The following is a 57,671-nucleotide window of genomic DNA, read 5'->3' on the forward strand; positions in this document are numbered from 1 at the left end:
GCCACCACCGGCGATCGCGCCGTAGATGCCGAAGGCCTTGGCGCGCTCCTTGCCGTCGGTGAAGGTCACGGCGAGCAGCGAGAGCGCGGCGGGCGCGAGCAGCGCGCCGAAGGCGCCCTGGAGCGCGCGGGCACCGAGCATCATGGCCTCGCCGGTCGCGGCCCCGCCGAGGGCGGAGGCGGCGGCGAAGCCGATCAGGCCGACGACGAAGGTGCGCTTACGGCCCCACAGGTCGGCGATGCGGCCGCCGAAGAGGAGCAGACCGCCGAAGGCGAGGGCGTAGGCGGTGATGACCCACTGCCGGTTGCCGTCCGAGATCCCGAGGTCCTGCTGGGCGGAGGGCAGGGCGATGTTCACGATCGTCGCGTCGAGCACGACCATCAGCTGGGCGAGGGCGATGAAGACGAGCGCTTTCCAGCGGCCCGGGTCGGCGTGGGTCACGGTGTGGTCGGGAACTTTGGGCATGGGGGTAGCCACCTCTTGGCACGTACTGGCGAAAAAAGGACGTATGCGTAAGTCGAAACGGGCGGAGCGCTAGGAGGCCGTCACGGCGTCCGCGGCGAGCAGGAGTCGCGCCTCAGGTCCTCCAGGGTCACGGCCGCCCCGGGCAGCTCGGAGCGCGCGGGCGCTTCCAGGCCGTCGAGGAACAGCTGCAGATGGCGATGGACGAACTGGTCGAAGCCGGCGCCGCAGGCCGTTCCCGGCAGCGGGCGGGTCAGCTGGGAGACCGCGACCATCAGGTCCCCGACACCGACGTCGGCGCGGAGCCGGCCGGCTTGCTGGGCGCGGTCGACGAGCGACTGGACGGCTTCCTCCAGGCGTTCGCGCTCGACCGTCAGGTCGGGATGGTCCTTGTCGAAGGCGCCGTCGAGCATCGGGCACAGGGCGCCGATGCGCTCGTCGGCGGCGGCGTGGGTGAACCGCCGGAGGCCGGCGAAGACGTCGTCCTCCTCGGCGGCCCGTTCGGCGAGCTCGGTGACGCGGGCCATGATCGAGAGCACGACCTCGCGGACGAGGTCGTTGCGCTCGGGGAAGTTCCGGTAGAGCGTGGCGTTCCCGACGCCGGCCCGGCGCGCGACCTCGTCGTACGGCACCTGGGGGCCGAACTCGACGAACATCTCGCGGGCGGCCGACACGATCCGCTCGCGGTTGCGCAGGGCGTCGGCGCGTGGCCGGGGTACGCGGCGGGCGGGCGCGGTGTCGGCGGCGGCACTGGTCACGCCACGACCTCCTCACATCACTCGGGACTCAGGACTCGGTACTCAGGACTCGGTACTCAGGACTCGGTACTCGGTAACTCGGTGCGAGCCCGGAGGACACTCCTCCGGGGGTAATCCGGGTGTCCGGCGTATCCGGCCCCCGAGGTATCCGAGGTATCCGGGGTATCCGGGGTATCCGGGGAAGGACTCCCCACTTCGCTCAACACAGTCCTAAACGGGGACTGGGTCCCCGGTTATTTCCCGCCGCGTTCGTGACCTGGGTCACATCTCCACCCCCGGTCGGAATACCCACGATCGGGCCACCCGGCGCGCGCGCCGGTACCTCCCGTCACAGGCTGATCGCACAGCGCGGCCCCGCGACCACCGAAGGGGCCGCGCCGCCGACCTGCCCCCACCGGAGAGGCGTCCGTATGCAGCACCCCCGCCGACGGATACGCAGACCCTTCGCCCTGGCCGCGACCACGGCGCTCTCCCTCACGCTGCTCGCCTCCGCGAGCACCACCCTCCCCGGTCCCGCCCCGGCCTCGGCGGGCCCCGTGGCCGCCGCCCCGGGCGGCGCCCAGCTGGGGCCGTGTCGCATCGCCACCACGATGGGCGTGCAGATGTCGGAGGGGCTGCCCACCGCCCCCGGATACGTCCGCTCCACGGGCCAGGTCAGGGCCCTCAACCTGATGATCGACTTCCCCGACGCCATCGGCGACGGCACGGCGATGGGCCGCTTCCGCGAGTTCTTCCCGCAGACCGCCGACTGGTTCCGCATCAGCTCGTACGGGCGACTGGACTACCAGGCCCAGGCGCCGATACCGGACTGGCTGCGGATGCCCCAGGCGTTCTCGGCGTACGGGATCGAACGCGGCTCACCGTACGAACCGGGCTACCGCTCCCTCGTCCAGGACATCGTCAAAGCGGCCGACCCCCAGGTGGACTTCAGCGCGTACGACCTGGTCAACGTCCTGGTCACGCCGAACGCCGGGCCCTCCGCCCTCGACACCGTCCTGTCCGTGACCTTCTCCGGCAACGACGAGGCCCCCTACGCGGACGGCGTGCCGCTCGCCAACACGTCCTTCGTCTACAGCCGCCAGGACGACGGCTCCGGCAGCTTCGCCGAGACCGGCTACCGGGTCCTGCCGCACGAGAACGGGCACGTCTTCGGCCTCCCCGACCTGTACACCTCGGACGGCGGCGGCACCGTCGGGCACTGGGACATCATGTCCGAGGACTGGGGTGCCAACAACGACCTGCTCGGCTGGCACAAGTGGAAGCTGGGCTGGCTCGACAACGACCAGATCGGCTGCGCGTCCGACCCCGGCACCGGCGACTACACCCTCACTCCGCTCGCGACCACCGGCGGCCCCAAGCTCGCGTTCGTCCCGCTCTCCGGCACCTCCGGATACGCGGTCGAGGTCCGCAGCAAGGACGGCAACGACGAGGCGGTCTGCGAGCAGGGCGTCCTGGTCTACCGGGTGGAGTCCGACGTGGACACCGGCCACGGCCCCGTGACCGTGTCCGACAGCGAGCACGCGAGCGGCGGCTGCACCCGGCGCGCCAACGTCCACGCGGAACTGTCGGACGCCCCGTACCGCCCCGGAGAGACGTTCACGGACCGCGCCAACGGCATCCGGATCAGCGTCCTCGACGAGGACGCCGACGGCACGTACCGGGTCCGGATCACCCGCGACTGAGCAACTCGCCCCGCAACTCCCGCTTGAGGATCTTCCCGGTCGGGTTCCGGGGCAGTTCCTCCTCCCGTACGAGGACGTGTGCGGGCACCTTGAAGGCGGCGAGGCGGGCGCCGACGTGCGCGCGGAGCTCCTCGGTCCCGGCGGCGGCGCCCGGCCGCAGCCGGACGACGGCCGCGACCTCCTCGCCCAGGAGCGGGTGCGGCACGCCGAGAACGGCCGCGTCGACCACGTCGGGGTGCTGATGCAGCACGCCCTCCACCTCGACGCAGTACACGTTCTCGCCGCCCCGGATCACCATGTCGGTGAGCCGGTCGACGATGCTGACCCGCCCCTCCGCGTCCACCCGCGCGAGGTCCCCGGTCCTGAACCACCCGTCCTCGCCGAAGGCGGCACGGGTCGCCTCCTCGTCCCCCCAATAGCCCCGGACCAGGGCCTGCCCGCGCAGCCACAGCTCGCCGACGCCCTCGGTGTCGGGCCGGTCGATCCGCACCTCGGTCGTGGGCGAGGGCCGGCCGACGCTCCCGGGGTGGGCGCGGTACTCGGCGCCGACGTTCGACAGGACTCCGCCGCTGGTCTCGGTCAGCCCGTAGCCGTTGCGGGGCTCCAGCCGCTCCCCGTACCCGGCGGTGATCCCGTCGACGATCCCCGGCGGAGCGGCGGCGCCACCGGTGCTGAGCAGGGTGAGGCTGTCCAGACCGTCGCCGGTGGAACGGGCGAGGTCGAGCAGTTGGAGGGCGGTGGTGGGCACACCCGCGTAGTGGGTGACGCGGTGCTCCCGGATGAGTTCGAGCGCCCGGCCGGCGTCCCACTTCCGCATCGTCACCAGGGTGCCGCCGGCCGCCATCACACCGTAGAAGGAGGTGAACGCGGCCACGTGGAAGAAGGGGAACGTGGTCAGCGACACGGGCGCGGGCCCGGTCCCGGGCACGTCGCCGCGCGCGAGGGCCGCGGCGGCGGCGAAGTACCGGGGGTTCATGGCGGCCCCGGCCTGGGCGAGCTGGGTGGCGACGGCGCCCTTGGGCCGCCCGGTGGTGCCGGAGGTGTAGATGATCGTGGCGTCGTGCTCGGGCAGGACGTCGACGACGGGCGGCCCGAGGAAGGGATCGGTGTCGGGGACGTATGTCACGAAGCCGTCCGCCGGAACACTCCCGAGCCGCTGCCCGTGGACGTCCTCGGGCCCGTCCGGGAAGACGATCCCGGGCACCCCGTTCCGGTCGGCCCACGCCCGCACCCGCCCGGCCCGCTCCCCGTCCACGAGCAACACGCCCGGCGTGCAGTCGCCGAGCGCGTACGCGAACTCGTCCTCGGTCCACCAGGCGTTGAGGGGGACGGCGACGAGGCCCGCCAGCTGCGCGGCCCAGAACGCGACCTGCCACTCGGGCCGGTTCCGCATGGCCACCACGGCCCGGTCCCCCGACCGCAGTCCGTACTCGCCGACCAGTCGGCGCGCGAGCCCGCACGCCTCGTCGAAGAACTCCCGGTACGTCGTCCGCGTGTCCTCGGAGACCAGGAACACCTGGTCCCCGTACCCCCAGACGACCTCCACGAACTCCCGCAGGGTCCGCGGCCCGGAGGCGTACACCCCCTCGCTCACCGCGAAGGGAGCGCCGGGCGCGGTCAGCCGCGCTTCCACCACGAGGACCTCCTCAAGCGCCTGCCCACCTGCGCCGCGACGCTATGCGCCGCCCCTCACCGGGTCAACCCCGGGTGGGCTCCGTCACGTCGGGGGCCGCGCCACCACCCGCCCGATCAGGCCCTCCTCCCGGTGAACGCGCGTCGCCGCGCGCGATTCAGCAGGCCGGAGGCCGCGGCGCCGCCGAGCGCGAGCAGCAGCAGAACGGCGAGGGCCGGGTTGATGTAGTCGGGGATGAGGACGTCGTAGTCGTGGCCGTTCGACGTCTCGCAGACGAGGCGGAGCGGGACGAAGTCCCCTCGGAGGCCGACGAGTCCGGGCACGTCGGCGGGGCGCCGCGCCGCGCACTCCTCGGCCTGTTCCTGCTCCTCGGTGAGGAGGACGTGGAGGAGCCCCCACAGATAGAGGACGGCTCCGGCGGCGACCGCGGCCAGGGAGACGTCCCGGCAGACGCGGGACGGGGTGTACCGGCGGAGGGTCCCCGGGGAGAGCCGTGAGCCCAGGTACACGGTGAGCGCCATGAGGATCGTCGAACCGGCGAACAGGCCGACGAAGAGCCCGCCGACGTCGTGCCCCTGCCAGGGGTCGGAAGCCATGACCACGACCACGGCCCCTCAGGCTCCGCGGACGGCGCGGCCGCACGCCCCGGGTAACGGCCGGCCGGGGACCGGACCTCCCACGTGATCCTCTGAGGCGCCACGGCCCTCTCGCGGAGCCGGCGGGCCGGACTCCGTCGTCGTCTCGCAGGTCATCGCTTTCCTTCCCTCGCGGTCGGAGCCGGTGTCGGTGACACCCGAGGAAACGGCCGTGGATCCCCCGACCCACTCCGACTCGCCCCAACCCACCCCACCCCAAGGGCCCTTGAGGGCCCCACCGGGAACCTAGGCCATCCGGCGGGCGCGAGAAAGATCTCTGGCGGCAGGGGGATGCGGGGGCCACCGGGATCGCGGACGCCGGGCCACTCGGATCGCGGACGCCGGGGCACCGGGGCACCGGGGCACCGGGGCACCGGGGCACCGGGATCAGCCGGCCACCGGGCCACCGGGCCACCGGGCCACCGGGCCACCGGGCCACCGGGCCACCGGGATCAGCCGGCCACTTGCCGCACGCACCGACGCGGGGCAGCACGACGTGGCGCCGCCCAGCCCCCCATGGCACTCCATGGCGCCACATGGCGCACGATGGCGCAATGTGGCGCCAGATGACTTGCAATGGCGCCATGATGGTGCCACTATTGCGTCATGGACCTCACCCCGTACGTAGACAACCTCCGCCACGAGCTCGGTGTGGCCGCCCAGGCGGGCGGGGACGAAGCCCGCGCCCTGGCCGACCGGCTCACCGGTCAGCTCGAGTCGGCCGCCCGTCTGACGCTGCTCAACGCCCTGTCGGACGCGATGGACGAGGTCACCCGTGACCTGGCGCCCGGCTCGGTCGACCTGCGGCTGCGCGGTCTGAACCCGGAGTTCGTGGTGACGCCACCGCCCACCGCCGACCTCTTCGACGAGGCCGACACCACGGTCCAGGCCCCGCCGCCCCCGCCGGTACCCCTCGTCGAGGGCGAGGAGGGCGGCGCCACCTCGCGCATCAACTTCCGTCCGCCGGCCCAGCTCAAGATCCGGGTCGAGGAGGCCGCGAGCCGCGAGGGCCTCTCGGTCAACGCCTGGCTGGTCCGAGCCGTGGCCGCCGCCCTGGAACCCGGCACGGCGGGCCGTACCCGGAAGGGCACGACGGGCCCGGGCTCCTCCGTCGGACAGGGCTTCACGGGCTGGGTCCGCTAGCGGCAGCCGAACGCGGCCACCGTCACACCGGGACGGGTCCACCTCACCCCGTATCCCACCGTCGTATCAAGGCACTTCACCCGAGCACACACTCCACCGAGCCAGAGGACGGCACAGCCATGCCTACTTTCGAAACCCCCGAGCCCCTCTCCGCCACCGTCGAGATCGAGATGGGGCGGGCCCGGATCATCGCCGGAAAGCGCACCGACACCGTGGTCGAGGTGGCGCCCAGCGACCCCGGCGACAAGCTGGACGTGCAGGCCGCCGCGGACACCAAGGTCACCTGCGCGGGCGGCAAGCTGCTGGTCAAGGGCCCCAAGAAGCGCTCGCTGTTCGGCAAGATCGGCTCGGTCGACGTGACCGTCGAACTCCCCGCCGGCTCGGAGCTGACCGGAAGCACCGGCCTCGGCGAGCTGATCGGCGAGGGACGGTTCGGCGACTGCCGCCTCACGACCGCCGCCGGGGACATCCAGCTGGACGAGGCCGCGACCGTACGGCTGAAGACCACGCACGGCGACGTCGTCGTGGACCGTACGACGGGCGAGACCGAGATCCAGGGGTCGGGCCGGGTACGCGTCGGCCGGATCGAAGGATCCGCGACCATCAAGAACCTCAACGGCGAGACCGTCATCGGCGAGGTCGGCGGGGAGCTGCGGGTGAACTCGTCCAACGGGCCGATCAGCGTCCTGCGCGCCCAGTCCTCGGTCACCGCCAAGACCTCCAGCGGCAGCATCCGCCTCGACGAGGTCGTACGCGGCCGGATCACCCTGGATTCCTCCGCCGGAGGCCTGGAGATCGGCATCGCCGAGGGTACGGCGGCCTGGCTCGACGTCCGGTCGACGGCCGGCCGCGTACGCAACGAGCTGGGGACGGCGGACGGCCCGGGGCAGTCCGAGGAGACGGTCGAGGTCCGGGGCCGTACGAGCGTCGGCGACATCGTCATCCGCCGCGCGTAGACGGAACGTCACGGCGCACGACCCGCACGACGCATCGCATCGCATCGCATGGCAACGCATGGCAACGCATCAAGGGGAGGGAGAGCCCGATGGACCGCGCATTACACACCAGCACCCGCGAACCCCGCGAGACCCGCGCCACCCCAGGCTCCCCCAGCACCCCCAACTCCCCCGGCTCACCAGGCTCCCCCAGCACCCCCAACTCCCCCGGCTCACCTGACACGCCCGGCGCCGTCAGCTCCTTCGTCCGCTTCGTGATCCTCGGCGGCGGAGTGGGCCTCGCTTCCAGCGCGGCCGTCGCCCTGCTCGCGGCCTTCCTGCCGTTCGCCCTGGCCAACGCGCTGATCGCCGTGGTCTCAACGGTCCTCGCGACCGAGTTGCACGCCCGGTTCACCTTCGCGTCGGAGCAGCGACCCGCCGGGCGCGGCCTGCTCCGCTGCGGACTCCGCCACCACCTGCAGTCCGCCGGGACGGCCACGGCCGCCTTCGCCGTGACCACCCTCGCGGTGCTCGTCCTGCACGCGTTCGACAGCACTCCCGGTCTCGCCGTCGAGCAGACCGTGTACCTCTCGGCCTCGGCCCTCGCCGGCATCGGCCGCTTCCTGGCACTGCGCCTGTACGTCTTCGCCACCGGCCGCAAGCGGCCCGCCCCGGTCACCGTCGCCCTGCCGACGTCGCCGACCCGCCGGGACCTGCTCACCACCGCGTCCTGAACCGAGCCCCGGGGACTGTGGCGCCATAGCGCCACCCGCGCACCTGCACCCACCTGCACACCCACGCACTGCCACATCCCCGCATCCCCGCATCCCCGCAGAGCCGGCCCCCTCCCTCGCACGACCACCACACACAACCCGACCGCCGCCATGGCGCCATGCGGTGCTGCCCCGGCACAGAAATCCCCCACCACCTCCGCCCTCCCCCACCTCCCCCACCTCCCCCGCCTCCTCTCTCCCCTCCACCTCCGACCCGACGGGAGCCCACCGTGGCTACGTTCCTTTCCAGACTGGGCCGCCTCGCCTTCCGCCGCCGGGGGGTGATGGTGCTGCTCTGGCTGCTGGTCTTCGGCGGCATGGGCTTCGCCGCCGCGTCGGCACCGCCCCCGCCGGCCGACACGTTCTCGATGCCGGGCACGGAGTCGCAGGAGGCCTTCGACCTGCTGACCGAGAAGTTCCCGGACGCGAGCGCCGACGGCGCCCGTGCCCGGGTCGTCGTCCGGGCTCCCGAGGGCGCGAAGATCACGGCGCCCGACCGGCGGACCGTGGTCGAACGGCTCGTCGCCACGCTGGGGACGTCGTCGCCGCAGGTGGTGGGCGTGGCCGACCCGTACAGGTCCCCGGACGTCAGCATCAGCGAGGACCGGACGACGGCCTACCTGGTGGTGACGTACAGGGTTCCCGCGATGGAGGTCGACGACAAGGCGCACGACGCCCTCGACGCCGCCGTCGCGCAGGCCGAGAGGTCGGGGCTCACCGTCGAGGCCGGCGGTGACGCCGTGAAGATCGAGCAGGCGATGGGGGGCACCGGCGAGCAGATCGGCATCCTGGTCTCCGCCTTCGTCCTCGTCCTGACCTTCGGCTCGATGGTCGCCGCCGGGATGCCGCTGATCACCGCGCTGATCGGGGTCGGCATCGGCATCTCGGGCATCACGGCGCTCGGCTCCACGCTGGGACTTTCCGGCACGACGTCGACGCTCGCGATGATGATCGGCCTCGCGGTGGGCATCGACTACGCGCTGTTCATCGTGTCCCGGTTCCGCGCCGAGCGGGCCGAGGGCCGTACGCCCGAGGAGGCCGCCGGACGGGCGGTCGGCACGGCGGGCTCGGCCGTGGTCTTCGCGGGCCTCACGGTCGTCGTCGCCCTCGCCGGGCTGGCCGTGGTGGACATCCCGATGCTCACCAAGATGGGCCTCGCCGCGGCCGGCACGGTCGCGGTCGCCGTACTCGTCGCGATCACGCTGGTCCCCGCCCTGCTGGGATTCGCGCCGGTCAAGGTGATGGCCCGGAAGGGGCGTCTGCGGTACGCGGTCAAGCCGCTCTCGGAGCGCGGGCGGCGCAGGGCCGCCCGGCACGAGGCGAAGTCGGCGAAGAAGTCCGGGCCCAACCTGGGGTCCCGCTGGGCGAGTTGCGTCCTGCGCCACCCCGTGGCCGTCCTGCTCGTCGGTGTGGTCGGCCTCGGCACGATCGCCGTACCGGCCACGAGCCTGGAGCTCGGCCTTCCGGGCGAGGGCCAGATGTCGACGGAGACCACCCAGCGCAAGGCGTACGACCTGCTCTCGGAGTCCTTCGGGCCGGGCTTCAACGGCCCTCTGATGGTCACGGTGCAGGCGAAGGACGCCAGGGCCGCGGGTGACGAGATCGGCAGGGCCCTCGCGGGGACGGACGGCGTGGCCTCGGTCTCCCCCGCCACGGCCAACAGGGCCGGCGACACCGCGATCCTCACCGTCGTCCCGGAGACGGGCCCGACCGAGAAGAAGACCGAGGAACTGGTCCACACCCTGCGCGACACCGCGGGCGAGCTGGAGCGGAACACCGCGTCCCGGATCCTCGTGTCCGGTCAGACGGCCATGTTCATCGACTTCTCCCAGACCCTCGACGACGCGCTGCTGCCGTACCTGGCGCTGGTCGTGGGCCTCGCCTTCCTGCTCCTGATGGTGGTCTTCCGTTCCGTCCTGGTCCCGCTGAAGGCGGCCCTGGGCTTCCTGCTCTCGGTGGCCGCGGCCCTGGGCGCGGTCGTGGCGGTCTTCCAGTGGGGCTGGCTCGCGGACGCCTTCGGCATCGACGCCCCGGGGCCGATCATGAGCACGATGCCGATCTTCATGATCGGCGTGGTCTTCGGCCTGGCGATGGACTACGAGGTCTTCCTGGTCAGCCGGATGCGTGAGTCGTACGTCCACGGGGCCCGCCCGGCGCAGGCGGTCGTCGACGGCTTCCGTCACGGGGGCCGGGTGGTCGCCGCGGCCGCGGTCATCATGATGAGCGTCTTCTCCGGCTTCATCGTGGAGGACAACGACTTCGTCAAGATGATCGGCTTCGCCCTCGCGATCGCCGTCCTCTTCGACGCCTTCGTCGTCCGTATGGCGATCGTGCCCGCGCTGTTCGCCCTGCTCGGCAGGTCCGCGTGGTGGCTGCCGAAGTGGCTGGACCGGATCCTGCCGCGGGTGGACGTCGAGGGCGAGAAGCTCGGCGGCCCGCAGGCGGCGCCGCACCCGCACGGGGAGCGCACGCTGGTCGGCTGAGCGCACCATCTGGCGCCACCGAAGGCGCCTCCGCACCGGATCGAACCGGTGCGGGGGCGTCTTTTTGTCGTACGGGCCACCCCACGACCAAGCCACCGAACGAACAAAACCCCAGCTCAACGGGGTCCGAGCCAAGCCGACACCACCTGGCGCCACACGCGGCGCCCACAGTGGCAGCACACATGGCGCCACAAGTCCTCGACATGGCGCCATCCATGTGCCACGATGATGGCGCAAGCACGGCACAGCATGGCGCCACTCCAGCGCCAAGCAGGCCGGCCGACAGCCGCACCGCCCCACCAACAGCCAACGCCCGGGTGTCCCCCCGAAGAGAAAGGCCCGCCCACCATGAACACCGCGACCACAGCGGCCCCCAGCACGCGCACCGTGGCGATCTCCGCGACCGGCCTGCGCAAGTCGTACGGCGACAAGGTGGTGCTCGACGGCATCGACCTGCGGATCCCCGAGGGCACGATCTTCGCCCTGCTCGGCCCCAACGGAGCGGGCAAGACCACGACGGTGGAGATCCTCTCCACGCTGATCGCGGCCGACGGGGGCGAGGCACGGATCGCGGGCCACGACGTCGCCGCCGCCCCCGACGCGGTACGCGGCCGGATCGGCGTCACCGGCCAGTTCGCCGCCGTCGACGGACTGCTGACCGCCGAGGAGAACCTGATCCTCATGGCCGACCTGCACCACCTGAGCCGCGACGAGGGCCGGCGCCGCTCCGCCGAACTCCTGGAGCGCTTCGAGCTGACCGAGGCGGCCCGCAAGAACGTCGCCACCTTCTCCGGCGGTATGCGCCGCAAGCTCGACCTGGCGATGACGCTGGTCGGCCGGCCCCGGATCATCTTCCTCGACGAGCCGACCACCGGCCTGGACCCGCGCAGCCGCCGCGTCATGTGGGAGCTCATCAGGGACCTGGTCACGGAACAGGGCGTGACGATCTTCCTCACCACGCAGTACCTGGAGGAGGCCGACCAGCTCGCCGACCGCATCGCGGTCCTGGACCACGGCAAGCTCGTCGCCGAGGGCACCGCGGAGGAACTCAAGCGGCTGATCCCGGGCGGACACGTCCGCGTCGGGTTCGCGGACGAGACAGGCCTGGCCGCGGCGGCGGGACTCTTCGGCATCGCCACCCGCGACGACGAGTCGCTCACCCTGCAGATCCCCAGCGACGGCTCGGTCGCCAACCTCCGCGCGGTCCTCGACACCCTCGACGGCGGCGGGGTGCGGGCCGAGTCGCTCACCATGCACACCCCGGACCTCGACGACGTCTTCCTCACCCTCACGGGCCGGCAGAACACCCCCACCACCCAGAAGGAGTCGAACCGATGAGCACCGCGACCCTCACCCCGGCCGAGACGACCCAGCCGGCCAAGCCCCGCTCGTACGCCCTGCGCGACTCCATGACGATGCTGCGCCGCAACCTCAAGCGCCTGCAGCGCTACCCGTCGCTGACGATCACGATCGTCGTGATGCCGATCGTGATGCTGCTGCTGTTCGTGTACGTCTTCGGCGGCGCGCTCGGCACCGGCATCGGGACGGGCGCGGACCGCGGCGACTACACGAACTACGTGGTGCCCGGCATCATCCTGATGGCCGTGACGTCGGGGGCGATCACGACGGCCATCTCCGTCTGCACCGACATGACGGAGGGCATCGTCAAGCGCTTCCGCACGATGTCGGTCTCGCGCGGCTCGATCCTCACGGGCCATGTCCTCGCGAGCGTCATCCAGGTCGCGGTGATCCTGGTCCTGGTCACCGGAGTCTCCTTCGCGGTGGGCTTCCGCCCCGACGCCTCGCCCGTCGAGTGGCTGGCCGCCACGGGCCTGCTCCTCTTCCTGTCCTTCGGCCTGAGCTGGATGTCCGCGGCGATGGGCATCGGCGCCAAGACGGTGGAGGCCGCGAGCAACGCCCCGATGCCGCTGACGTTCCTTCCCTTCCTCGGCAGCGCGGTCGTCACCCCGGAATCGATGCCGACCGCCCTGCGCTGGTTCGCCGAGTACCAGCCCTTCACCCCGATCAACGAGACCCTGCGCGGCCTGCTGCTCGGCACGGAGATCGGCAACGACGGCTGGATCGCCCTGGCCTGGTGCACGGCCCTCGCGGCACTCGGCTACCTGTGGTCCCGCTCGGCCTTCAACCGCGAGACCACCCGCTGACCCGAACCGGTCCCACCGCAGCGCCGAACGAGGGGCGACTCCCGACCACCACCGGGAGCCGCCCCTCGGCACGTCCCTCCCCCACCCCTCCCTCACCTCAGCGAACCACCACCACCGTCCGCTAGGCTGTCCCCGGTACCTCTCGCCTTCGTAGCTCAGGGGATAGAGCACCGCTCTCCTAAAGCGGGTGTCGCAGGTTCGAATCCTGCCGGGGGCACAAGGAAAAAGGCACCTACCAATATTGGTAGGTGCCTTTTGACATCCACGGCTGACATCAACGGCAGCGATCAGTCACGACCGGGCTAGCCAGTAGCCCCGTCTCCCGTCAGAGCCATGTATGCCGCTTCGGCCCGACGAGCCTCGGGGACGTGCGCGGGCGCGTGCGCGAGGAAGGCGCCGGTGGTACCGGAGAAGGTGATCGTGCCCCGGGTGAGGGCCGTGACATGGTCCGCCTCCTCGGCCAGGTCGGCCACGTCGTGCGTCGAGAGAAGGACCCGCACCTCCCGGGAGGCGAGCCCGATGACGAGGTCACGGAAGACGCGACGCTGTGTCGGGTCCATGCCGGCCGTGGGCTCGTCGAGAAGAAGGACCTCGGCTCCATGGACCAAAGCGGACGCGACACCGACCCGGCGCAACTGACCACCGGAGAGCCGCTTGGTCTTCATGTCTGCGTGATCCGTCATCCGAACCTGCTCCAGCGCCCCTGCCGAGGCATCCCAGGCGTCACGACGGCTCATCCCCTTCAGCCATCCCGTGTAGGCGACCTGCTCGCGTGCTGTGAGGCCGGTCATGGCGGTGACGGTCTGTGGCATCCAGGCCACCTTCATGCGGTACGTCTTCGAGTCGGAGGACAGACGCCCGAGCCGTACCGAGCCATGACTCGGCTGGTTCACCCCGGCGGCCAGCTTCAACGTGGTGGTCTTTCCTGCTCCGTTGGGACCGAGAAGAATCGTGAAACCGTCGGGGACGGTGTAGCTGAGCCCGGAGAGAATGCTGCGAGAGCGGCGCCCGTACGCGTAGGAGACGGCGTCGAGTTCGATGGACACGGGGCTGACGGGCCTTTCAGGAGGTGGGGCGGCGACGGGTGTGGTGGAGCGCGACCAGGCCGCAGAGGAAGACCACCAGGCAGAAGAAGAACGTGGGCACGTAGCCGGCGCGGTGAAGGGTGACAGCCCAGGGCCAGGGTCGGTGGAAGTCTCGGTAGCCGACGAAGGCGGCGACGAAGACCCAAGCGACGGGGGCGACGGTCGCTGCCTGTGGGTGGACAGCTCCTGCGAGCAGCATGAGGCCGGTCAGGAACAGCGTGTTCCGGGCTGCCTCGTACGCCGTCGCGGAGTGCGCAAGCGCGCCGATCGCCCCGGCGGACGACACCGCCACGGCGACCGCGCACAGGCTGAGAGCCACGTCATATCGCCTGATGGGGCGCACCGTCAGATCCTCGGCTTCAGGCAGCCGCTGAGCGAGGCTGTGCGCAAGGGTTCCTGTCACGATCAAAGGCGTGAGGTGCATGAGGAAGAGGAGGTTTCCGCCGGAGTTGATCAGTCCGGGCAGGGCCACCGACTCGCCGTGGGCGATGGCAGCGAGCAGGATGAACGCGAGAAGCCCCGGCAGGACAATCGTCGCGAGGCGGCGTCCCTTGTACCACCAGATCACGCGTCAGCCCCTTGGGAGCCGGTAGTGGTCGGGCCGCCGGCCGACCGCTTCGGCATCTGGCGGCACGCCTTCGCCTTCTCCTGCTCGAACCAGGCCGTGCGCTGCGCGGCGGTGGGCAGTGCACGACCCTTCGCCGCACGTTCTCGGACCTTCGCCAGAACCTCGGGCCCGTTCGCGAACTGCGCGTACTCGTCGGCGCGCCAGCGAAGGTACGGGGTCTGGGCATCGACGACGTACGCAGCCCACAACACAGCGGCGTCGCGGTTGATGATCCAGGCGGTGGGGGCGTCGGAAGTGATCGTGGTGGGGAAGGAGCAGGGGAAGGTGACGGAGCTGAGCATGACGGCGTAGCGGATGCCCGCGATACGTCCGTCGGGCCCGGCCTCCTCCGCCTGGGCGGTCAGCGGCAGCCACCAGGTGGAGGTGGTCGAGCGTGGGCGGATGCGGGAACGCTCGTACAGCAGTCCGTCAGTGACAGTGGACGGCACGGCGACGTCGACACCGGCGGCACGGAGCTTCTCCAGGGAGCCGGTGACCTCGGCCCGTACGTCATCAAGCCGCTCGATCGCACCCCCCGCCTCGGCCATGCAGACTCGGGGCGCCGTACCGACGCAGCGGGCCGACGCGTGACCCGCACTGACCGGGCCGTCGACGACACCCCAGCCGGAGGCCGTCCGCGCGCTCAACACCACGGTCCCGAGCGCCATGGTGGTCGCGAGAATCCGAAGCGGCACGCGGCGGGGGCCGCGACTCCACCAGGCAGCGACGGCGGCCGCCACAGCAGCGGCGACGAGAAGGGGGACGAGGACGGTGGCAGCGGAGTAGTACTCACCAAAGGCGATGCTCGTACTGAGCTGCCCCGAGACGTGCCGGGGCCAGATGGGATCGCTGTATGCGGACGTCTTGGCGATCACGTAGAACGCGGCAGCCGCACCGACGGGTGCGGCGATCACGCGCGGAGCAACATGACCGAGGACGCAGCCGACAACGGCGTACGCGCACACGATGCCCATCCCCATGCCGAGTGGGAGCAGGGAGGCAGGCGTGGGAAGGAGTCGGGTCTCGACCAGCCGCATGACAACGGGCAGCAGCAAGATCGCCCAGCCCGCCCCGACGGCAGGCGCGAGCGCCTGTCCGGCCACACGCCACCGGGGACGGCTGGGAGCAAGGTCCCACACCCGGTCCCGCTTCAGCCGCCCGCCTTCCCAGGTAGCCAGACCGAGGGTGATGGAGTACGCGAAAGCGTAGAAGTAGTCCAAGGCGAGGGCCACTTGCTGGCCGGCCCAGAGCGGTCCGGTGATGACTTCCTCATACGAATCCTGGAGGTGCAGGGCATAGAAGAAGTAGAAGGCGACGATGCCACCCCAGACCGGCACGGTCCAGAGGGCGGCGGAGGAGCGCAGGAGGGCTCGGAACTTCAATGGGGCACCGATCTCGCATGGAGGACGGGCCCGGGAGGCGGCACAGCCCTCCCGGCCCGTGTGTGCAGTTCAGCCGGAGTCGTCGGTAGGCACCGGTCGCTCGCTAGTCGGCCAGGGTCGTGTCGACGTAGACCCTCTTCACGGACATCGTCGCTCTGATGATTGCCGAGCCGTTGATCTGCGGGATCGTGAAGTACCGCTGGTCGCCGTTGGCGTAGTAGACGTTCCACCAGGCTCGGGTGCTGGCATCCGGACCGGTGAAGCAGTTGCAGTAGGTCTGCATCCCCATGTCCTTGTCGAGGTTGAAGGGGATCGCCTGCCAGAGCTTCACACCGGCGGACTTGCCGCCTCCCTGGTCGACCGCGCACCCGATGAACTGGACCTCCGTATATTCGTTGTCATCCCAGTGACGGGACTCGAAGCTTCCCGGCCCCCAGCCACCGATGGCTCCGTCCCAGTTCATCGGCCCCATCTGACCGGGCTCCGGAGTGGAGTAGAGCTCGATGAGCCCCGGATCGCCCGAATTCGCGGCGTGGGCGTCTCTGCTCTCCGGCTGAGCGCCCTGGGCGCTGGCCGAGGTGATGGCGCCGACGAGCGCGGTTACCACAAGTGTCGCCGTCAGCACGGACCGTAAGCGCATGGTGCGCGTCATAATTTCTACCCCCCCCAGGGTTTGTGATATTCGCCGGGCCAATTCGATGCGTACTCCTGGAAACCGTCTATGACGGAGGCCACCCTTCCGCGGAAGGGCTGGGAATCATGACGGGAAGTGACGCCTTGGTGGCGAAAAGGTGTCCTCTCGTGGTGGGCCGTCGCGGGAGTCGGGGCACCTGCTCCTCCCGCACGGCCTGGAACCGCTCGGCACGGATGCGATCCCACTTCTCACCGGATGCCGCTGGTTCGCCCCTTACAGGGGCGCAAGAGAGGGCACCTACCGATTTCACCGAGGGCGGGTCAGCGGAGTTCTTCCGGGCAGGCTGTGCCCCGGGAGAGTTTGTACGGGGCCGCCAGGCGGTAGACGCCCGGTTTCGGGGCGAGGAGTTCCGTCCATTCGTCGCCCTCCGCGTCCACCTCCGTCTTGAAGAGGCAGCCCTCCTCGTTGGCGAAGACCTTGGGGATCTCCGTGTCCGATTCCTCGCGGGCGAGCTTGGAGGCTTCCGTCTCCTTGGGGGCTTCGATCTTGCCGCCGTCCGCGTCCATGAGGGCGAGCCACGGGGAGTACGGGACCCGGATGAGAACCCTGCCCGGGGTGCCGACGCGGATCACCACCTCGTTCTCCTCCGCGCTCAGGACCTCGGCCGGCGGGTTCGCGAGGGGGGTCGGGTTCTCGACCTCGTACAGGCGCCAGTTCTCGTCCGACCAGACCTGCTCCAGGTACGGCAGGCCCTCGCCGACCAGTTCCGCCTCCTGCTCGGCGCCCGAGTCGGGGGCGCCGGTGGGCAGGACGACGTAGTGGACGGCCCAGCGGTCGAGCCACTCCTGGTAGTTCACGGCGTTCAGGGTGTCGTCGTAGAAGAGCGGGTTGCGCTCCATGTCCGCCTGCCGGTTCCAGCCCCGTGCCAGGTTGATGTAGGGGCTCAGCGCCGAGGACTCGCGGTGGCTGGACGCCGGTACGACCTCCACCCGCGCCTTGCCCGCGTCCCGCACCTGGAGCTGGTTGATCAGCGGCGCGAGCTCGCGTGCCCAGGAGGCGTCCGGGGCGGTGCGGATCACGTCGTCGACGCCCTTGAAGCCGATCCAGAAGTTCAGGCCGGCGAAGGCGAGCAGCAGCGCGTACCAGCGGCGTGAGCGCGGGGCCGTGTACGGCAGCGCCGCGAGCAGCACCACGCCCGCGAAGAGCATCGGGAGCCGCGAGATGTTCGAGCCGATCTGCGAGTCGATCAGCCAGGTCAGCAGGGTGCCGATCGTGTACACGGCCGCCGCGGTGCGGACCGTCCGCCAGTCCTTCGGGACGAGGAGGAAGGTCAGTACGCCGAAGAGCAGCGGCAGTGCCGTCGAGCCGAAGGCCATCGGCTGCGTGCCCGAGAAGGGGAAGAGCCAGGAGGACAGGGCGACGACCGCCACCGGGGCCAGACCCAGCGCGTACGCGCCCGGGCGTCGGCGGTTCAGGAACAGCGCCGCCGCCGCGACCCCCAGGAACAGGCCCGCGACCGGGCTGCACGCCGTCGCCAGGCCGGCGAGCGGCGCGGCCACCACGGCCTTGGCCCAGCGCTTGCGCCGCCAGCGGTGCGGCCAGCAGAACACGGCCGCGACCGCGCCGACCGCGAACATCATGCCGAGGCCGAAGGTCACCCGCCCGGACAGGGCGTTGCAGAGGAACGCGAAGACACCCGCGATCGAGCACGCGAGCGGGTTGCGGACCGCCCGCACCCGCACCAGGATCAGCGCGGTCAGCGCGGCCGACAGCGTCCCGGTGATCATCATCGTGCTGCGCACGCCGAGCAGGGACATCAGATACGGGGACACGACGCTGTACGAGACGGGGTGCATCCCGCCGTACCAGGCCAGGTTGTACGCCGAGTCCGGGTGCCGGCCGACGAACTCGGCCCACGCGTCCTGCGCCGCCAGGTCCCCGCCGCTGTTCGCGAAGAAGAAGAACCACAGGATGTGGGTGACGGCCGCGAGCCCGGTGGCGGCCAGGACGGTGTAGCGACGCTTCCGCCGCGGGGTCGGCTCGGCGTGGACCGCCGGGGCCGGGTGGGTCGGCACGGCCGCCGCGGCGGCGGCAGTCGCCGTCGAGGCCGCCGAGGCGGGCCGCTGTGCGGGAAGCACTATTCGCGAAGGGGAATCGCGGTCCCCGTCGCCGGTCCTGCATCCGGCCCTGACCCCGGCGCCGGGCCCGTCGAAAGACCCGTCGCCGACGACGGACGCGTCCCGGGCGTCGGCTCTGTCGCCGTCGCCTTCTCCGTCGCCCCCGCCGTCTGTGTTGCCGTCGCCATCCCCGTTCGCCTGCCCGTCGCCGTCCCCGTTCCGGGGCGTGGCGGAATCGACTTCAAGGCCTTCAAGGCCTTCGAGGCCGCCGAGGCCGTCCGGGGCGGAGTCGGGGTCTGGGTCCGCGCGGTCGGCGCGTGTCGGCTCGGCGGTGGTCACTGCGGCCCTTTCCCGTGCTGCCCGTCTCTCTTCTCACGTGTGTCACGCGCGAGTCTCGTCCCCCGGAAACGCTAACAGCAGAGCGCCCCGGAGAACCGGGGCGCCCAGCCGAGCGGGTGGCCTCTCAGCCCACGCGGGTCAGCTTCTTGTCGAAGCCGGGCTCCACCAGGTCCGCCTGGAGCGCGACCGGGGAGCTGACCTTGCCCGCGCCGGTGCCGATGGACACCTGGCCGACGATGTCTCCCGCCTTGCCGGTGTGCGGCAGGACCTTGCCGCCGTCCGTCAGCGCCAGCTTCACCTGCAGCCCCGGCCAGCCGATCGCCTTGAGCTCCTTGGTGGCCACGACCGGCGTCCGGCCGCCGAGGCCGTCGTCGATGTAGCCGAGGACCTGGCCCTTGCGGACCACGGCGGCGGAGGTGACGTCCTTCTGCGCCTGCTGGATGATCTTGTAGCTGTTGTCGATGGCCAGCTGGAGCTTCTGCCCCAGCTGCTCGGCGTCCTTGGCCCCCATCACGATGCCGAGGATGCGGCGGTTCTGACCGTCGACGACGGTGTTCGCCGACCAGAGCAGGTTGCCGCCGGCCGGGGTGGAGGAGCCGGTCTTGATACCGCTCACACCCGGCTTCAGCAGGATGTTGTTGTTGTTCTCGATCCGGCCGGGGATGCCGTCCACCGTCACGTTCGGCATGTTCACGATCTCGCGGAACACGTCGTACTGCATGACCGCCTTCGCCAGCTTCAGCTGGTCCTGCGGCGTCGACACGGTGCTGTCGAGCAGACCCGACGGGTCGGTGTACGTGGACTGGGTCATGCCCAGGTCCTTCGCGGCGGCGTTCATCTTCTCGACGAACGCGGCCTCCGAACCGGCGTCCCAGCGGGCGAGCAGCCGGGCCACGTTGTTCGCGGAGGGGATCATCAGGAGCTCCAGGAGCTCCTTCTCCGTGTACGTCTGGCCCTTCTGGACCCTGGCCGTCGACTCGTGCTCCGCCTTGCCCTGATCGGCCGCCTTCTGGTCGATCTCGATCTCGGGGCCCTTCTGGCTCCCCTTGAGCGGGTGGTCGCGGAGGATCACGTACGCCGTCATCGTCTTCGTGACACTCGCGATCGGCGCCGGCTTCTGCGCCCCGTACGTGCCCATGGATCCGACGCCCTCGACCTCGACGGCGCCCTGGCCCTCGTGCGGGAACGGCAGCTTCAGTTCGCCGCCCTCGAAGGTGAAGGTCGGCGCGGCCGAGAGCGTCAGGACCGGCGGCGGCAGCGGGCGGACCATCTGCACGATCGCAAAGACGATCAGAAGAAGAAGGACCAGCGGGGTCCAGATCCGCACCCGGCGCACGGTCGTCCGCAGCGGGGTCGGCGGCGGGGGCGGCGTGTTCGTCAGCTCGGCGAGCAGGTCGAGCGGAGGCAGCGGGGGCAGCGGCTGCTGCCGGGTCCGCTCCGCCTCGGCGAGCGCGGGGTTCGGCTTCGGCTGTACGGGTGCGGGGGCGACGGGCGCGGACGCGACGGGCTTCGGCGCCTTGGCCGCGCCGGCCTCGGGCACCGTGGTCTTGGCGGCGGGGGCCCCGGGGGCCTCCTGCGCCTTCGCGGCCACCCGCTCCGCCTTCTGCTCGGCCGGGATGTCGGCCCGCAGCGGCAGGAAGACGCTGGTGCGCTCACTGTCGGAGTCACCGGCCGCAGGACCGGCGCTACCGCTGCCGCTGCGGGTGCCGCTGCCGCTGCCGGTCAGCGACGGCGGGAGCTTCAGCGCGGTCGTCGGCTGGTCCACGGGGAGCCGGACGGCCTTGAACATGGTCGTCGGCTGGTCGACGGGTTCGTCTTCGACGTCGGGCCCGGAGCCGGGGTGGCCGGAGTCGGCATCTTCGTCGGAGTCGGAGTCGGAGTCGGAGTCGGAGTCGTCCTCGACATCCGCCTCGGCGTCCGTGGACCGCGCGGCCGGCGTCTGCGAGGGCACCTCGGCCGACTTCCGCGCCGCGAACCAGGACTCCGTGGACGCCTTCGCCTCGACGGGCTCCTCGACGGGCTCCTCGTCGCTCGCGGCGTCATCCGCCTCCCCGTCGGCCTCCTCGACGTCATCGGAGTCGCCGTCGGAGTCGCCGGAGTCGCCCTCGGCGTCATCCGCCGCCGCAGACTCGGCCTCGGCCTCGGCCTCGGCCCCGGACACGTCACCCTCCGGCTCCGCCTCGGCCTCATCGGCAGCGTCCGCGGGCACCCCGGGCTCCGACGAAGATGCCGACCCCTCGGACGTCCCGGCCGCCTCACCCTCCGGCTCCGCCTCCGTGGCGACCCACGCCGCCACCGCGGCCTTCAGGCGCTCGCTCTCCGGCTCCCCGGCAGCCACCGGGTCCCCGGCGGTCTCCGGCTCCTGCGGGGCCTCCGCGTCGGCCTCCGGCTCGCTCCCGGGCTTCACGGCCGTCGGCGCGTCGTCCTCAGGGGTCCTCGGGGCCAGCGTCTTGAAGACGGCCGTCGGCTGGTCGACCTGAACCGACGAAACCGGAGACGACGACGAGGCGTCTGACTCATGGAGCACGGAAAGCCGAGGATCCCGGCCGCCGCCGCCCGAGGCCGTCGTCTCCTGAGACGACCCCTGCTGCTCCGCCTTGTCGGGGGACTCGCCCGCCACCGTGCCTCCTCCATGGTCATGCGTACGTACGGACCATGTACCGGTCCGTGTACCAGTGTCCTGTGTGAACCCCTTGGCCCCCGTGCTAGACGAGAACGACATACCTACTGGTTCCCGGATGAACCACCCAGGCACTCTCGACAGATGAATGTGAGAGGGGTCACCCTGTCATTCATCCACGCGGGGAGGCATGGATGGGCAGGAGCCGCAGAACCATTCCGGAAGAGCTTCTACTGCTCGCTCTGGACCCGACCACGGGTACCACAGCGCAGCCGCAGTCGCTCGACCTCGGTCTGGCCGGAGCACAGCTAGTGGAGCTGGCGCTGGCAGGCCGGATAGCCCCTGACGGGGATCGTATCGCCGTGGTGATGCCACGGCCGACCGGAGATCCGACACTGGACTCCGCGCTGGAGCTGTTGCGCAGGCGCGGCAGCCCGGTTCGGGCCGTCCACTGGATCGGCGGACCCCGACTGGGGCTCCGTCAGACGTATCTCTCGCATCTGGAGCGATGCGGCATGGTGCATGCCGTGGAGACCCAGATGTGCGGGGTGTTGCCGACGACTCGCTACCAGGCGACGGAAACGGCGATCAGTCGGGAGATCCGTTCCCGACTGGACAGTGCGATCCGCACCGGCGTACCGCCGGACCCGCGGACCGCGGCGCTTGCCGCGCTGGCCCACGCGGTCGGTCTCGGGAAGCACCTCTACCCCGGCAACGAAGGACGGTCGTCGCGGTCCCGGCTGCGCGATCTGATCCGGCACGACCCGATGGGCGGACTCGTGGCGCACGCCGTGATGGACGTCCAGAACGGCGCGGCGGCACAGCCGCGCCGGAGCGCCGCGGGTGCGCCGGCGCAGCCTCGCGGCATGGCCCGCGTGGCGGCGCACTGAGCACTCCGCGCGCAAGGAACCAACCCGGGAGCCGCACAAGTGTGCGGGGCGGTCAGGACGGCCGCCCCGCACACGCGCGTCACCGGGCGGCTTCGGCGTTCAGCAGTGCACACGTTGTGGTCATTTTCCAGCGCACACCTGGCCTTTGGTGGCAGTCTGCCAAGCGGTAGATACTCACAGCTACGCAGCAGACAGCCGGAGGTGCAGTTTCCGTGGCGTCCAACGTCAACCCCACCGTCAGGCGACGCCGATTGGGCCAGGAGCTGCGCAAGCTCCGGGAAGCGAAGAACATGACGGCCGAGCAGGTCGCCGAGCGTCTTCTCGTCTCCCAGTCCAAGATCAGCCGGCTGGAGAACGGCCGCCGCTCCATCAGTCAGCGCGATGTGCGCGACCTGTGCGGTGTGTACGAGGTCGAGGACGAGCGCATGGTCGACTCGCTCATGCAGATGGCCAAGGACTCGCGGCAGCAGGGCTGGTGGCACGCCTTCGGCGACATCCCGTACAGCGTCTACATCGGTCTGGAGACCGACGCGGAGAGCCTGCGGATGTACGAGCCGCAGATCATCCCCGGACTGCTCCAGACGCACGCCTACGCGGAGGCCGTGATCTCCGGCGCGCTGCCGGAGTCGACGCCCGCGGACATCGACAAGAGGGTCACCGTCCGCACCCGCCGCCAGGAGCGGATCCGGGACGAGGAGCGTCCGCTGCGCCTGTGGGCGGTCATCGACGAGGGCGCGTTGCACCGGATCGTCGGCAGCAGGCAGCTGATGGTGGAGCAGCTGGAGCACCTCGTCGAGCAGTCGCATCTGCCGCATGTCACCGTGCAGGTGATCCCGTTCGAGATGGGCGCGCATCCGGGGATCAGTGGCCAGTACTCGATCCTGGAGTTCCCGGACACCTCCGACTCCAGCGTCGTCTACATCGAGGGTGTGACGAGCGATCTGTACCTGGAGAAGGCGCAGGACGTGGGCAAGTACAGCGTCATGTACGAGCACCTCAGGGCGCAGGCGCTGAATGTCGAGCAGACCCGTGACTTCATCGCGGAGATGGTGAAGAAGCACGCCAAGGGCTGAGTAGCGAGGCCTTGCACAGGCGGCGGGGAAGGTACCGTACACCGCGTACTCGCTCCCACGGAAGCTCAGTTGGAATATGCCACTCGGACGTGTGAACGCCGGTCCCACCGGACGGGACCGGCGAGTAGCGTCGATCACGCCGGCAAGAACGTTGGCGCGACACACTCCCACTGGCAGAACCGGAGCTGAGCAGCATGGCGATTATTCAGGGTGGCACCGACACCTGGACGAAGTCCTCCTACTCCGGAGGGAACGGGGCCTGCGTCGAAGTGAAGTCCCCCCTCGTGTCCGCGATCGCGGTGCGGGACTCCAAGGCGCCCGAGGGACCGTCCCTCTCTTTCGGACCGGGATCGTGGAACGCCTTCGTCGGCAAGGTGAGCAACGGGGCTCTCTGAGTCCCCTTGCAGGAGCCGTCGGCGCACATACCACCGAGCGGCACCAGCAGGATCGACAACAGCACCACCAGCAGTACGCAGGAGCCCTCTCGACCGGTCCGCCGTCCTGGCCGAGAGGGCTCGGCCTTTGCCCGGCCCCCTACCGCAGCTCGTCGACGTAGCGGTCCGTGCCCGGTACCGTCGGGATGAAGGGGGCCACCAGTTCCACCCGTCCGGCGCCCGCGCCCAGCGTCTCCAGGTCGGCGAAGTGCTCCGTCCAGCACTCCCTGGGGTCCCGCTCCAGGAACCACAGCAGGGTCAGCCGGGTGTCGACGCCCTCGACCTGTTTCACGTACGTCATGCGGTCGCCGGGCAGCGGGGTCGGCCGGAAGATCGTGACCATCGCCGCCGGTGAGCCGGTGAGGCGCCGGGGCAGGTCCCGGGTCCGGAGTCGTTCGAGGAGTTCGGCGCGTTCCGCGGGGCCCTCGGAGTCGATCACCTGGAGGATCAGCCCCGCGTAGGGGTGGTCGAGGGCGTGGAAGTCGCGCGGGCCGGCCGCCCCGTCGCGGTAGACGGTCGTCTCGTGGTCCTGGAACGCGGTGAAGACGTGGGTCCGTTCCTGGTGGACGCGGGCGTCGCGGTTGAGGCGTTTGTTGATGCCGACGGTCCACTTCATGTGGTCGTCGTAGCGGCCCTCGGTGATCCAGTACGTGGAGAGGTAGCAGCCGGCCGTGACGGGCCGGGCGACGGCGGACTTCTCCGGGCCGCGCAGGTCCTGGAGTTCGCGGGTGGCGACCCAGCGGCGGCCCGCGTACATCCAGGGCATGGCCATGGCGCCGGCGTAGTAGTGGTCGTCCTCGTACCAGCGGTTGTAGGCGTACTCGTGGCCCGGGTGCGGTTCGACCATGGTGATCAGCGCATGGCCCGGCCGCACCCCGTACGGGCCGACGGAGGCCAGTTCCGCGTACGTCTCGCTGCGGGTCCCCTCGCTCATCCTTGCTCCCCTTCCCTTGTCGGCGACTCGGCCCTACTCTGACGGACCGTCAGATCGATGAACAGGCCCAGGGAGGACCCGGATGCTGCTCCAGGGAAAGACGGTCGTCGTGTCGGGCGTCGGCGCCGGGCTCGGCCATCGCATCGCCAAGACGGTCGTACGGGACGGGGGCAACGCGGTCCTCGGCGCTCGCACCGAGGCCAACCTCGCGAAGTCCGCCGCCGAGATCGACCCGGAGGGCCGCCGCACCGCGTACCGGGCCACGGACATCACCGACGAGGGGCAGTGCGAGGCCCTCGCCGCGCTCGCGACCGAGCGTTTCGGCGGGATCGACGCGGTGGTCCACGTCGCCGCCTGGGACTCCTACTTCGGCGGGCTGGAGGACGCCGACTTCGCGACCTGGCAGGGGGTTCTGGACGTCAACCTGATCGGGACGCTGCGGATGACCAGGGCCTGCCTGCCGGCGCTCAAGGAGCGCGGGGGTTCGGTGGTCCTGATCGGCACACAGTCGGCGGTGGCCGCGCCCTCGCAGGTGCGGCAGGCCGCGTACGCGGCCTCGAAGGGAGCACTGACCTCGGCGATGTACTCGCTCGCGCACGAGCTGGGGCCGCACCGGATCCGGGTCAACACCGTACTGCCGGGGTGGATGTGGGGGCCGCCGGTGCAGGCGTACGTCCAGTTCGCCGCGCACACCGAGAAGGTCCCCGAGGCCGAGGTGCTCGCGCGGCTCACCGAGCGGATGGCGCTCCCGGAGCTCGCCACGGACGGGGACGTGTCCGAGGCCGCCGTCTTCCTCTCCTCGGACCGGGCGCGGGCGATCACCGGACAGTCCTTGCTGGTCAACGCGGGCGAGCTGATGCGATGAGCGCCGCCTGACAGCCTCGCGGGCCATTCGGACAAGTTCATAGACATGACCAAGGGTCAGTAAACAGAACGATTTTACTGTCCCTTGACCCTCCATTGCATTGTCCCTGCCTTGCAACTCGCCACACGATGAACGGCGTTCACAAGGCGGACCAGACCCCTGGAGGGGGCTTCATGAACAGTCTCGACTGGGTCGTGCTCATCGGCTACTTCGGCGTGATGGTCGCGATCGGTGTCTGGTCCCACAAGCGCGTGGACACCGTCTCCGACTTCTTCACCGCGGGCGGCCGGATGCCCTGGTGGCTCTCCGGCATCTCCCACCACATGTCCGGCTACAGCGCCGTGATGTTCACCGGGTACGCGGGCATCGCCTTCACCTATGGGGTCACGTCCTACGTCACCTGGTCCTTCCCCATCGCGATCGGCATCGCCATCGGCGCGAACCTCTTCGCGCCCCGGCTCAACCGGCTGCGCTCCCGACTGCGGGTCGCCTCCCCGCTCGAATACCTCAAGGACCGCTACAACCTCCCCACCCAGCAGGCCCTCGCCTGGTCCGGGGTCCTCCTGAAGATCGTCGACGTGGGCGCCAAGTGGGCCGCCATCGCCACCCTGCTCTCCGTCTTCACCGGCATCTCCCTCAACCAGGGCATCCTCATCACCGGCGTCGTCACCGGCGTCTACTGCACCGTCGGAGGGCTCTGGGCCGACGCGCTCACCGAGCTCGGCCAGTTCGTCATCCAGCTCCTCGCCGGCGTCGCGATGCTCGTCGCCGTCCTCGCGAAGCTGGGCGGCTTCAGCGCGCTGTGGACCGTCTGGGACCGGCCCGAGCTCCAGGGCCACACCGCGCCCACGGCCGGCCCGTACACGCTGACCTTCCTCCTCGCGTACCTCTTCATCAAGACCTTCGAGTACAGCGGCGGCATGTGGAACCAGGCCCAGCGCTACATGGCCACCCCCAGCGCCCGCGAGGCCACCCGCTCCGGCCGGCTCTCCGCGCTGCTCTGGTTCGTCTGGCCGCTGGTCCTCTTCTTCCCCATGTGGGTCGCGCCGCTGCTCGTCGACCCGAAGAAGCCCGACGCCTCCGACTCCTACGCCCTGATGACCGAGCAGCTGCTGCCGCACGGCCTCCTCGGCCTCGTCGTCGTCGGCTTCTTCTCCCACACCATGGCCATGTGCTCCTCCGACGCCAACGCCATCGCGGCGGTCTTCACCCGGGACATCGCCCCCGCCCTCAGCAAGGCCGCCCGGAGCTGGACGCAGCAGGCCGGACTGCTCGCCGCGCGCTGGTCGACGGTCGCCTTCCTCGCGCTGTCCATGGCGGTCGCCACCCAGGTCAACTCCCCCACCTTCAAGGACATCATCACCGTCGTCATCAAGTGGGTCGCCGGGCTCATGGGGCCGATCGCGATCCCCTTCATGCTCGGACTGCTGCGCACCTTCAGGAAGTCGGGCCCGACGGCGGCGCTGGTCTCCTGGGCGGCCGGGCTCTTCGTCTTCTGGCTCACCAACTACGGCCTGGACGGCGTCGAGCTCCAGATCCAGATCGTCTCGCCGCTCGCCACGTCCCTCGTCCTGTACGTGCTCATCGGCTTCGTCCGGCCCGAGGACACCCCGGAGCGGGACGCGCTCCTGGACCGGATCGGCTCGGACGGGGACGGGGACGGGGCCGCCCGGGTCCCCGCGCAGGCCGGGCCCGAACGGTCCGCCGATCAGGCCCTCGGGTAACGCGCCAGCCAGCCCGGCGAGGACTCCGTGGGGCCGTGCAGGGCGGCACCCTGCGTCATCTCCATCGAGAAGTCGTCCGCGAGCTCCAGGACCGTCGCACGGCCCTCCAGTTCGGCCAGCCAGGCCGGCGGGAGGGCCGTCTCGCCGTGCAGGGCGCCGAGCAGCGCGCCCGTGAGCGCCCCGGTCACCGCGGAGGGCCCGTCGTGGTTCACCGCGAGCCGCAGCCCGTGCCGTACGTCCTCGCCGACCAGGGCGCAGTAGACGGCGGCCGCCAGCTGCCCCTCCGCCCGGTCCCCGGCCGCGCCGAGGGCGGCGACCCGCTCCGGGTCCGGCGCCCCTTCCCGTACGGCTCCGAGAGCGCGGCCGAGCGCCTCGGCGACCGGCTCGTGGTCGGGGCGCGCCGCCAGCTGCTCCAGGGCCCGCTCGACGGCCGTCTCCACGGAGCCGCCGCGGGCGAGGCCGTGGACGACGACCGCGAAGGCGCCCGCGGCGAGGCGGGCGGCCGGGGTGCCGTGGGTCTGCGCGGCGCACTCCACGGCGAGCTGGCAGACGAGCTGGGGTTCCCAGCCGACGAGCAGTCCGAAGGGGGCGGAGCGGAAGAGGGCGCCGGAGTCGGCGGCCTCCGGGTTCTTGGGGTTGTCGAGGGTGCCGAGCCGCTCGTCGCCGAGGCCGGTGAGGCAGGCGCGGGGCGGGTTGCGGCGGGTGTAGAGCCATTCCTCGTGGGCGAGCCAGCCGTTGTCCTTGCGGCGCTCGTCGGGGCCCCAGTCGCGCTGGGTGGCGGCCCAGCGCAGATGGGCCCGGTGGATGTCGGTGGGCGGGTGCCAGGCGCCGGTGTCGCGGCGGACCTGGGCGCGGATCAGGCCGTCGACGGTGAACAGGGTCATCTGGGTCGCGGCGGTGACGGCGCCGCGGCGGCCGAAGGCGGGCGCGGGCTCGGTGAGTCCGTCAGGTCCGTGGGTCTCCCGGAGTTCGGCGAGGCCGCGTCCCTCGGCTCCCGCGCCGAGCGCGTCGCCGAGGGCTCCGCCGAGCAGACAGCCCCGTACGCGGGCGCGGAAGTCCTGCTGTTCGGCGCGGCCCCACACGGCCGCGGCTGTCGTGGCCACGACGTGCCCTCCCCCCGTAGACCGGTCTGCTCAGCACTGTAATCGACCGAGTACGACGGTTCGGGGACCAGAACGTTATGTGATCCGACGCCCTTCAGGCCGCTTTTGACCGAAGAGCGCCGGACCTTTCCTCACTCGGCGGGGAGAACCGGAAGCAGCTCCGGGAGGTGACCGTCCGAGGCCCGCGCCGTGCGCCGCCGCTCCTCCGGCACCTCGCCGTACAGGGTCGTCCGGGGCTTCGCCGGCCGGCCGGCCGCCTCCGCGATGGCCTCCAGGTCGCGGATCGAGCGGTACGAGCCGTAACTCGACCCGGCCATGCGGGAGATGGTCTCCTCCATCAGTGTGCCGCCGAGGTCGTTGGCGCCCGAGCGGAGCATCTCGGCGGCGCCCTCCGTGCCCAGCTTCACCCAGCTGGTCTGGATGTTGGGGATGTGCGGGTGGAGGAGGAGCCGGGCCATCGCGATGACCGCGCGGTTGTCGCGGGCGGTCGGGCCGGGACGGGCGATGCCCGCGAGGTACACCGGCGCGTTGGTGTGGATGAAGGGGAGGGTCACGAACTCCGTGAACCCGCCGGTCTCCTGCTGGATGCGGGAGAGCGTGCGGAAGTGGCCGAGCCAGTGCCGGGGCTGGTCCACATGGCCGTACATCATCGTGGACGAGGACCGGATGCCGAGCTCGTGGGCGGTGGTGATCACCTCGATCCAGGTGGCCGTGGGCAGCTTGCCCTTGGTGAGGACCCAGCGGACCTCGTCGTCGAGGATCTCGGCGGCCGTGCCGGGGATCGAGTCGAGCCCGGCCTCCTTGGCCGCGGTGAGCCACTCCCGGATCGAGAGGCCCGTCCGGGTCGCGCCGTTGACGACCTCCATCGGCGAGAAGGCGTGCACGTGCATGCCGGGGACGCGCTCCTTCACCGCGCGCGCGATGTCGAAGTACGCGGTGCCGGGCAGGTCGGGGTGGATGCCGCCCTGCATGCAGACCTCGACGGCGCCGACCTCCCAGGCCTGCTGGGCCCGGTCCGCGACCTGGTCGAGGGAGAGGGTGTACGCGTCGGCGTCGGTACGGCGCTGGGCGAAGGCGCAGAAACGGCAGCCGGTGTAGCAGACGTTGGTGAAGTTGATGTTCCGCGTGACGATGTACGTGACGTCGTCGCCGGACACGGACTTCCGGACGTCGTCCGCGATCCGGGTGAGCGCGTCCAGCGCGGGCCCGTCGGCGTGCAGCAGGGCGAGCGCCTGGGCGTCGGTGAGCCTCGTCGGGTCGTCGGCGGCGACGGCGAGGGCCTCGCGGACGTCGGAGTCGACCCGCTCGGGCACCATGCCGGGGGCGGCGGCCTCGCGCAGCGCCTCCCAGTCGCCGTACACCTCGTCGAAGTCGTCACGCCGGTCCCGGGTGCGGCCCGTGGTGTCGATCGTGGCATGCAGATCGGTCCGGCCGGTCGAGGTGAAGGCCTCGTCGGGCTCCTGCCAGGGCAGGCCCCGGACGGGTGCCTCCGGGTTCGCGAGACCGGTCTCGGGGTCGGCGAGGGCGCGGACGTGCGGGAGGAGCCGGGGGTCGAGCCAGGGTTCGCCCCGGGTGACGAACTCGGGGTAGACGCAGAGCCGTTCGCGCAGCTCGAAGCCGGCGGCGCGGGACTTCTCGGCCAGCTCCTCGATCCGCGGCCAGGGGCGCTCGGGGTTCACGTGGTCGATGGTGAGCGGGGAGACACCGCCCCAGTCGTCGATCCCGGCGGCGATGAGCCGCTCGTACTCCGCGTCGACGAGGTTCGGCGGGGCCTGGAGGCAGGCGGAGGGGCCCATGATGTGCCGGGCGACGGCGACGGTGGCGACGAGGTCGTCGAGCTCCGCGTCCGGCATGCCGCGCATGGCCGTGTCCGGCTTGGCGCGGAAGTTCTGGATGATCAGTTCCTGGATCGAGTGGTAGGCGCGGGAGACGCGGCGCAGCGCGAACAGCGACTCGGCCCGCTCCTCGAGGGTCTCCCCGATCCCGAGCAGCAGCCCCGAGGTGAACGGCACGGACGAACGCCCCGCGTCCTCCAGGACCCTGAGCCGGACGGCCGGCTCCTTGTCGGGGGACCCGTAGTGGGGGCCACCGGGCTCCGACCAGAGCCGGGTGGCGGTGGTCTCCAGCATCATGCCCATCGAGGGGGCGACCGGCTTGAGCCGCTGGAAGTCGGTCCAGGACAGCACGCCCGGGTTGAGGTGCGGCAGCAGCCCCGTCTCCTCCAGGATCCGGATGGCCATGGCCCGCACATAGGCGACCGTGTCGTCGTACCCGTGCGCGTCGAGCCACTCCCGTGCCTCGGGCCAGCGGTCCTCGGGCTTGTCGCCCAGGGTGATCAGGGCCTCCTTGCAGCCCATGGCGGCCCCGCGCCGGGCGACGTCGAGGACCTCGTCCGGCGACATGAACATCCCGTGCCCGGCCCGACGCAGCTTGCCGGGGACGGTCACGAAGGTGCAGTAGTGGCACTTGTCCCTGCAGAGCCGGGTGAGCGGTATGAACACGCTCTTGGAGTACGTGATGACCCCGGGCCGCCCGGCGGCCGCGAGCCCCGCGTCCCGCACCCGCCCGGCGGACGCGACCAGATCCGCCAGATCCTCCCCGCGTGCCCGCAGCAGCACGGCCGCCTCACCCACGTCGAGGGCGACCCCGTCCCTGGCCCGCTTGAGGGCACGGCGCATGGCGTTCGCGGTGGGGCGAGCTTCCTGGTCATCCGTCATGAAACGAGCATACGAGCGGGTGCGTGGGTGAAGGTTGGGGTGGGCCTCCGCGGCCTCCCCCGACCCGGCGCCTCACAGGTACTGCGCATACCCGTCCAGGGTGCGCAGGACCTCCGCCTCGTCCGCCGGAGGGAGCTGGAGGACGACCTCCTCGCAGCCCAGTTCCGTGTAGTGGGCGAGCTTGCCGGGGCTGGGGTGGACCGCGTACGGGACGAGCTGGAGGGCCTTCGGGTCGCGGCCCGCCTGCTCCCAGGTCTCCTTCAGGACCGGGAGCGACTCCGTCAGACCCCGGCCGCCGATGGGCATCCAGCCGTCGGTCCGCGCGGCGATCTGCGCGAAGAGCCGGGGGCCCGCGGCGCCGCCCAGGAGGATGCGGGGCGCCCCGCCCGCCGGCTTGGGCCAGGCCTCGGAGGGGCTGACCGAGTGACCGAACTCGCCTTCGTGACCGGTGGGTTCGGGGGCCCAGAGGGCGCGCATCAGGTCCAGGCGGTCGCGGCCGAGGTCCCGGCGGGTGCGCCAGTCGACGCCGTGGTCGGCGGCCTCCTCGCGGTTCCAGCCGAAGCCGACGCCGAGGGTGAAACGGCCGCCGGAGAGGTGGTCGAGCGTGGCGATCTGTTTGGCGAGGGCGATCGGGTCGTGCTGGGCGATCAGGGTGACGCCGGTGCCGAGCGTGAGGCGTTCGGTGACGGCGGCGGCCTGGCCGAGGGCCACGAAGGGGTCGAGGGTGCGGCCGTACTCGCGGGGCAGCTCGCCGCCCGCCGGATAGGGGGTGTTCCGCGCGACGGGGATGTGGGTGTGCTCGGGGAGGTAGAGCCCGCCGAACCCGCGCTGTTCGAGCTCGCGCGCGAGTCGCACGGGGGTGATGGTCTCGTCGGTCAGGAAGATCGTGGTCGAGATCCGCATAGCGGCACGGTAGGGCGTACGGCCCTGATTTCCGAGAGATGCGACGCGAGGAAACGGAGGGCGGGCCGGCCGGGCGCCGGCCGGCCGTCGCGGGATCCGTCAGTCGTCGAGCGCCGCCATCGCCCGCTGTGCGGTCGCCAGGTCTCCGTATCCGCCGTGCTCCCAGACCCGCTCGCGGAACTGCTGGAGGGTGAGCGGCCGGCGGTCCTCGCCGGGGACGTCCGCGAAGTGGACCGTGCCGCAGCGGTGGCAGTACCAGCCGCGCGACCAGAGTTCCTCGGCACGGTGACGGCCGCGCGTCTGCCGGGCGAAGCGGGCCTTGCGCCGGTACACCAGCGTGAACACCAGGACGGCCGCGATCAACGCGAACGCCGAGATCCAGCCGAGGAACTCGTAGGCGGGCGGGGCCTCGGCGCCCACCTCCTGCGGGGACATGTGCCAGCCGCCCAGCTCGGGCGGCTCGTCGGCGGGCTCGTCCTGGAACCACTTCCCGCCCAGGGCCCCGCCCAGGAAGGTGCCGATGGCCACGAGCACGGCGAGGTACCCGAAACAGCCGACGGCTTCGCCCGGCGGCTCGGGTACGGGCGCGAGCGCCTTGGAGAGCCCCGTGGTCACCGTCCTCGTCACGGTCCGCATGTCGCCGTCCGAGTCCCGCTCCCGGCCGCTGACGCTGTCCCGTCCCCCGAGGTACACGGCCGGCACGGCCTGCACCCGGTCGTCGCGCCCGCAGCCCGGGCAGTCGTGCGTTCCGCTCATCGTCGTCTCCCCCGCCGATCGTGAACTGAGTGACGGGATCATGCCATGCACGGTTCCCGTCCCGGCCGAATTACCGAGCGCTCCCCCGCCCCGCCGCCTACCGTGGCCCGCGTGCTGAAGCGAATCGAGACGTACTACGACGCCGTCCCCCGTTCCTCCGCCCGCGCCGAGGAGTTCGGGCCCCTGACCCTGTTCGTACGGGAGGGGGACGGCTGGCCGTACTACGCGCGGCCCGCTCTCGGGAACGGCGGCGAGGTGTCCGCCTCCGACGTGGACCGGGTCCGGGCGCGGCAGCGGGAGCTGGGGGCGCCCGAGGCCTTCGAGTGGGTGGCGGAGACGAGCCCGGGGCTGCGGGCGGCCGTGGAGGCGAGCGGGCTCACCGTGCACGAGCATCCGCTGATGGTCCTGGAGGGGGACGGGCTCGCCGTACCGGGGCCCGGGGGCGTCACCGTGCGAATGGTCGGCGCCGGCGATCCCGCGCTGCCGAGCGCGGTCGCCGCCCCGTACGCGGCCTTCGGCGCCGAGCCCTCCCCCGGGGACGTCAGCCGGGTCGCCGACCGGATCACGGCCGGCCTCACCCGCGTGGCCGCCGCCCTGGACGCCTCCGGCGGCGCGCTCTCGGCCGGTCAGCACCAGCCCGTGGGCGCCGTCTCCGAGGTCGTCGGCGTCGGCACCGTCCCGGACGCCCGGCGCCGGGGCCTGGGACTGGCGGTCACGGCCGCGCTGGTGGCGGACGCCCGGGCCCGTGGCGTGGAGCTGGTGTTCCTGTCGGCTTCGGACGCGGACGTGGCCCGGCTCTACGGGCGGCTCGGATTCCGTACGGTCGCCACCGCCCTCATCGCGGAGGCGGAGGCGTAGACGCGAGGAGCGCGAGGAGCGCGAGGAGGAACGGCGGGATCCGGGCTCGACGGCCCACGACAGGGCCTACGCCGAGTGGCGCACGAGCCGGACGTCCACCGGGTCCTCCGACTCGTATCTGAAGCCCTCCCGCTCGTAGAGACGGCGGGCGGCGCTTCCCTGGAGCACGACCAGGCGGACCGGGACCGCGGCCTCGTCCGCGCGTGCGAGGAGCTCCCGCAGCACCGCCGTCCCGAGGCCCCGCCCCTGGAGCGCGGGGTCCAGGTAGAAGTGCTCCAGGTAGAACCCGTCACCGCTCTCGTACGGGCGCATCGTCACACAGCCCGCGAACGCGCCGTCCACCTCGACGACCGAGGTGTGCTCGGGCGAGAAGCCGTCCCGCAGCCGCTGCCGCACCCGGTGCTCGTCGTAGCGGCCGAGGCGCACCAGGTCGTCCCGCATGACGATCGCCCTCAGTTCGGCGACGACCTCGACGTCCTCTGCCGTGCCGGGGCGCAGCGACCAGTTCGTTTCCCCATACATGTACGCATCCTAGGGAGCCGCCGGCCTGCCGGTGCCGACCGGTGCGGGCCGGTGGTCGTAACCGGATCCGTGCCGTCCGCGTTGGTGCGGGCATGAAGAAGATGCTCACCGCAGTCGCCCTGACCTGTTTCGCCGCGACCGGCGGCCTCGCCGCCGCCGGAACCGCGGCCGCCGACACCGGCGGCATGAACCTGCCCTCGGTGGTGCCGCTCAGCGGCGTCCTGACCCCGAAGGCGAAGCCGGCCGGCACGCCCGACCTGCCGCCGGCCAACGCGGCGGTGGAGCGCCTGCTCCCCAAGCACTGAGCCGCGGACGGCGAACACCGCACACACCGCACACGCCGCGCTCACGCGCACACCACGCTCACCGCGCTCACGGAAGAACGAAGGTGGCGGACCCCCCACGGGCCGCCACCTTCGCGTCTCTGTGGCTCGGAAGGAATCCGTCAGTCGGCGACGACCAGCGACGGCGTCTCCTTGGTCAGGATCTCGCCCCGGAAGAAGGCGGGGCTCCTGCGCTGCATCACCAGCATGATCACCACGCCGACCAGCAGCAGTCCGACACCGATCACGAAGACCGAGCCGACGCCGAGGACCGAGGAGCCGCTGCCGTAGGCCGGGTCCCACATGTCGTACAGCGTCTTGCCGAAGACCGCGGTGAGCAGCACGCCGCCGAGGACCGGGCAGAGGCCCTTGTAGACGAAGTCCCGGCCGGAGCGGAAGAGCTCCTTGCGGAAGTACCAGGCGCAGGCGAACGCGGTGAGCGAGTAGTAGAAGCAGATCATCAGGCCGAGCGCGTAGATCGTGTCGACCAGGACGTTCTCGCTGACCAGCGTCATCACCGTGTAGAAGACTCCGGTGGCGACACCCGCGATGATCGTGGCCTTGCCCGGCACCTTGAAGCGCGGGTGGACCTTGGCGAAGGACGCGGGGAGCGCCTCGTACGCCGACATCGCCAGCACCGTGCGGGCCACCGGGATGAACGTCGTCTGGAGGCTGGCGGCCGCCGAGGCGAGGACGGCGACGAAGAGCAGGATGCCGAGGACGGGGCCCATGACCGGTCCGGCGAGGGCGGCGAAGACGTTGTCGGAGGTCTCCGGGTTGGCGAGGCCGAGCCCGCTGTCGCCGGAGCCGACGGCCATCTGCGCGGCGATGCCGGTGGCGAGGTAGGAGCCGACCAGGACGACCATCGCGATGAGCGCGGCGCGGCCGGGGGTCTTGGTGCTGCCGGTGGTCTCCTCGTTGGTCGCCATGCAGGCGTCCCAGCCCCAGTACATGAAGATCGAGAGGGAGAGACCGGCCGTGAAGGCGGCGAAGGACTGGACGGCGAACGGGTTCATCCACGACCAGGAGAAGCTCAGGCCGGTGTCGAAGGTGCCGCTGCCCGCCTTCTGGAAGGCCATGGCGACGAAGACCGCGAGGACGACGAGCTGGAGGCCGACCAGGGCGTACTGGACGCCCTTGGTGGCGGTCATGCCGCGGTAGCTGATCGCGGTGGCGGCGGCGATGAGCGCCAGGCAGGTGACGATGTGGACGGCCTTGTTGTCGTCCAGGGCGGCGATGGATTCGCTGCCGCTGATCTCACCCGCGAGAAGCCAGAAGTAGGAGGTCGCGACGCCTGCCAGGTTGGAGAGCACGATGATCGTCGCGATGACGAGGCCCCAGCCGCACATCCAGCCGATCTTGGGGCCGAAGGCCTTCACGGTCCAGGTGAAGGAGGTGCCGCAGTCGGGCATGACCCGGTTGAGCTCCCGGTACGCGAAGGCGACGAGGAGCATCGGGAGGAAGCCGGCGAGGAAGATCGCGGGCATCTGCAGTCCGACCTCGCCGGCCGTGGAGCCGAGCGTCGAGGTCAGGCAGTAGACGGGGGCGACGGTGGAGATGCCGATGACGGCACTGCCGAGGAGGCCGACGGAGTTTCCGCCGAGGCCTTTGGTGCGCACGCCGTTGGCGTCACCCGGGGCGTTGACGCCCCTTACCGTGTCTCCGGCCTGGGGCCGCGCTTCCACCTGAGTCATGAACAGGACGTTAAATGCTGCGGTTTCCATATCCGGAGGATCAAAATCCGCTCATCTGATCGATCACCGCCTTGCAATGCGGGGGTCGAAGCGGATGAGCGCCAATGATTGAAAGATCGACCAACGCCCCGGACCGACCAACTGGTAGGTCGGTCGGTCCGTGTCCGATATGCGGGAACCGTAGCTGAGCCCGAAATGTCCGATTCGAAAATTTCCCGAGGGATTTTCGAGGATGTCGTCAGCCCGGCCACACCACCGCCTGCAGCTCGCTGTACGCGTGCAGCGCGTACGAGCCGACGTCCCGCCCGACGCCGCTCTTCTTGAATCCGCCGAACGGCGCCTCCATGTTCCGTCCGATCGTGTTCACGCCGACCCCGCCGGCCCGCAGCCGGGCCGCGATCCGGAAGGCACGGGCCACGTCGCCCGACCACACGTAGTCGATGAGCCCGTAGTCGCTGTCGTTGGCGAGGGCGACGCCCTCCTCCTCGTCGTCGAAGGGGACGACCACGACGACCGGGCCGAAGATCTCCTCCCGCACCACCCGCATCTCGTTGGTGCAGTCGGCGAGCAGCGTGGGCGCCACGTAGAAGCCCTTCGCGAAGTCCGGGCGCTCGCCGCCCGCCACGACCCGCGCCCCCTCCTTCCGGCCGAGCTCCACGTACGACTCCACCCGGTCGCGGTGGGCCGCCGAGATCACCGGGCCGACGATCGTGCCCCTCTCCGCCGGGTCCCCCACCTTCATGAAGGCGAGATAGCCGGTGAGCTTCTCGATCAGCCGCTCGTAGATCCCGCGCTGGGCGAGCACCCGGGTCGGGGCCGTGCAGATCTGTCCGCTGTAGAAGGCGAACGTCGTCCCGATCCCCATGACCGCCGAGTCCAGGTCGGCGTCGTCGAGGACGAGCGCGGCCCCCTTGCCGCCCAGCTCCATCAGCTGCCGCTTGAGCGTCCGGCCGCAGACCTCGCCGATCGCCTGCCCGACCGCCGTGGAACCGGTGAACGACACCATGTCGACGTCCGGGGAGTCCACGGCCGCCTCCCCGGCCTCCACGGAGGAGCCGGTGACCACGTTGACGACACCGGGCGGCACTCCCGCCTCCTCCAGGGCGCGGGTCATCGCGTACACGGAGAGCGGGTCCTGCGGGGCCGGCTTGACCAGGACCGTGTTGCCCATCGCGAGCGCGGGGGCGATCTTGCCCGCCGGGTTGGCCCAGGGGTTGTTGTACGAGGTGATGCAGGTGACGACGCCGACCGGGCGCCGTACCGCCACCGCGCCGAACACCCCGGCCTTCCCCATCGGGCCCGCCTCGTTGATCTGCGGGGGCAGCGCCTGCTCGACCGGTTCCATGGCCCCGCGCGCGTACCGCCGGAAGCGGGCGGCGCCCACGGCGACCTGCATGCCGCGCGCGGTGCCGGTCGTCGCACCCGTCTCGGCGCGGGCGAGGAGCGTGTTCGCCTCGGCGTCCCGGGCCATCAGGTCGGCGGCCCGGTCGAGGATCGCGGCCCGCTCCTCCGGCTTCGTACGGGACCAGGAGGCGAAGGCCTCACGGGCCGCGGCGGCGGCCTCGTACACCTGGGCGCGGGAGGCCTCCGGGGCGAGGCCGACGACCTCCTCCGAGGCCGGGTCCACCACCGGGTAATGGCCGCCGTCGGGCTCGACCCACTCGCCGCCGATGAAGAGCTTCTGGTTCACCTGGTCGCCACCGTCCTCGTGTCACGGCCGGAGCGCAGCACCTTCCCCGGGACCGCGCCGGTCACCTCGTCGTCCCGTACCGTCTCCACGCCGTTGACCCGCACCGACACGATCCCGACCGCGCGCGAGTCGAGCCGCGGGCTGTCCCCCGGCAGGTCGTGCACGAGGGTCGCCGGGCCCGCGTCGATCCGCTCCGGGTCGAAGAGGACCAGGTCGGCGTGGAAGCCCTCGGCGATCCGGCCGCGTTCACGGAGCCCGAAGAGCCGGGCGGGATCGTCGGTCAGCATCCGTACCGCCCGCTCCAGCGGTACGAGCCTGCGGCCGCGCAGGCAGTCGCCGAGGAACCGGGTCGTGTACGGCGCCCCGCACATCCGGTCCAGATGGGCGCCCGCGTCGGAACCGCCGAGCATCACGTCCTCGTGGTCCCAGGTCTCGCGCCGCAGCGCCCAGGAGGCCGGGTCGTTGTCGCTGGGCATCGGCCACAGGACGGTGCGGAGCCCGTCGTTGGCGCAGATCTCGACGAGGCACTGGAAGGCGTCCTGGCCTCGCTCGGCCGCGATGTCGTTCACCACCCGGCCGGTGAGTCCCTCGTTCTCGGGGCTGTACGTGTCCCCGATGACGTACCGGCCGAAGTGGGCGAGCCGCCGGAAGACCCCGGCCTCCTTGGAGTCGGCGCGGCGCAGCATCCCGGCCCGGACGTCCGGGTCGCGGAGCTTCGCGATCCGCTCGGGGACGGGAAGTCCGAGGATCTCGCCCCACCCCGGGATGAGGTTGAGGGCGCAGAACGTCCCGAGCGACATGTTCATCGGGGTCAGGATCGGCATGGTGAGGGCGACGATCCGGCCGCCGGACTTACGGGCCCGCTCGGAGGCGGTGAGCTGGCGCGGGACGCGTTCGGGGACGGCGGCGTCGATGGTGAGGACGTTCCAGTTGAGGGGGCGTCCGGCGGCCGCGGTCATCTCGACGAAGAGGTCGATCTCGTCGTCGGAGAACTGGTCGAGGCAGCCGGCCAGGATCGCTTCGAGCTGGGTCCCCTCGTGCTCGCCGACCGCCCGGGAGAGGGCGATGAGCTCGTCCGGGCTCGCGTGCCGGGAGGCGACGGGGGCGCCGTCGCCGTCGGAGTGGGTGGACGACTGGGTGGTGGACAGACCCCAGGCACCGGCCTCCATGGCCTCCTTGAGCAGGGCGACCATCTGCTCCAGCTGCTCGGGGGTGGGCCGGCCGCCGACGGCGTCGGCGCCCATCACATAGCGGCGCAGGGCGCAGTGGCCGACCATGAAACCGGCGTTGACGGCGATCCGGCCGTCGAGGGCGTCGAGGTACTCGGCGAACGACGACCAGCCCCAGTCGACGCCCTCCTCCAGGGCCTTCAGCGCCATGCCCTCGACCTTGGACATCATGCGACGCGTGTAGTCGGCGTCCTCGGGCCGGTCCGGGTGGAGCGGGGCGAGGGTGAAGCCGCAGTTGCCGCCGGCGACGGTGGTGACGCCGTGGTTCATGGACGGGGTGGCGTACGGGTCCCAGAACAGCTGGGCGTCGTAGTGGGTGTGGGGGTCGACGAAGCCGGGAGTGAGGACGAGACCGGTGGCGTCCTCGGTCGTCCGGGCGCTCTCGGCCGTCGTACCGGGTGCGGCGACGACGGCGATGCGGCCGTCGCGTATCCCGATGTCGGCGGTGAAGGCGGGGGCGCCGGTGCCGTCCACGACGGTGGCGCCCTTGATCAGGTGATCGAGCATGACGTTCCCTCTCTGTCCGTGGACGCGGGTGTGCCCCGGACCGGGGGCCGCCGCGGAACGGCCTCCGGCCGGGGCCGGTACGGGGCGGCGGTCCGGGAAGACACCACCCCGCGCTTCGGGCTGCCGCCCGTTGTGGGGCGAACCCCGTCCGGGCCCCGGCCGGAAACGAGCACCGCACCGCCGCGCTGTGGGCCCAACGGGGCAGGTGCCGCGTCCCCCGCCCACCCCCGTTGCCGCCCCAACGGGGGCGAGGGCCACACCCCCACCCACCCCAGTTGTGGGCATACGTTCCGCAGGGGCGGAACGGGTGGGCACAACGGACGTCGCCCCTGCCGGGCGGTCAGGCTTCCGCGCCTGGACCCGCACCCGGTGCGCGGCGCACTGGGGGTGCGGGTCAAGGCACAAGGGGCGGACGCGCCGCCGAAGGGCGCCGTCCCGTGTGCCCACCCGTCCCGCCCCAGCGGGACGATTGCCCACACGGGGGGGGTGGACGGGACGCCGTGCCCGCGCCCACACGGCGGGGGGTGGACGAGGCGTGGGCGTGGGCGCAGCCCCCTGCGCGCAGCCCATGCGCGCGGGCGCCGCGCCCCGGCGGTGGGCGCCCCCGGCAAGCGGCAGCGCCCCGGCGCAGTCCGTCAGGCGCCCGCGGCGCGGCGGAAGCGGGTCGTGCGGTGGACCGGGTCCGTGTCGATCTCCGGGATCACGTGCTCACCGATCAGCTTGATCGAGTTCATCGTGTCCTCGTAGGAGATCCCGATGGGGAGCCCGAAGGAGAGCTGGTCCGCCCCGGCCTGCTCCCAGCGCTTGCACTGGGCGAGGACCTCGGAGGGGTCTCCGCAGATCATCAGCTCCTCCTGGATGAGGAGTTCGATGATCTCCGCCGAGTACTCGGGGAGGAGTTCGGGCCACTCCGGGATGCCCTCCGGCCGCGGGAAGGTGTCGTGGTAGCGGAACAGGAGGGACTGGAGGTAGTTCAGCCCGCCGCCGACGGCGATCTCGACCGCCTTGTCGTGGGTCTCGGCGCAGATCGCCGTGGAGGTCACCATGACGTTGTCGTTGACGAAGTCGCCGATCGCCTTGGCCTCCTTGATCGCCGTCTTGTAGGACTCGACGACCCACTCCATGTCGGAGACCTTCTGCACGCTGAAGCCGAGGACGCCGAGGCCCTTCCTGCCGGCCATGGCGTACGAGGAGGGGGACCCGGCCGCGTACCACATGGCGGGGTGGGACTTCCCGTACGGCTTGGGGAGGACCTTGCGGGGCGGCAGCGACCAGTGCTTGCCCTGGAAGCCGACGTACTCGTCCTGGAGCCACATCTTGGGGAACTCGGCGATCGTCTCCTCCCACAGCTCCTTCGTGTAGTTCATGTCGGTGATGCCCGGCATGAACCCGAGGATCTCGTGGGAGCCCGCGCCCCGGCCGGAGCCGAACTCGAAGCGCCCGCCGGAGAGGTGGTCGAGCATGGCGACCTTCTCGGCGACCTTCACCGGGTGGTTGACGGGGGCGAGGGGGTTGAAGATGCCGGAGCCGAGGTGGATCCGGTCGGTGGCGTGGGCGAGGTAGCCCAGGTAGACGTCGTTGGCGGAGAGGTGCGAGTACTCCTCCAGGAAGTGGTGCTCCGAGGCCCAGGCGTACTTGAAGCCGGACCTGTCCGCCTGGATGACGTACTCGGTCTCCTCCATCAGGGCCTTGTGCTCGGCTTCGGGATCGGTCTCGGCGCGCTTGCCGACGTATCCCTGTACGAAGATCCCGAATTCCAAGGGGGTTCACCGTCCTCGTGAGTTTCTGACGGAGTTTCTGACGAGCCGTCAGATTCGTGATGTGCCCGACTGTCGCACCGCGGGGTGGACCCGTCAATACCTGACGAGTCGTCAGCTGATGTCGTGGTCGCCGCCGAAGCCGCTCAGAACAGGCTGACCCCGGCCAGCCAGCCGCCGTCGATCACGAAGGGCTGCCCCGTGATGTACGCCGAGTCCTCGCCGGTCAGGAAGAGCGCGAGGGCCGCCACCTCGTCCGGGCGCCCGATCCGCCCCAGCGGCACGAGCTTGCGGTAGAGACCGGCCGTGGCCGCCGGGTCCACCCCCTCGGGGTTGCTCATGGGGGTGTCGATCGCCCCCGGGCAGACCGCGTTCACCCGGATCCCCTTCGCGGCCAGCTCCAGGGCCGCGACCCGGGTCAGCCCGAGGACGGCGTGCTTGGAGGCCGCGTAGGCGCCGACCCCGGCCATCCCGGTGAGCCCCGTGTACGAGGCGGTGTTCACGATCGTCCCGCCGCCGGCCGCCGCGATCTCGGGCGCGACCGTCCGGATCCCCAGGAAGCAGCCCGTCTGGTTGACGGAGACGATCGCCTGGAACTCCTCCAGCGGGGTGGAGAGCAGTTCGTTGAAGCGCAGGATCCCGGCGTTGTTGACCAGCCCGTCGATCTTCCCGAACCGCTCCTTGGCGAAGGCCACGGCCGCCGCCCACTCCTCCTCCGCGGTCACGTCCAGGTGGACGTACGCGGCCCGCTCCTCCCCCAGCTCCTTGGCCAGCGCCTCACCGGCGTCGTCGAGGACGTCCGCGAGGACGACCCTGGCCCCTTCCCCGGCGAACAGCCGGGCCTCCTGCTCGCCCTGCCCGCGCGCCGCGCCCGTGACGAGGACGACCCGTCCGTCCAGCTTGCCCATGCCTGCCACGCTCCTCAGTTCAGGTGGGGGGCGACCTCCGTGCCGAAGGCCGCCATCTGGTCGATGAGTTCGGTACGGCTCCGGGACCGGAACCGGACCTGGATCTGATGCACGCCCATCTCGCCGTACGCGCGCAGCGAGGCGGCGATCTCCTCCGGCCGGCCGCTCAGGGTGCGCCGGCCGACCTCCCGGCCGGGCACCCCGACGTACAGCGGCTCGGTGATCGCGCCGACGGTCAGCGGCTCCGTGATCCCGGCCTCGGCGCGCAGCCGCAGCAGCCGGACGATCTGCTCGGCGAGCCTGTCGCGCGGGTCGCCCTGCGGGAGCCAGCCGTCGCCCTTGAGCGCGGCCCGGCGCACGGCGGCCGGCGAGGAGCCGCCCACCCAGAGCGGGACCCGCTCCTGCGCGGGACGGGGCAGCTGCCCCAGCTCCTTGAAGGCGAACAGCTCCCCGCTGTGCTCCGGGTACTCCTCCGGTCCGAGCGCGGCCCGCAGCGCGTCGAGGGTCTCGTCGAGGACGGCTCCGCGGCGCGCGAAGTCCACGCCGAGGGCCTCGAACTCCTCCTGGACGTGCCCGGCGCCGACCCCGAGGACCAGCCGGCCGCCGGAGAGGTGGTCGAGCGTCGCGTACGCCTTGGCGGTGACGAGCGGATGGCGCAGCCCCACGACGGCGACGTGCGAGAGGAGCCGGATCCGCTCGGTGGCGGCGGCGAGGAAGGAGAGCGTGGCGACCGGGTCGTACCAGACGGTGCTCATGCCCTCGGCCAGCCGGCGCGGGATGGCGACGTGGTCGCAGCTCGCGAGGTAGTCGAAGCCGTGGGACTCGGCGGCGCGGGCGATCGCGAGGAGATCGGCGGGCCCGGCGGTGGCCTCCCAGGGTTCGGCGTAGATCGCGCTCTGCGACTGGATCGGCAGCTGCATCCCGTAGACCACCATGAGGAACCCCCTTGAGTCCGGGCATACGGCCCTGATCTGACGGATCGTCAATTAATCGAGCAGGGCCCATGCTCGTACCTGACGATCCATCAGGCAAGGGGTGGGGAGGCGCTGGGGACATGACGACGCCCCCGCCCGGACAGCGGGGAGCTGTCCGGGCGGGGGCGGATCTTCGCCCTCGTTCTCCGATGCGCCGGGAGCGTCGGGAGCCGTCAGGCGCCGTCCGTAGCGCCGGATGCCTTCGCGTGGCGCACCAGGGCCGAGGCGGACAGGCAGACGATGCCCACGGCACTCAGGAGTGCCAGCGCCTTCGCCCAGGCGAACGTGGTGCCGAGGCTGTCGCTCAGCAGCTCGACGGTGCGCGCGCCCGCGACTCCGTGGACCGCGATGACGAAGACGGCGGCGCCCGCGCCCGCGGCCCAGGCGATCAGGGTGTCCCTGGCCGCGAGCCACACCGCGCACGCCAGGCAGAGCACCGTGACGACCGCGGAGAGCGCCTGCGCGTCGCCGCCCGAGCGCAGGCCCGCGAGATCGGTCGGCAGATGGATCAGGCCGCAGACGAACAGCGCGAGTGCGGCGGGCCAGCGCAGTACCGACCTCAGCGCGGGAGTGGCGACATGGCTGGGGCCCGCCGCCAGCGCGCCGTCCAGGACGGACTTGCGGCCCTTGGCGGCGCCCCGGTCGCGCTTCTTCGGGGCGGTCGCGGCGCTCGCGGCCGGGGCGGCCGCCCGGACACGGCCGACGCGCGCGTGGCCCCGCTTCCCGGGTGCGGCGTCCGGCTTCGCCCCGGCGTCCCCGCCCGCAGTGGACCGCCGGTCGCCGCTGTCGGCACCGAGGATGCCGACGAGCCTGACCACGTCCTCGATCGGCCGGCCCACCGCCGCGGCGCGCAGGGTGGTCTCGGCCTCGTGGAGGTCGTATCCGGAGGCGTTCAGCAGCGCGAGCAGTTGGCGCACCTCGTCCAGCGGGCGGGTGACGGCCGCCGCGCGGAGCGCCACGTCGGCGGGGCTGGCGAGCTCGCCGGTCTCCTGGAGGCGGGCCACCAGAGCGGCGACCTCCTCCACCGGCCGCTCGGTCGCCGCGGTCCGCAGGAGCGTGTGGACCGCTTCGTCGCCGGACTCCTCGCGGGCCGGCGCCTCGTCGTCGGGCCGGGGCCGCGGGGCGTCCGATGCTTCCGCCGCCTCCGAGGCGGTGGCCCCGGGGGCCTCGGACCCGCTTCCGGCGGCCTGCGTCTTCGAGGGGGAGGGCGGCCCGGTCACGGGCGGAGTCGCCGCCGTGACAAGGGGCTTCGGCGCGACGGCGGGCGCCGCCCCGGCCGGGGACTTCGGCTCCACCGGGGACGCCGTCGGCCGGTCGGGGAGGGGAGGTACGTCGAACGTCGGGGGCGGGGAGACAACCGGCTCGCGGGACGGACCCGGGCGGGGCTCTGCGGTCGGTTCTATGCCGTCGGGTTCCATGTCGTCGTCCGCGGAATGAAGGTGCGGGAGGGGGTGGGGGGTCATGTCACAGGCTCCGTTCGTGGACACCCGGGGGGGCACCCACTGGCTGTCTCGAGATGTGCAAGATGCGCACACTTGATTACTATTCGCGCTCACTCGAAGACCCTCCGCCATCAGGGGAGCCTCCCGCTGGGCCATCCGGGCGACAGAACGGCCGGGCTCCCCCCTCGAAGGGGGAGCCCGGCCGCGGTCGCGGGACTACGGCCGCCAGAGGCCGTCCGGGGTCAGCCCCAGCAGGTCGATCGCGTTGCCCCGGACGATCCGCTCGACGACGTCCGCCGGCAGATGGCCCATCTGGGCCTCGCCCACCTCCCGCGACTTGGGCCATGTCGAGTCCGAGTGCGGGTAGTCCGTCTCGTACAGGACGTTCCCCGCGCCGATGGCGCCGAGGTTGCGGAGCCCGAAGGCGTCGTCGAAGAAGCAGCCGAAGACATGGCCGGCGAAGAGCTCGGACGGCGGGCGCAGCACCTTCTCGGCGACCCCGCCCCAGCCGCGGTTCTCCTCCCAGACGACGTCGGCCCGCTCCAGGATGTAGGGGATCCAGCCGATCTGCCCCTCCGCGTACATGATCCTCAGGTTCGGGAAGCGCTCGAACTTGCCGCTCATCAGCCAGTCGACCATCGAGAAGCAGCAGTTGGCGAAGGTGATGGTCGAGCCGACGGCCGGCGGGGCGTCGGCCGAGGTGGACGGCATCCGGCTGGAGGAGCCGATGTGCATGGCGATGACCGTGCCGGTCTCGTCGCAGGCGCGGAAGAAGGGGTCCCAGTGGTCCGTGTGGACGGAGGGGAGCCCGAGGTGCGGCGGGATCTCGGAGAAGGCGACGGCCCTCACCCCGCGCGCGGCGTTGCGGCGCACCTCGGCCGCGGCGAGCTCGGGGTCCCAGAGCGGGATCAGGGTGAGCGGGATGAGCCGGCCGTGGGCCTCGGGCCCGCACCACTCCTCCACCATCCAGTCGTTGTACGCCCGGACGCAGAGCAGCCCGAGTTCGCGGTCGCTCGCCTCGGTGAAGGTCTGCCCGCAGAACCGGGGGAAGGTGGGGAAGCAGAGCGCGGACTGGACGTGGTTGACGTCCATGTCGGCCAGCCGCTCGGGCACGGAGTGGGAGCCGGGCCGCATCTGCTCGTACGTGATGACTTCGAGCCGTATCTCGTCGCGGTCGTAGCCGACGGCGGTGTCGAGCCGGGTGAGGGGCCGGTGCAGGTCCTCGTAGACCCACCAGTCGCCGATCGGGCCGTCGTCACCCCTGGCCCCCATGACGGGGGCGAACTTCCCGCCGAGGAAGGTCATTTCCTTGAGCGGGGCGCGGACGATCCGGGGGCCGGTGTCGTGGTACCGGGACGGGAGCCGGTCCCGCCAGACGTGCGGGGGCTCCACGGTGTGGTCGTCCACCGAGATGATCTTCGGGAAGGTCTCCATGGCTTTCACGGTAGCGCCGATCTGACGACCCGTCAGCTACCGTGCGCCAGATCGGCGACGTGACGGCCGTACAACGGCCGTGTCACGGGCCGGACTACGGCCGACCCGATGCTGACGGACTCCCTCCGGGCAAGGCAGACTGTCCAGGGCGAAACCAGCGGTAGCGGTACGGGCAGGGGGAGCGATGGACCGTGAGAACGGGCCGCGAGTTCCGGTGCAGCGGGCTCCGACGACGGGCGAGGACGCCCCGGTGAACACGGATGCCCCGACGGCGACGGACGAAGGCGCCGGCATGGGCACGGGCCAGAAGACGGGCGCTCCGACGCGCCACGCGACGGGAGCGGGGCGAGCGGCCACGACGAAATCCGGCCACGAAGCCGCCGCCGGGCCGCACACGGGCTCCGGCGCCGGGGCGAGCACGGACACGGCCGCCGCCGACGCGAGCGGGGACAAGGCCCCCGCCGCCCGCACCGGCACGGACACGGCCGACACCGGCACGGACACGGCCCACACCGGCTCGGACACGGCCCACACCGGCTCGGACACGGCCACCGCCGCCCCCGGGCTTCTCCGGTTCGCGGTGCTCGGGCCCGTCCGGGCCTGGCGCGACGGCGAGCCCGTGCCCACCGGGTCACCCCAGCAGCGCGCCCTGCTCGCCGCCCTGCTCCTGCGCGGCGGCCGTACCGCCACCGCCTCCGAACTGATCGACGCGCTCTGGGGCGAGGAACCGCCCTCGCAGGCCCTCGCGGCCGTCCGGACCTACGCCTCCCGGCTCCGCAAGGCGCTCGGCCCCAAGGTCCTGGTCAGCGAGTCCGGCGGCTACGCCCTGCGCACCTCCGCGAACGCCCTGGACGTCACCGGCGCCCAGGAACTCGGCGCCGAGGCCGAGAAGCTGCGCGCCGCCGGGGACCGGGCGGCCGCCCGCGACCGGCTCGCCGAAGCCCTCGACCTGTGGGACGGCGAGGTGCTGGCCTCCGTGCCCGGGCCGTACGCCGAGAACCAGCGGACCCGCCTGGAGGAGTGGCGGCTCACCCTCCTGGAGACCCGCCTCGACATCGACCTGGAGGTCGGCGCCCACGCGGAGGCCGTGTCCGAGCTGACCGCGCTCACCGCCGCGCACCCGCTGCGCGAGCGGCTCCGCGAGCTGCTCATGCTCGCGCTGTACCGCAGCGGCCGGCAGGCCGAGGCCCTCGCCGTGTACGCCGACACGCGCCGGCTCCTCGCCGACGAGCTCGGCGTCGACCCCACACCCGAACTCGCCCGGCTCCAGCAGCGGATCCTCCAGGCCGACGCCGAACTCGCCCGCCCGGTCGAGGAGGCCGCCCCGGCCGCCGCGCCCGTCGCCCGCCCCGCGCAGCTCCCCGCGACCGTCCCGGACTTCACGGGCCGCGCCTCCTTCGTACGGGAGCTCGGCTCCCGGCTCGCCACCGCCGAGGGCCATGTCATGGCCGTGTCGGCGCTCGCGGGCATCGGCGGCGTCGGCAAGACGACCCTCGCCGTGCATGTCGCGCACGAGGCCAGGCCGCACTTCCCGGACGGCCAGCTGTACGTGGACCTCCAGGGCGCCGGCTCCCGGGCCGCCGCGCCGGAGACCGTCCTCGGCTCCTTCCTCCGCGCGCTCGGCACCCCGGACTCGGCCATCCCCGACTCGCTCGACGAACGGGCGGCGCTGTACCGCTCGACGCTCGACGGACGCCGGGTCCTGGTCCTCCTGGACAACGCCCGTGACGCCGCCCAGATCCGCCCGCTGCTGCCCGGCACGGCGGGCTGCGCGGCCCTCGTCACCAGCCGGATCCGCATGGTGGACCTGGCGGGCGCCCATCTGGTGGACCTCGACGTGATGTCCCCGGAGGAGGCCCTCCAGCTCTTCACCAGGATCGTCGGCGCGGAGCGGGTCCAGGCCGAGCGGGAGGCCGCGCTCGACGTGGTCGCCGCCTGCGGGTTCCTGCCACTGGCCATCCGTATCGCCGCCTCCCGGCTGGCGGCCCGCCGCACCTGGACGGTCTCCGTCCTGGCGGCCAAGCTGGCCGACGAGCGGCGGCGCCTGGACGAACTCCAGGCGGGCGACCTCGCGGTGAAGGCCACGTTCGAGCTCGGCTACGGGCAGCTGGAACCGGCCCAGGCGCGCGCCTTCCGGCTGCTGGGGCTCGCCGACGGCCCGGACATCTCCCTCGCCGCGGCGGCGGCCGTCCTCGACCTGCCCCTCTGGGACACCGAGGACCTCCTGGAGGCCCTCGTCGACACCTCCCTGGTGGAGTCGGCCGCGCCGGGCCGCTACCGCTACCACGACCTGGTCCGGCTCTACGCGCGTGCCTGTGCCGACCGCGACGAGCAGCCCCCGTCGGAGAAGGACGCCGCGCTCTCCCGGCTCCTCGACTTCTATCTGTCGACGGCGGCACGGGTGTACGCCATCGAGCGCCCCGGCGACCGTCTCGTCGACCACCTCGAACCCACCACCCACGAAGGCCTCTCCTTCACCGACCGCCACACGGCCCAGGACTGGCTCTACGCCGAGGCCAACTGCCTCCTCGCCTGCGTCCGCCAGTCCGCCGGGACCCCGGGGACGCTGCGGCGCGGGGTGGACCTGCTGTGGGCGGCGCTGGACCTGGCGGAATCGGGCGCCAACTCCAAGGAGTACGAGGCGGTGGCGACGGTCCTCCGCGAGGCGGCGGGCCGCACCTCGGACAGCCGGGCCGCGGGCCGGGCCGCCATCGCCTCGGCGTATGTGCACCACGTGTCGGGCCGGTTCGACCAGGCCGACCAGGAGGCCCGCGAGGCGATGGGGCTCGCCGACCTGGTCGACGACCGGATGCCCCGCTCCTGGGCGGCCAACACCCTCGGCGTCATGGCGGTCTACCGCAACCGGTACGAGGAGGGCGAGGAGTTCCTCAACCGCGCGATCGAGGAGTTCCGCGACTGCCAGGACGAGCCGGGCGAGGCCAGCGCCCTGTGCAACCTCTCCCGCATCCATCTGCTCACCGGCCGCACGGTCAGTGCCGTGGTCCTCGCCCGCCGGGGCACCGCCATGTACGACCGGATGGGCCATGCCCTGAAGGGCGCGAACGGCCGCTACGCCATGGGCGTCGCGCTCACCCAGAGCGGTCAGCTCACCGACGCGTACGACAGCCTGGCGGCGGCCCTCGACGTCTTCCGGGACAGCCGGCAGCGGCTGTGGGAGGGCATGACGCTCTTCCGCATGGCCGAGGTCGACGTCGCCGCCCGCCGGTACGCGCAGGCCGCGTCCCACGCGGAGATGGCCCTGACGGTGCTGCGCGGGATCGGCGGGGAGTGGCGCCGGGGCAATGTGCTCACCGTCCTGGGCCGGGCCCTGAACGGCATCGGCCAGCTCGGCAGGGCCGAGGTCTGCTGGCAGGACGCCCTCGGCATCTACGAGGAGCTGAACTCCCCCGAGGCCGCCGAGGTCCGGGCGCTCCTCGCCCCGGCGGCCGCCGCCTGAGGCGGCCGATCGGGCCCCGGCCTCGGCGTTCATCGTTCGTTTATCGCCGGCGGACATGCTTCTTCCATCGATCCGTCGCGTCGGGGGGCAGACGGGTCGCCGAAGAGGCCGTCCTCTCCACGCAATAGGGTGAGCGGCCCTGCAGTGAGACCCGTCCGGCAGTCCACGGGGGAACAGCCGGACGGGTCTCGACGACCCATCTGACCCACGATGAAACACGAAGAACCACGGGAGGTTCCGATGAGCGACGAGTCGATCGCCAAGCCGACGAACGTTCATGTCACCGGCGGCGAGGCCGCGGACATCGAGACCAAGAACATCCACGTCACCGGCGGTGACGCCGAGGACTCGATCGCCGAGAAGATCGGCATCAAGAACATCCACGTCACCGGCGAGCCGGCCGACACGGGGACCGCCGCTCCGCTCGGCAACATCCACGTCACCACGGAGCCGGCCAAGTAGACCATTCCCGACGGGGAAAGGCCGCGGCGGCGACTTCGGGGGAGCTGCCGGGGCCGACCGGGAAGGTCCGGTCGACGGGGGAGCACACGGGCTCGGGGGACACCCGGGACGACGGAACCAGGGGGGGATCCGTCCGGGCAGGGCCCGTGCGCAACGCGATCGGACCGTCGCAGGAGGAGGGGCCGGGCTGCTGCCCGGCCCCTCCGGCGTGTGTACGGACCTCTCCCGTCGTGGCGTCGCGGCGCGGGTCCGTCAGCGGGCGTAGGAACCGAGGCCGACCAGGCAGTACACGTACTCGCTGACCGTGGTGCCGTTCATCGTGTAGCGGTGGGAGAAGGCGTACTGCGTCCTGGGGTTGGCGTTGCACTTGTTCATGTCGGAGGTGAACGGGAACGTCTGGATCACCTTGTAGTGGGCGTCGGACGCCGAGCAGGAGACCTCGTCGACGCCGCTGACGGACTGCGCGGTCGTCGAGTCGGGGAGCGAGCCGTTGAGGCAGGTGCCCTTCTCGTACGGGTCGGGCTCCTCCTCCGTGGGGGTGGCGGCGGCGGTGGGGTCGCCGTCCACGTCGAAGGTGGGCGGCGGCGGGTAGGAGAAGGTGGGGATCGGGCCGGGGCCGGTCGAACCGGCCCTGTCGTCCTGGTCGTCGTTCAGGAGGTAGGAGCCTCCGATGATCGCGCCGAGGACGGCGAGGGGGACCAGGCAGCCGAGGAGACCGCCCTTCTTCTGCTGGGCCCCCGCGACGGTGATGCGCAGCTGGACCGTGCTCTCGCCGAGGCGGGCGGCGACGAGTTCGCCGTGGCGGCAGGGGCGGACGCGGAGCTGGGCGGGGCCGGTCGGCAGGGTGACGGTGATGACGACACCCTGGGCCGCCTGCTGCGGGGTCAGGGTGAGGGGAATCTCGGAAGGCGCTGGCGAGGACACGGGCGGCTCCGGGGGATGGGGGACTGCGGTTCGCCGAGGACGGCCCCTATGACGTGTACACGGCTACGGACGGTTGCACTCCTGAAGCGCCGGGCGCCCCTCCCTCGACTCCTCGGGCGCCCGCCCCTCCCTCTCGACCCCTCGGGTGCCCGCCCCCTCCCTCGACTCCTCGGGCGCCCGCCCCTCTCCCCCTCGACCCCTCCCCTCAACTCCTCGCCCTCAGATCCCCCTTCACCACCTTCCCGCTCGCGTTCCTCGGCAGCTCCGTGACGAACTCGACCTCCCTCGGGACCTTGTAGTTCGCCATCTCCCGCCGCGACCAGGCGATCAGGTCGTCCGCCGTGACCCGCGCCCCCGGGCGCCGCACCGCGAAGGCCTTCCCGACCTCGCCGAGCCTCGGGTCGGGGATGCCGATCACCGCGACGTCCGCGATCTCCGGGTGGAGGCCGAGGAGCTGCTCGATCTCGGCCGGATAGGCGTTGAAGCCGCCCACGATGAACATGTCCTTGAGCCGGTCGGTGATCCGCAGATTGCCGGCCTCGTCGAGGACGCCGATGTCCCCGGTGCGGAGCCAGCCGTCCGCGTCGATCGCCGCCGCCGTCTCCTCCGCGTCCTCGAAGTAGCCGCTCATCACGTGGTGGCCCCGGACCAGGACCTCCCCGGTCTCCGAGAGGCGGACCTCGGTGCCGGGGATCGCGCGGCCCGAGGTGGTGGCGACGGTGGCGTCCGGGTCGTCGCGCCGGCACATCGTGACGATGCCGCTCGCCTCGGAGAGGCCGTACGCGGTGAGGACCGTACCGACGCCCAGCTCCGCGCGGAGGCGCTCGACGAGCCGCAGGGGGACCACGGCCGCGCCCGTCACGACGAGGCGGAGGGAGGACAGATCGTGGGCCGTGCGGGCCGGGTGGTCGAGGAGGGACTGGTGGAGCGTGGGCGGGCCCGGCAGGACCGTGACGCGCTCGGCGGCGATGTTGGCGAGGACGGTGTCGACGGTGAAGACGGACTGCGGGACGATCACCGCGCCCCGCATCAGACAGGCGAGGATCCCGGCCTTGTAGCCGAAGGTGTGGAAGAAGGGGTTGACCACGAGGTAGCGGTCGCCCTGGCGGAGACCGGCGAGCTCGGACCAGATCGCGTAGCAGCGCAGGCTCTGGGCGTGGCTGATGACCGCGCCCTTGGGGCGGCCCGTGGTGCCGGAGGTGTAGATGATGTCGGAGGGGGCGGCGGGGTCGATGGCGGCGGCCCGCGCGCGGACCCGCTCGGCCGGGACGCCGTCGCCCTCGGCGAGGAAGGCCTTCCAGGTGGTCCACTCCGCTTCGTCGGGCGCGGTGTCGCCGAGGACCACGACCTTCTCCAGGTGCGGGAGCGCGACTCCGGAGCGGCGCAGGGAGGCCACGTAGGAGGTGCCGAGGAAGGTGCCGGTGACGAAGAGCAGCCGGGCCCGGGAGCGCTGGAGGACGGAGGCGGCCTCGGTGCCCTTGAAGCGGGTGTTCAGGGGGACGAGGACGGCGCCGGCGGTGACGGCGCCGAGCGCGGAGACGATCCAGTCGAGGCTGTTGGGGGCCCAGATCGCGACCCGGTCCCCCGCCCGTATGCCGGTGGCGAGGCAGGCTGCCGCCGCCCGCTCGACGCGTTCGCCGAGTTCGGCGTAGGCGACACGGACGCGTCCGTCGACGACGGCCTCCCGTGCGCCGTACCGCCGGGCCGCCGCTTGTACGAGCCCGGGGATCGTGCCCCACTCCAGGTCACCGCGCACCCGGTCCTCCCCCGGCTCGCGGACGCCCGCCTCGCCCCGCTCACACACCCCGGCCTCCCCCGGCTCGCCCGCCTCGTGGACCGCGCCCGCCTCGTCCATCTCCACCACTCCCCTTAGCTGACTATCCGTCAGATTAGTTGTAACCTGACGCGCTGTCAGTAGCGCTGTCGTACGGGGAGGTCGCCTTGCTCAAGGACGCCACTGCCATCGTCGGGATAGGCCAGACCGCGTTCGCCAAACAGCTCCCCGAGACGGAGAAGACACTCGCCTGCCGGGCGATCCTCGCCGCCCTCGACGACGCGGGCATCGACCCCTCCGAGGTCGACGGCTTCGCCTCGTACACCATGGAGGAGACCGACGAGGTCGAGGTCGCCAAGGCCATCGGCGCCGGCGACGTCACCTTCTTCTCCAAGGTCGGCTTCGGCGGCGGCGGCTCCTGCGCCACCGTCGGCCATCTCGCCGCCGCCGTCGCCACCGGACAGGCGAGCGTCGGCGTCGCCTGGCGGTCCCGCAAGCGGGGCAGCGGACCCCGCCCCTGGAAGAACACCGCCGTCCAGCTGCCCACCCCCGGCCAGTGGACCCGCCCCTTCGGACTGCTCCGCCCCGCCGACGAGATCGGCATGCTCGCCCGCCGCTACATGCACGAGTACGGCGCCACCCGCGACCACCTCTTCAACGTCGCCCTGGCCTGCCGCAACCGCGCCAACCAGAACCCGGCCGCGATCATGTACGAACGCCCGCTGACCCGGGAGATGTACATGACCTCCCGCTGGATCAGCGAACCCCTCTGCCTCTTCGACAACTGCCTGGAGACCGACGGCGCCCTCGCCTGCGTCATCGTCTCCGCCGAACGGGCCCGCGACTGCAGGCAGAAGCCCGTCTACGTCCACTCCGCCGCCCAGGGCCTGCCCGCCCAGCACCACGGCATGGTCAACTACTGGAACGACGACCCGCTCTCCGGCCCCGCCTGGACCGCCGCCCGGCACCTGTGGAAGCAGGCCGACTTCGGCCCCCAGGACGTGGACGTCGCCCAGATCTACGACGCCTTCACCCCGCTCGTCCCGCTCTCCCTGGAGGGCTACGGCTTCTGCGAACGCGGCGAGGGCGCCGCCTTCACCGAGGGCGGCGCCCTGGAGATCGGCGGCAGGCTGCCCCTCAACACCGGCGGCGGAGGGCTCTCGGAGGCGTACGTCCACGGCTTCAACCTCATCAACGAGGGCGTGAAGCAGCTCCGCGGCACCTCCACCGCCCAGGTCCCCGACGCCGCCACCTGCCTCGTCACCGCGGGCGAGGGAGTCCCCACATCGGCCATTCTGCTGAGGAGTTGAGATGCTGACCCCCGTCACCGACGAGGACGGCGCCCCCTTCTGGGAGTACGCCGCCCAGGGCGAACTGCGCGTCCAGAGCTGCGCCGACTGCGGCGAGCTCCGCTTCCCGCCCCGCCCCTGCTGCCCGCACTGCCACTCCTTCGCGAGCGAGTGGCGCCCGATGTCCGGGCGCGGCCGGATCTGGTCGTACGTGCTGCCCCACCCGCCGCTCCTGCCCGAGTACGCCGCCCAGGCCCCCTACAACGCGGTGATCGTCGAACTCGCCGAGGCCCCCCGCATTCGCCTCGTCGGCAATGTCGTCGCCGCACCCGACGCCCCCCTGAACTCGGTCGACCCGAGCAGGCTGCGGATCGGCGCCCCCGTGAGGGTGTCCTTCGCCGAGATCGACGGCGTCGTCGTCCCCCGCTGGCTCCTGGAGCGCGGATGAGTGTCCGGGTCGAGCGCGACAAGGAGACCGGGGTCGCCGTCGTCACCCTCGACCGGGCGGAGAAGCACAACGCGATCACCCCGGAGATGGCCCGCGAGCTGAGCGACGTCTGGCGGGGGTTCCGGTACGAGGACGAGGTCCGCGCGATCGTCGTCACCGGGGCCGGCGGACGGGCCTTCTGCACCGGCATCGACCGCTCGGCCGAGGTCCCCCAGCCCTCCTCGCCCTACACGATCGACGACCCGCTCCTCACGATCGGCCCCAAGGCGAACGACCTGTGGAAGCCGGTCGTCGCCGCCGTCGAGGGCATGGCCTGCGGCGGGGCCTTCTATCTGCTCGGCGAGTCCGAGTTCCTGATCGCGGGCGAGGACGCCACCTTCTTCGACCCGCACACCACCTACGGCATGGTCAGCGCCTTCGAGACCGTCCACATGGCGCAGCGGATGCCGTACGGGGAGATCGCCCGGATGGCGCTGATGGGAAGCGCGGAACGGATCTCGGCCCGGCGGGCCCACGAGACGGGTCTCGTCTCCGAGCTGACGGAACCCGGCGGGGCACTGGCCGCCGCCCTGCGGGCCGCCGCCGTGGTCGCGGGCCACCCGACGGAGGCCGTCCAGGGGACGGTCCGGGCGCTCTGGTCGGTCCGCGAAGCCGCCCGCGCCCAGGCCCTGGCGCACGCGCCGCACCTGGTGGCCCTCGGGAACCTGCCGCCGGAGCGACAGGCGGAGCTGTTCGGACGGCGGGGGGCGGGATTCAGGACGCGGTAGCGGAGGGGGTGGGGGTGGCGGTCTCCGAGACCTCGCCGTCGACGAAGGCGACGCACTCCTTCACCCGGCCGACGGTCCCCGGGTGCGCCATCTCCACCTCGAAGCGCTTCGTCCCCCTGCGCTCGACCGTGACCGTCGTCTCGGTCCGGTCGACCACCGTGTGGTCCGCGCCCTCGAAGTGGACGACGACCCGGAACGTCTTCTCCTCCCACGCCTCCGAGACGATCTTCAGCGTGGTCGTGGTGTCCGCCCTGCGGGCGGGCTTCCCCTTGCGCTTCTTCTGCGCGGGCTTCACACAGTCGACCGTGGTGACGTAGACCGTCGCGGTCGGCGTGGACGTCGGCGTGGGGTCGTACGTGTACTCGTCGGAGGCGCTCGACCCGCCGGATCCGCCCGAGCCGTCGTAGTCGTCGTTGCTCTTCTTGGAATTGGAGCAGCCGCCGCCGTCCGAGTCGCCGCCCCGGCTCTTGCTCTTCCCGCTGCCGCCGCCACTGCCGCCGCTGCTGCCGTGGCCGGTGTGGAAACCGGTCAGCGCCAGCACCACCACCGTGAGCGTCGCCGCGAGCTTCAGACGTGTGCGCACCATCGCCGCTCCCCCGTTCTCCTGTCGTGTCCGCGCCACTTTAGCGGCGCCCCGGTGCCACATGGCGGGCCCCCCGCACCCGGCGTAGCGTCGGGAGCGAGAGCCGGACCGCCGAGGAGGCCACAGCGATGATCCGTAATGTCGCCGGTTCGGTACTGGCTCTCGCCGGAGCGACGGCCGCCGTCTGGAGCCCCTTCCGTGCCTGGTACGACGGCCGTCACGGCCGCGACTACGCGATCGACGAGCTGTTCACCGGCATCACGGACGCCAAGGCCGAGGTGATCGGCTCGATCCTGGCGCCGTTCCTCTTCGCCGCCCTCCTGACCCTCCTGGGAGTGCTGCTGCGCTCCCGGCTGCTCGTCGCGCTCGCCGGGATCGTCGTCCTCGGCTTCACCGTTCTGTGGATGGTGCGGGTCGGGCAGGCCGAAGGCGGCCTCACGGTCGGCGGTGACGGTGCGGGACTCGGTGACGGGGTCGCGAACGCCCTCGGCGGCGGAATCCTGCTGCTGATCGGCGCGCTCGTCATGTCGGGCAGGTCCCGCGCGCCGCACCGGGTCGACCGTCCTCCCCGGCACACGCGTCCCACGCTGGACGGGCCGTCGCCGCAGGACCCGTCCACTCCGGAGCCGCCGCCCGCGCACCCCCGGGCCCCGTCGCCGTACGCGGCGACCCAGACGTACGACGTCCCGACCGGGGACCCGGAGCAGGAACGGCGGGACCCGCCACCGAAGAGCTGAAGCACTTCGGCGGCGGGTCCCTGTCGGCGTCTGTCCGTGCGTACTAGCGCGCGGTGGACCCCCGCCCGGTCGCCGTGCCCTTGACCGCGTCCAGCGCGTACACGCAGCGGTCCTTGCTGCACGCGTACACGACCCCGCCCTTCGCCACCGGCGAGCCGGTGATCTCGCCGCCGGTCGCCAGCTTCCAGCGGAGCTGACCGCCGGTCGCGTCCAGGGTGTAGAGGACGTGGTCGGCCGAGCCGAAGTGCACCCGGCCGTCGGCGACGACCGGGGAACCGACCAGTTCGCCGCCGGCCGCGAACCGCCAGCGGGGCGTGCCGGTGACCGCGTCGAGCGTGTAGAGCGCGCTGCCGCTGCCCACGTGGATGTTGCCGTCGGCGACGAGCACCGGCTCCGCCGACTGGCGCGGCTCGGTGGCGATCCGCCAGCGGTCCTGCCCGGTGGTGGCGTCGATGGCGTACACCGTGCCGAGGTGGTCGGAGAGGTACACCCCGCCGCCCGTGACCGCCGGGCCCGGCGCGAACGCGGGCGGGGACAGGAAGACGGCCGGCGCCTCGAAGTGCCAGCGGACGTGACCTGCCGCGATGTCGATCGAGAGGACCCGCGTGCCCGCCGACACGTACACACAGCCGTCCTCGGCCGGGGCCACCCGGACGGGCACGTTGGCGCAGGAGGCGGCGTCGCCGATCGGGTACGACCAGCGCTCCGCGCCCGTGCGGGCGTCGAGCGCCTGGAGCCGGGCGTCCCGCCAGACGTACACGGTGTCGCCGTGCACGGCGGGCCCCGCCTCCGGGGTCTCGAAGTCGGTCTGGGCGCCGGTGATCTCCCACAGCTTGGCGCCGTTGGAGGCCTCCCAGGCCTGCACCCCGCCGCCGCGGGTACCGGTGACGACCGTTCCCCGGTCGACCCGGAGCGAGTACACCCAGGCGTCCGTCCGCAGCCGCCAGCGCTCGCTGCCGTCGGTCGCGTCGAGGGCGTAGAGGGTGGGGCCGTCGGAGGCGTGGATACGGCCCGCGGCGACGGCCATGGACCAGGCCACG

At 71.9% G+C, this 57,671-nt stretch carries 48 protein-coding genes and 1 tRNA gene (2 of these 49 only partly in view); 21 read left to right on the top strand and 28 right to left on the bottom strand.

Annotated features, from left to right (window positions below; all coding sequences use genetic code 11):
* Both IE311_RS22285 and IE311_RS22290 read right to left on the bottom strand, forming a co-directional pair.
* Positions 1-465, bottom strand: the 5' end (the start) of a protein-coding gene (locus IE311_RS22285; RefSeq protein ID WP_189833533.1) for an MFS transporter. The gene continues 1,065 nt to the left of window position 1, outside the view; the window shows 465 of its 1,530 coding nt (coding positions 1-465); the start codon lies at positions 463-465; the stop codon falls past the left edge of the window.
* Positions 466-545: 80 nt separating this feature from the next.
* Entirely contained in the window at positions 546-1,220 is a 675-nt protein-coding gene (locus IE311_RS22290; protein WP_189833534.1) for a TetR/AcrR family transcriptional regulator, read from the bottom strand.
* Between the two features lie 410 nt (positions 1,221-1,630).
* Between IE311_RS22290 and IE311_RS22295 the strand changes: the two genes are divergently transcribed.
* On the top strand, positions 1,631-2,902 hold the full coding sequence (locus IE311_RS22295; RefSeq protein WP_189833535.1) for a M6 family metalloprotease domain-containing protein: 1,272 nt from the start codon (positions 1,631-1,633) through the stop codon (positions 2,900-2,902).
* Here IE311_RS22295 and IE311_RS22300 read toward each other — a convergent pair.
* On the bottom strand, positions 2,889-4,538 hold the full coding sequence (locus tag IE311_RS22300; RefSeq protein WP_189833536.1) for a class I adenylate-forming enzyme family protein: 1,650 nt from the start codon (positions 4,536-4,538) through the stop codon (positions 2,889-2,891). The genes IE311_RS22295 and IE311_RS22300 overlap by 14 nt on opposite strands.
* Before the next feature lie 113 nt (positions 4,539-4,651).
* Complete coding sequence (locus IE311_RS22305) at positions 4,652-5,131, bottom strand: hypothetical protein (protein WP_189833537.1); 480 nt, start codon at positions 5,129-5,131, stop codon at positions 4,652-4,654.
* A 645-nt stretch (positions 5,132-5,776) separates the two neighbouring features.
* On the opposite strand from IE311_RS22305, the gene IE311_RS22310 reads away from it, so the two are divergent.
* From IE311_RS22310 to IE311_RS22340, 7 genes are all read left to right on the top strand, one after another.
* Positions 5,777-6,313: a hypothetical protein gene (locus IE311_RS22310; protein WP_189833538.1), complete on the top strand. Its 537-nt coding sequence runs from the start codon at positions 5,777-5,779 to the stop codon at positions 6,311-6,313.
* A gap of 119 nt (positions 6,314-6,432) precedes the next feature.
* The gene (locus IE311_RS22315) at positions 6,433-7,269 is read left to right on the top strand and encodes a DUF4097 family beta strand repeat-containing protein (RefSeq protein WP_189833539.1); all 837 of its coding nucleotides are present in this window, start codon (positions 6,433-6,435) and stop codon (positions 7,267-7,269) included.
* Between the two features lie 89 nt (positions 7,270-7,358).
* Positions 7,359-7,982, top strand: coding sequence for a hypothetical protein (locus IE311_RS22320; RefSeq protein ID WP_229902080.1), 624 nt, complete (start codon positions 7,359-7,361; stop codon positions 7,980-7,982).
* Positions 7,983-8,251: 269 nt separating this feature from the next.
* The gene (locus IE311_RS22325) at positions 8,252-10,504 is read left to right on the top strand and encodes an MMPL family transporter (RefSeq protein WP_189833540.1); all 2,253 of its coding nucleotides are present in this window, start codon (positions 8,252-8,254) and stop codon (positions 10,502-10,504) included.
* Positions 10,505-10,852: 348 nt separating this feature from the next.
* On the top strand, positions 10,853-11,842 hold the full coding sequence (locus IE311_RS22330; RefSeq protein ID WP_189833541.1) for an ATP-binding cassette domain-containing protein: 990 nt from the start codon (positions 10,853-10,855) through the stop codon (positions 11,840-11,842).
* Positions 11,839-12,669, top strand: a complete 831-nt coding sequence (locus IE311_RS22335) for an ABC transporter permease (protein ID WP_189833542.1) — start codon at positions 11,839-11,841, stop codon at positions 12,667-12,669. Before IE311_RS22330 ends, IE311_RS22335 begins: the two co-directional genes overlap by 4 nt.
* Positions 12,670-12,813: 144 nt before the next feature.
* Positions 12,814-12,886, top strand: a tRNA-Arg gene (locus tag IE311_RS22340).
* An 85-nt stretch (positions 12,887-12,971) separates the two neighbouring features.
* Here IE311_RS22340 and IE311_RS22345 read toward each other — a convergent pair.
* The 6 genes from IE311_RS22345 to IE311_RS22370 form a co-directional block, all read right to left on the bottom strand.
* On the bottom strand, positions 12,972-13,715 hold the full coding sequence (locus tag IE311_RS22345; protein WP_189833543.1) for an ABC transporter ATP-binding protein: 744 nt from the start codon (positions 13,713-13,715) through the stop codon (positions 12,972-12,974).
* A gap of 16 nt (positions 13,716-13,731) precedes the next feature.
* On the bottom strand, positions 13,732-14,322 hold the full coding sequence (locus tag IE311_RS22350) for a hypothetical protein (protein ID WP_189833544.1): 591 nt from the start codon (positions 14,320-14,322) through the stop codon (positions 13,732-13,734).
* Positions 14,319-15,698: a hypothetical protein gene (locus tag IE311_RS22355; protein WP_189833545.1), complete on the bottom strand. Its 1,380-nt coding sequence runs from the start codon at positions 15,696-15,698 to the stop codon at positions 14,319-14,321. The genes IE311_RS22350 and IE311_RS22355 overlap by 4 nt, the downstream gene beginning before the upstream one ends.
* Before the next feature lie 148 nt (positions 15,699-15,846).
* Positions 15,847-16,383, bottom strand: coding sequence for a hypothetical protein (locus IE311_RS22360; RefSeq protein ID WP_189833546.1), 537 nt, complete (start codon positions 16,381-16,383; stop codon positions 15,847-15,849).
* A 314-nt stretch (positions 16,384-16,697) separates the two neighbouring features.
* The gene (locus tag IE311_RS22365) at positions 16,698-18,383 is read right to left on the bottom strand and encodes a DUF2339 domain-containing protein (RefSeq protein WP_189833590.1); all 1,686 of its coding nucleotides are present in this window, start codon (positions 18,381-18,383) and stop codon (positions 16,698-16,700) included.
* A 574-nt stretch (positions 18,384-18,957) separates the two neighbouring features.
* A complete protein-coding gene (locus IE311_RS22370) occupies positions 18,958-21,453 on the bottom strand; it encodes a D-alanyl-D-alanine carboxypeptidase family protein (protein ID WP_189833547.1) in 2,496 nt (831 codons plus the stop codon).
* A 194-nt stretch (positions 21,454-21,647) separates the two neighbouring features.
* On the opposite strand from IE311_RS22370, the gene IE311_RS22375 reads away from it, so the two are divergent.
* The 3 genes from IE311_RS22375 (at position 21,648) to IE311_RS22385 (ending at position 23,811) form a co-directional block, all read left to right on the top strand.
* On the top strand, positions 21,648-22,343 hold the full coding sequence (locus IE311_RS22375; protein ID WP_189833548.1) for a GOLPH3/VPS74 family protein: 696 nt from the start codon (positions 21,648-21,650) through the stop codon (positions 22,341-22,343).
* A gap of 212 nt (positions 22,344-22,555) precedes the next feature.
* Positions 22,556-23,416, top strand: coding sequence for a helix-turn-helix domain-containing protein (locus IE311_RS22380; RefSeq protein WP_189833549.1), 861 nt, complete (start codon positions 22,556-22,558; stop codon positions 23,414-23,416).
* A gap of 194 nt (positions 23,417-23,610) precedes the next feature.
* A complete protein-coding gene (locus tag IE311_RS22385; RefSeq protein WP_189833550.1) occupies positions 23,611-23,811 on the top strand; it encodes a DUF397 domain-containing protein in 201 nt (66 codons plus the stop codon).
* A 139-nt stretch (positions 23,812-23,950) separates the two neighbouring features.
* Here the strand turns inward: IE311_RS22385 and IE311_RS22390 are convergent, their stop codons facing one another.
* The gene (locus tag IE311_RS22390; protein ID WP_189833551.1) at positions 23,951-24,784 is read right to left on the bottom strand and encodes a hypothetical protein; all 834 of its coding nucleotides are present in this window, start codon (positions 24,782-24,784) and stop codon (positions 23,951-23,953) included.
* An 82-nt stretch (positions 24,785-24,866) separates the two neighbouring features.
* Here IE311_RS22390 and IE311_RS22395 point away from each other — a divergent pair, with 82 nt between their 5' ends.
* Together IE311_RS22395 and IE311_RS22400 are read left to right on the top strand one after the other, a co-directional pair.
* Complete coding sequence (locus tag IE311_RS22395) at positions 24,867-25,649, top strand: SDR family oxidoreductase (RefSeq protein WP_189833552.1); 783 nt, start codon at positions 24,867-24,869, stop codon at positions 25,647-25,649.
* 173 nt (positions 25,650-25,822) lie between these two features.
* Complete coding sequence (locus tag IE311_RS22400) at positions 25,823-27,373, top strand: sodium:solute symporter family protein (RefSeq protein WP_189833553.1); 1,551 nt, start codon at positions 25,823-25,825, stop codon at positions 27,371-27,373.
* On the opposite strand, the gene IE311_RS22405 is transcribed toward IE311_RS22400, so the two are convergent.
* The 4 genes from IE311_RS22405 to IE311_RS22420 all read right to left on the bottom strand — a co-directional run bounded on the left by IE311_RS22405 (position 27,358) and on the right by IE311_RS22420 (position 32,852).
* The gene (locus IE311_RS22405; protein WP_189833554.1) at positions 27,358-28,476 is read right to left on the bottom strand and encodes an ADP-ribosylglycohydrolase family protein; all 1,119 of its coding nucleotides are present in this window, start codon (positions 28,474-28,476) and stop codon (positions 27,358-27,360) included. The two genes, IE311_RS22400 and IE311_RS22405, sit on opposite strands and share 16 nt — an antisense overlap.
* Positions 28,477-28,607: 131 nt before the next feature.
* Positions 28,608-31,193 carry a bifunctional FO biosynthesis protein CofGH gene (locus tag IE311_RS22410; RefSeq protein ID WP_189833555.1) on the bottom strand — a complete coding sequence of 862 codons (2,586 nt, stop codon included), beginning with the start codon at positions 31,191-31,193 and terminating at the stop codon, positions 28,608-28,610.
* Positions 31,194-31,265: 72 nt separating this feature from the next.
* Positions 31,266-32,096 (bottom strand): LLM class F420-dependent oxidoreductase, encoded by an 831-nt coding sequence (locus tag IE311_RS22415; protein WP_189833556.1) that lies wholly within the window; start codon positions 32,094-32,096, stop codon positions 31,266-31,268.
* Positions 32,097-32,195: 99 nt separating this feature from the next.
* Positions 32,196-32,852 (bottom strand): hypothetical protein, encoded by a 657-nt coding sequence (locus IE311_RS22420; protein WP_189833557.1) that lies wholly within the window; start codon positions 32,850-32,852, stop codon positions 32,196-32,198.
* A 102-nt stretch (positions 32,853-32,954) separates the two neighbouring features.
* On the opposite strand from IE311_RS22420, the gene IE311_RS22425 reads away from it, so the two are divergent.
* Positions 32,955-33,710, top strand: coding sequence for a GNAT family N-acetyltransferase (locus IE311_RS22425; protein ID WP_229902081.1), 756 nt, complete (start codon positions 32,955-32,957; stop codon positions 33,708-33,710).
* 66 nt (positions 33,711-33,776) lie between these two features.
* Here IE311_RS22425 and IE311_RS22430 read toward each other — a convergent pair whose 3' ends face one another.
* A complete protein-coding gene (locus IE311_RS22430; protein WP_189833559.1) occupies positions 33,777-34,232 on the bottom strand; it encodes a GNAT family N-acetyltransferase in 456 nt (151 codons plus the stop codon).
* Positions 34,233-34,324: 92 nt separating this feature from the next.
* On the opposite strand from IE311_RS22430, the gene IE311_RS22435 reads away from it, so the two are divergent.
* Positions 34,325-34,537, top strand: coding sequence for a hypothetical protein (locus tag IE311_RS22435; protein ID WP_189833560.1), 213 nt, complete (start codon positions 34,325-34,327; stop codon positions 34,535-34,537).
* A 140-nt stretch (positions 34,538-34,677) separates the two neighbouring features.
* On the opposite strand, the gene IE311_RS22440 is transcribed toward IE311_RS22435, so the two are convergent.
* The 8 genes from IE311_RS22440 to IE311_RS22475 all read right to left on the bottom strand — a co-directional run bounded on the left by IE311_RS22440 (position 34,678) and on the right by IE311_RS22475 (position 46,190).
* Entirely contained in the window at positions 34,678-36,249 is a 1,572-nt protein-coding gene (locus IE311_RS22440) for an APC family permease (protein WP_189833561.1), read from the bottom strand.
* A gap of 238 nt (positions 36,250-36,487) precedes the next feature.
* Positions 36,488-37,939: an aldehyde dehydrogenase family protein gene (locus tag IE311_RS22445; protein WP_189833562.1), complete on the bottom strand. Its 1,452-nt coding sequence runs from the start codon at positions 37,937-37,939 to the stop codon at positions 36,488-36,490.
* A complete protein-coding gene (locus IE311_RS22450; RefSeq protein ID WP_189833563.1) occupies positions 37,936-39,675 on the bottom strand; it encodes an N-acyl-D-amino-acid deacylase family protein in 1,740 nt (579 codons plus the stop codon). The genes IE311_RS22445 and IE311_RS22450 overlap by 4 nt, the downstream gene beginning before the upstream one ends.
* A gap of 635 nt (positions 39,676-40,310) precedes the next feature.
* Entirely contained in the window at positions 40,311-41,435 is a 1,125-nt protein-coding gene (locus tag IE311_RS22455) for an LLM class flavin-dependent oxidoreductase (protein ID WP_189833564.1), read from the bottom strand.
* A 143-nt stretch (positions 41,436-41,578) separates the two neighbouring features.
* Positions 41,579-42,340 (bottom strand): SDR family NAD(P)-dependent oxidoreductase, encoded by a 762-nt coding sequence (locus tag IE311_RS22460; protein ID WP_189833565.1) that lies wholly within the window; start codon positions 42,338-42,340, stop codon positions 41,579-41,581.
* Positions 42,341-42,354: 14 nt separating this feature from the next.
* Positions 42,355-43,275: an LLM class F420-dependent oxidoreductase gene (locus tag IE311_RS22465; RefSeq protein WP_189833566.1), complete on the bottom strand. Its 921-nt coding sequence runs from the start codon at positions 43,273-43,275 to the stop codon at positions 42,355-42,357.
* Between the two features lie 212 nt (positions 43,276-43,487).
* On the bottom strand, positions 43,488-44,534 hold the full coding sequence (locus IE311_RS22470; RefSeq protein ID WP_189833567.1) for a hypothetical protein: 1,047 nt from the start codon (positions 44,532-44,534) through the stop codon (positions 43,488-43,490).
* Positions 44,535-44,972: 438 nt separating this feature from the next.
* Positions 44,973-46,190, bottom strand: a complete 1,218-nt coding sequence (locus IE311_RS22475; RefSeq protein ID WP_189833568.1) for an amidohydrolase family protein — start codon at positions 46,188-46,190, stop codon at positions 44,973-44,975.
* Between the two features lie 184 nt (positions 46,191-46,374).
* Here IE311_RS22475 and IE311_RS22480 point away from each other — a divergent pair, with 184 nt between their 5' ends.
* Together IE311_RS22480 and IE311_RS22485 are read left to right on the top strand one after the other, a co-directional pair.
* Positions 46,375-49,647, top strand: a complete 3,273-nt coding sequence (locus IE311_RS22480) for an AfsR/SARP family transcriptional regulator (protein ID WP_229902082.1) — start codon at positions 46,375-46,377, stop codon at positions 49,645-49,647.
* Between the two features lie 240 nt (positions 49,648-49,887).
* A complete protein-coding gene (locus tag IE311_RS22485; RefSeq protein ID WP_189833569.1) occupies positions 49,888-50,109 on the top strand; it encodes a hypothetical protein in 222 nt (73 codons plus the stop codon).
* 252 nt (positions 50,110-50,361) lie between these two features.
* On the opposite strand, the gene IE311_RS22490 is transcribed toward IE311_RS22485, so the two are convergent.
* Both IE311_RS22490 and IE311_RS22495 read right to left on the bottom strand, forming a co-directional pair.
* Entirely contained in the window at positions 50,362-51,033 is a 672-nt protein-coding gene (locus IE311_RS22490; RefSeq protein ID WP_189833570.1) for an LppU/SCO3897 family protein, read from the bottom strand.
* A gap of 205 nt (positions 51,034-51,238) precedes the next feature.
* On the bottom strand, positions 51,239-52,789 hold the full coding sequence (locus IE311_RS22495) for a FadD3 family acyl-CoA ligase (protein ID WP_189833592.1): 1,551 nt from the start codon (positions 52,787-52,789) through the stop codon (positions 51,239-51,241).
* A gap of 185 nt (positions 52,790-52,974) precedes the next feature.
* Here IE311_RS22495 and IE311_RS22500 point away from each other — a divergent pair, with 185 nt between their 5' ends.
* Genes IE311_RS22500 through IE311_RS22510 form a run of 3 tightly spaced genes read left to right on the top strand, consistent with a single transcriptional unit; the run spans position 52,975 to position 55,311 of the window.
* Positions 52,975-54,117 carry a lipid-transfer protein gene (locus tag IE311_RS22500; protein WP_189833571.1) on the top strand — a complete coding sequence of 381 codons (1,143 nt, stop codon included), beginning with the start codon at positions 52,975-52,977 and terminating at the stop codon, positions 54,115-54,117.
* A gap of 1 nt (position 54,118) precedes the next feature.
* A complete protein-coding gene (locus IE311_RS22505) occupies positions 54,119-54,544 on the top strand; it encodes a Zn-ribbon domain-containing OB-fold protein (protein ID WP_189833572.1) in 426 nt (141 codons plus the stop codon).
* Entirely contained in the window at positions 54,541-55,311 is a 771-nt protein-coding gene (locus IE311_RS22510) for an enoyl-CoA hydratase/isomerase family protein (protein ID WP_189833573.1), read from the top strand. Before IE311_RS22505 ends, IE311_RS22510 begins: the two co-directional genes overlap by 4 nt.
* Here the strand turns inward: IE311_RS22510 and IE311_RS22515 are convergent.
* Positions 55,298-55,897 (bottom strand): hypothetical protein, encoded by a 600-nt coding sequence (locus tag IE311_RS22515; RefSeq protein WP_189833574.1) that lies wholly within the window; start codon positions 55,895-55,897, stop codon positions 55,298-55,300. The two genes, IE311_RS22510 and IE311_RS22515, sit on opposite strands and share 14 nt — an antisense overlap.
* Before the next feature lie 125 nt (positions 55,898-56,022).
* Between IE311_RS22515 and IE311_RS22520 the strand changes: the two genes are divergently transcribed.
* Entirely contained in the window at positions 56,023-56,631 is a 609-nt protein-coding gene (locus tag IE311_RS22520; protein ID WP_189833575.1) for a hypothetical protein, read from the top strand.
* 43 nt (positions 56,632-56,674) lie between these two features.
* Here the strand turns inward: IE311_RS22520 and IE311_RS22525 are convergent.
* The coding region annotated (locus IE311_RS22525) for an outer membrane protein assembly factor BamB family protein (RefSeq protein ID WP_189833576.1) crosses the window boundary (this coding region is incomplete at its 5' end): on the bottom strand, positions 56,675-57,671 show 997 of its 1,470 nt. The annotated region continues 473 nt past the right edge of the window.

Origin of the sequence: Streptomyces zaomyceticus (genome assembly GCF_014656215.1) — a bacterium.
Classification (GTDB): domain Bacteria; phylum Actinomycetota; class Actinomycetes; order Streptomycetales; family Streptomycetaceae; genus Streptomyces; species Streptomyces zaomyceticus.

Excerpts from the sequence above, each read along its gene's own strand:
- IE311_RS22295 (WP_189833535.1), top strand. The coding sequence starts at position 1,631 with ATGCAGCACCCCCGCCGACGGATACGCAGACCCTTCGCCCTGGCCGCG.
- IE311_RS22305 (WP_189833537.1), bottom strand. The coding sequence starts at position 5,131 with ATGGCTTCCGACCCCTGGCAGGGGCACGACGTCGGCGGGCTCTTCGTC.
- IE311_RS22310 (WP_189833538.1), top strand. The coding sequence starts at position 5,777 with ATGGACCTCACCCCGTACGTAGACAACCTCCGCCACGAGCTCGGTGTG.
- IE311_RS22315 (WP_189833539.1), top strand. The coding sequence starts at position 6,433 with ATGCCTACTTTCGAAACCCCCGAGCCCCTCTCCGCCACCGTCGAGATC.
- IE311_RS22320 (WP_229902080.1), top strand. The coding sequence starts at position 7,359 with ATGGACCGCGCATTACACACCAGCACCCGCGAACCCCGCGAGACCCGC.
- IE311_RS22330 (WP_189833541.1), top strand. The coding sequence starts at position 10,853 with ATGAACACCGCGACCACAGCGGCCCCCAGCACGCGCACCGTGGCGATC.
- IE311_RS22335 (WP_189833542.1), top strand. The coding sequence starts at position 11,839 with ATGAGCACCGCGACCCTCACCCCGGCCGAGACGACCCAGCCGGCCAAG.
- IE311_RS22360 (WP_189833546.1), bottom strand. The coding sequence starts at position 16,383 with ATGCGCTTACGGTCCGTGCTGACGGCGACACTTGTGGTAACCGCGCTC.
- IE311_RS22375 (WP_189833548.1), top strand. The coding sequence starts at position 21,648 with ATGGGCAGGAGCCGCAGAACCATTCCGGAAGAGCTTCTACTGCTCGCT.
- IE311_RS22385 (WP_189833550.1), top strand. The coding sequence starts at position 23,611 with ATGGCGATTATTCAGGGTGGCACCGACACCTGGACGAAGTCCTCCTAC.
- IE311_RS22390 (WP_189833551.1), bottom strand. The coding sequence starts at position 24,784 with ATGAGCGAGGGGACCCGCAGCGAGACGTACGCGGAACTGGCCTCCGTC.
- IE311_RS22395 (WP_189833552.1), top strand. The coding sequence starts at position 24,867 with ATGCTGCTCCAGGGAAAGACGGTCGTCGTGTCGGGCGTCGGCGCCGGG.
- IE311_RS22400 (WP_189833553.1), top strand. The coding sequence starts at position 25,823 with ATGAACAGTCTCGACTGGGTCGTGCTCATCGGCTACTTCGGCGTGATG.
- IE311_RS22410 (WP_189833555.1), bottom strand. The coding sequence starts at position 31,193 with ATGACGGATGACCAGGAAGCTCGCCCCACCGCGAACGCCATGCGCCGT.
- IE311_RS22415 (WP_189833556.1), bottom strand. The coding sequence starts at position 32,096 with ATGCGGATCTCGACCACGATCTTCCTGACCGACGAGACCATCACCCCC.
- IE311_RS22420 (WP_189833557.1), bottom strand. The coding sequence starts at position 32,852 with ATGAGCGGAACGCACGACTGCCCGGGCTGCGGGCGCGACGACCGGGTG.
- IE311_RS22430 (WP_189833559.1), bottom strand. The coding sequence starts at position 34,232 with ATGTATGGGGAAACGAACTGGTCGCTGCGCCCCGGCACGGCAGAGGAC.
- IE311_RS22435 (WP_189833560.1), top strand. The coding sequence starts at position 34,325 with ATGAAGAAGATGCTCACCGCAGTCGCCCTGACCTGTTTCGCCGCGACC.
- IE311_RS22440 (WP_189833561.1), bottom strand. The coding sequence starts at position 36,249 with ATGACTCAGGTGGAAGCGCGGCCCCAGGCCGGAGACACGGTAAGGGGC.
- IE311_RS22450 (WP_189833563.1), bottom strand. The coding sequence starts at position 39,675 with ATGCTCGATCACCTGATCAAGGGCGCCACCGTCGTGGACGGCACCGGC.
- IE311_RS22460 (WP_189833565.1), bottom strand. The coding sequence starts at position 42,340 with ATGGGCAAGCTGGACGGACGGGTCGTCCTCGTCACGGGCGCGGCGCGC.
- IE311_RS22465 (WP_189833566.1), bottom strand. The coding sequence starts at position 43,275 with ATGGTGGTCTACGGGATGCAGCTGCCGATCCAGTCGCAGAGCGCGATC.
- IE311_RS22475 (WP_189833568.1), bottom strand. The coding sequence starts at position 46,190 with ATGGAGACCTTCCCGAAGATCATCTCGGTGGACGACCACACCGTGGAG.
- IE311_RS22480 (WP_229902082.1), top strand. The coding sequence starts at position 46,375 with ATGGACCGTGAGAACGGGCCGCGAGTTCCGGTGCAGCGGGCTCCGACG.
- IE311_RS22485 (WP_189833569.1), top strand. The coding sequence starts at position 49,888 with ATGAGCGACGAGTCGATCGCCAAGCCGACGAACGTTCATGTCACCGGC.
- IE311_RS22505 (WP_189833572.1), top strand. The coding sequence starts at position 54,119 with ATGCTGACCCCCGTCACCGACGAGGACGGCGCCCCCTTCTGGGAGTAC.
- IE311_RS22510 (WP_189833573.1), top strand. The coding sequence starts at position 54,541 with ATGAGTGTCCGGGTCGAGCGCGACAAGGAGACCGGGGTCGCCGTCGTC.
- IE311_RS22515 (WP_189833574.1), bottom strand. The coding sequence starts at position 55,897 with ATGGTGCGCACACGTCTGAAGCTCGCGGCGACGCTCACGGTGGTGGTG.
- IE311_RS22520 (WP_189833575.1), top strand. The coding sequence starts at position 56,023 with ATGATCCGTAATGTCGCCGGTTCGGTACTGGCTCTCGCCGGAGCGACG.